We start from the raw sequence: 56,464 nt of genomic DNA on the forward strand, positions 1-56,464 counted from the left end.
TGCATCCGCGTGAAGGCCAGGCCATCGCATGGGTTCCTCCGGCAAATCTGTCTGATTACCCGGCCCCTCCGGCGGATATTCCGTTGTTTGAGGTTCTTTCGGGAGGACACGCGACGGAGGGGTCATGAGAGCCGCACGTGAACTGTTTCAGACGTTTCTCGGCAACGAGAATGGCGCAACTGCCATCGAATACGCTCTGATTGCCGGCATGATCTGCCTGGCGATTGTTGGCGGGGCGACGGCTGTCGGAACGACGACCAATGACTCTTTCACCAAGGCTGCAGACGGCTTCCCGGACTGATCCTTTGGTTTAATCGCGCTTGGCTTGCTGGCGCACTGCGTCGGCGAGGCTCGCCTTGGCAGAGCCGGGCCGCAAGGGCTGCGGCTGGCCGGGGGCCGGCGCCCAGCCGGATACGTGAACAATTTCGAAACTTGCCCGCACGCGCCCGTCCGGGTCGGCATGGCGTTCGCGATACAGGCTGAGTGCCCTGTCCAGCACAGCGCGTGGCAGCGGCCGGATCATGCCCGGCGCCAGCGCGCTTTGCTCTCCCATGCCTTTCAGGTCGGCCAGCAGGCGCGCGGGATCGCGGTAGCGCACCACCACACTATCCCGGTCTGCCACGGGCAGGGCGAAGCCCGCCCGCTGCATCAGGTTCGCCATGTCCTTCAGGCCGGGCAGCGGGGACAGGCGCGGGGACACACCCCCCGACACCTCCGTTTCCGCTTCCATCAGGCAGTCCCGCAGCTCCGCCAGCGTGCCCGCGCCAAACAGGGCGCCGAGGAACAGGCCGTCCGGTTTCAGGCTCTGGCGCAACCGCACCAGCGTGCCCGGCAGGTCGTTCACCCAGTGCAGGGACAGGGCCGAGACGATGAGGTCGAAACGGTTTTCGGGGAGGGACGGGGTTTCCTCGTCCAGCACGCGGGCGTCCGTGCCTGCGGCGCGTGCCGCATCAACCATGGCCGGGGAGAGATCGCTGGCCTCGACAGCGCCGACCCGGCCGGTGCCGGACAGGATGCGGGCCAGCCGCCCGTCATGGCAGCCAAGGTCCAGTGCGCGCTCGAACCTGCGGGGCGTATCCTGCACGCGATCGGCGATGTCCCTCGACACGTGCTCCTTGAGGAACGCATAATCCTCATAGCGGGGTGCGGCCCGGTCACGGTTTCGCGCAACACGGGCACGGTCGAACAGGCGCGGGGGAGCGGCAGGCGTCATGGCACGCGATATGGAGCAGCAGCAGAGCCGTTCAAAGGCCTTTCTGCGTATTGCCGCTGATTTCCTGTGGCCGCCCCGCTCGCTGGTCAGCCGGGAACGCGGCCTCGGCAAGGGGCCGCTCGCCCCGCATGAATTCGGGCGGATCCATTTTCTGAGCGGCGCGGTCTGCAACCGGTGCGGGATGCCTTTGGGTGCCGAACTGGACGATGGTGCGACGTGCGCGGCGTGTATCGCCCGCCCGCCGCGTTGGGACCGGGCGCGTGCGGCATTCGTCTACGAGGCGGCCTCCCGGCGGCTGGTGCTGGACCTCAAACGGTCGGGTCGGCGCGACGGGCTCGGCACATTTTCAGGCTGGATGGCCCAGGCAGGCAGGACGCTGCTGGATGAAGCCGATGTAATCGTTCCGGTGCCGCTGCACTACACCCGGCTCGCCAGCCGCGGGTTCAACCAGTCGGCTTGGCTGGCGGATGCCGTTTCACGGCGGACCGGGGTCCCGGTCTCGGTCGACGCATTGAAGCGGACCCGCCGCACGCCGACCCAGGGCGGGCTCTCCGCCAAGGCCCGTCGCCGTAATATGGCAGGCGCGTTCGCACCGCATCCCAAGCGGACCGGGCATGTTCAGGGTAAACGTGTCCTTCTGATCGATGACGTGCTGACCACGGGCGCGACGCTCAGCGCGTGCACGCGTGCCCTCAAACGGGCAGGGGCGCGGCATGTGGACGTCCTGGTGCTTGCGCGCGTTGTACGGGAAACCGACGTCACCATATAATTCCTGTAACGGTTCCAAGGAGCTTTTTTATGACGAAAGTCACGATCTATACCCGGGCCTTCTGCCCGTATTGCTCGCGCGCTGTGTCCCTGCTGAAGGAGAAGCAGGTGGCCTTCGAAGAGATCGACGCCGGCATGAGCCCGGACAAGAAAGCGGAGATGATCCAGCGCGCCAATGGCGGGCGGACCTTCCCGCAGATCTTCATCGGAGAGCATCACATCGGCGGGTGCGACGAGATGATGGCGCTCGAACGGGCCGGCAAGCTCGACCCGATGCTGGCGCAGCCCTGAGGCGGGGAGGGCTGACCAGTGATCCGCTACGCGCTCCATTGCCAGGCCTGTGACCAGGACTTCGAAGCCTGGTTCGCCTCGTCGTCGGCCTATGAAAAGCTGAAAGAAAAGCGCCAGGTGCGCTGTACGGCGTGCAATTCCTCCCGCGTGGACAAGCAGATCATGGCGCCTGCGGTGAAATCGGCGAAGAAAAAAGACGCCTCCGCCGATCCGGAGAAGATGTTTGCCGCCTTTGCCGAGAAGGCTCGCCAGCATGTGGCCGAAAATTTCGACTATGTTGGCGGCGATTTTGCCGAAGAGGCCCGGTCCATGTTCTACGGCGAAAAGGATGAGCGCCCCATTTGGGGGGAGACCACCGAGGATGAGCGCGAGGCCCTGAAGGAAGAGGGCGTTCCGGCTGCCCCGCTGCCTGAGCCGTTCACGCCGCCTGTGCCAAAGCCAAAGGGCCAGCTGAACTGACGCAGCCATTGGCGGCTGACATCTGCGGCAATACGGGCGCCATCATCCGCTTGACCCTTCGCCTGCCTTCGATAATACGGCAGGCAGCAATGATTTCACGGGGAGAGCCCTCAAATGGCTGCCAGCGAATACCACCACGGCGATATGGATATCCACGATCAGGAAGCCACCTGGGACGGCTTCATCAAGGGAACCACTTGGGGCAGCCTGATTCTGGCGCTGATCCTCGGTCATGCCGTCCTTGCGGTGGCCATCGGCATTCACTGGGCGGTCTCACTTGGCCTGATGACGATCGTCGGCATCGGGTCCGGTATTGTGCTGAACCTGGGCGGCCGCTGGTATGCGACCCTGGTGATCCTGCTGCTCACCGGCGTGTTCGTTCAGCTGATGATCTGGCTTTTCGGCGCGCTTATCTGACGCTGTCTCTACCAATATCGCAGGTTTCGCACATTGCCTCGGCCGGGTCGGCCTCGAGGCGAAGTAGCCCTATGCGGCCCTCACAGGTCAGACAAAACCCGTAGCAACCCTTCTCCATCCGGGCGAGCGCGGCTTCGATCCGCGCGAGCTTTTGTGCATAAGTGTACAGCCGGGCGCGCGCAGCCTGTCCGCACTCTTCTGCCGTCAGCCCCGGGCTTGACGGTGCAAGGGGGTGTAGGTCCGTCTTCATTCGAAATCATGCTGCGTCGGCTTTAAGGGGTTGGCAAGACGCACCGGGCCAAAGAGTAGGCAGCCATATCGACTCTCGTGAAAAGCGAGCGATTTTCAGACGGATTCGGAGATACGGATGGCCCAGTCCCCGCTCACCCTGACGGATGTGACCAAGCGTTTCGGCGGCTTCACAGCTGTTGAGGGCCTGTCGCTGGATGTCCCGGAAGGGCGGATTATCGGCTTTCTGGGGCCGAATGGCGCCGGCAAGTCGACCAGTTTGCGTGTTTCGCTGGGCGTTATCCCGCCGGACGAAGGCATGGTGCGCCTGTTTGGGGCGCCGCCGAACATCTTGTCCCTGCGCCGGGTCGGCTTCCTGCCGGAGGAGCGCGGCCTCTACAAGAAAATGACCGCCCGGGAGACGATTGCCTATTTCGCCCGCCTCAAGGGCCTGACTGCCGGGGAGGCGAAGGCCCGTGCAGACGAGTTGATGGAATCGACCGGGCTGGGGGAGTTCCGCAATACGCGCGTGTCCAAACTATCCAAGGGCATGGCGCAAAAGGTCCAGATTCTTTCGACCCTCGCGCACAAGCCGGACTTCCTGATCCTCGACGAGCCATTCTCCGGGCTCGATCCCGTAAACCAGCAGGCGCTGGAAGAGCTGATCCGCGACGAACATGCGCGCGGGGCGACGATCCTGTTCTCCACCCATGTCATGGAGCATGCCGAACGCCTGTGCGACCGGATCGTGATGATGGCGCGCGGACGCAAGGTCTTCGACGGCACGTTGCCGGAGGCGTTTGCCACACTGGACAAGGGCGCCAGCCTGGAAGTGGAGGAAGGCTTCGACCTGGCCGCCGCGCTCGCTCCGAAAGGCTTTGAGGCCCAGCGTGCCGCGGACAGGGGCCATGGCGATGCCTGGCGCATCGCCTTGCCGAAAGGCGTTGGTCCGCAGGACGCGCTGCGCGCGGCCATTGAGGCCGGGGCACCGATCACCGGTTTCGCGCCGGACGAGGCCCGTTTACGGGATGTGTTCGTCTCGCTGGTCGGGGAGGCCGAAGCGGCCGCGCTGAATGATCCGCTGGCGGAACAGGCAGAGGGAGCGCTGGCAGAATGAGGAATATCTATCTCATCTTCCGCCGGGACTATCTCGGCTATGTGAAAGCCTGGGGGTTCTGGCTGAGCCTTGCCGCCGTGCCCGCCTTGATGCTGATCGGCTCCATGTTCGCGCTGTTCGCAGCGCAGTCCTCGCCGGTCCGCTATTATACGGTGATCGAGCCGAGACAGGTCTATGCCGAGGCGATCGATACCGAACTCGCCCGCAATGAGACGGCCGCCATGGCGCAGGAGCTGTCAGACCAGATGCAATTGCCGGAAGGCGCCATGAATACCGGGGCGATGCAGACGCTCCGGGATCGGAAATTCATCGAGGTGACGCCGCCTGCGCGCGACCTGGACAGCCTGCGGCCTTATCTTCTGGGCCAGCAGCTCGTGTCCGGCCCGCTCGGAGACAAGCCGCTGTTTGCGGCCTTCATCCTGTCGGAAGACGGCAAGTCGCTCGAATACTGGAGCGATGACGTCAACATCAACACGTTGCGCTTTGAGGCCGAGGATGCCGTACGCCGCCTTGCCCGCAAGCATGCGCTGGAGGCGGCCGGTCTTGGCCCGGATTTTATCCAGGAAGCCGATGACGCGGCCGTGCAGGTGCCCGCCCGGCGCATCCGCAGCGTCGCGGAGCAGGAATCGGCCGGGGCGGAAGTCACGCTGGCCGACAGGGCGCCCGTCTTCGTCGCTGGGGCGCTCGCCTATTTCCTGTGGCTGATGGTGTTCTCGATCATCCAGTACCTGCTGATGGGCACGATCGAGGAACGCTCCAACAAGATCTTCGACACGCTGCTGACATCTGTGCGCATGCCGGAATTGCTGGCAGGCAAGCTGCTCGCCGTGTTCGCGGTGACCTCCACCATGATGCTGGTCTGGGGCCTGTTCGCGCTGTCGGGCTCTGCTTTTCTCGCAACGCAGGTGCCGGGGGCAGGGAGCATGATCACGCCGTTCCTGGCAGCGGCGGGCAGCCCGCAGATCCTGATCCCGGCGCTGGTCAGCTTCGTGCTCGGCTATATCATGTACGGCATGATCTTCATGGCGCTCGGCTCCCTCTGCGACACGATCCAGGAGGCGCAGACGCTGCTCAGCCCGATGATGATCCTGCTGATGCTGCCCATGTTCGCAATCTTCATTGCCTTTCAGGATCCAGGCTCTCCGGTGGTGGACATTGCCACCTGGGTGCCGGTGTTCACGCCCTTCCTGCTGATCCTGCGCATGCCGCATGATCCGCCGATGTGGGAAGTCGGCCTGCAGATGGGCCTGATGGTGGTGACGACGCTGGCCGTGCTCTGGATCTCCGTCCGCGTTTACCGGGCAGGGGCCGTCAACGGCGCCAGCATCGGCGACCTCGGCAAGATGCTGAAAGGCATGTTCCGGAAGAAGGCGGTTTAGCCTTCGGCGATTCCGCTGGTACGATGTCCCCACAAAATGAAGAGGTGGGGAAATGAGCAAAACGTTTTTTGAGGCGTCCGTCCTCCTGGTGGGGGCGGCCTTCACGATTGCCTTTGGCGTGATTGTTGTCCCGGCCCTGATCGAGAGCGGGGATATTGCCGGGGCCTTTGCGGCGGGCTTCGTCAATCCGTTTGCGTCCGGCTATTCGCTGGACACGATTCTCTGCGCGGTCATTCTGATGGTCTGGGTGCTCCATGAGCGAAGCGCGCTGGGCATCCGGCACGGCTGGGTCGCGATCCCGCTCTCCATCATCCCCGGCGTCGCCTCGGCCTTCGCTGTGTATCTTGTGATCCGGTCCAGGCAGCTCAACGCACGCTCTTAAACAAAAACCCCGCCAGATCGCTCTGACGGGGTTTTGATTATCTTGCGATAAGAGGCAGCCTAGATGATGCCTTCGCGCTGGGCGCGCTTGCGGGCCAGTTTGCGGGCGCGGCGGACGGCCTCTGCGCGCTGGCGGGCTTTCTTCTCGGACGGCTTCTCGAAATGCTGGCGGGCCTTCATTTCGCGGAACAGGCCTTCACGCTGCATTTTCTTCTTCAGAGCGCGCAGGGCTTGCTCGACATTGTTATCGCGGACGACGATCTGTACGATGGTACTCTCCATTGGCTGGGGGCGTCGCCCCGATTGTGACCTTGTGTCGGCCAGACAGGCCGGAAAGCGCGCGCTATATCACGTGAAAAGGGATTTGGCCAAGCCCCCCTTTGCCATGGAGTTCAGTCATGACTGTCACACCTTCCCGAAAACTTCGCCGCCGCTGGCTGGAAAAGCTGCTTCCGGAGGTCGCTTTTGACGGCTGGACGGACGCCGCTGCAGCCCGAGCGGCCAATGACGCCGGGCTTGATGAGGGTGAACAGGCCCTTGCGGCCCCGCGCGGCGTGATCGACCTGATTGACGGATTCTTCGAGGAAGCAGGGGAGGCGGCAAAGGCAGACCTTGCTGCACAAGACCTGTCCGCCATGCGCGTGCCGGACAAGGTGAAGGCCGGGGTGCTGGCCTGGCTGAAGGCGCTGGAGCCCAACCGGGAGGCCGTCCGCCGGGCTGTCTCACGCGGCATGGTGCCGTGGAATGCGGGGCCTGCGCTGCAGCGCGGCTGGGCCGTGGCCGATTTTGTCTGGGACGCGGCCGGTGACACGGCCGAGGATTACAACCGCTACTCCAAGCGGGGGCTGCTCACCGCCATCCTGCCGCCGATCGTGCTGTACTGGCTGGATAACCCCTCCCAGGAAGATCTCGACGACTATGTTTCCCGCCGCCTCGCCCAGGCCTCGGGCGCCGGGCGTACGGCCGGCAAGATCCTTGGCCCCCTTCTTGACGCCATCGGGTCAAAAAGGCCCAATAGCGGAAAGGCGCCAGACGCGCGCAACTGAGCGGAGACGGCTTGCTGTCGATTTTTGAGGAAGTGTGTCGGACGAAAGTTGATCAAGCGCCCCAGGGGGCTGGGGGGGCTGATGGGTCCGGGGTGCGTGATGTTCACCTCCGTCCGACAAGTCAAAGATGGCCGGGTGCGGGGGCGCAAGCAAGACCGAAAGGTGGCCGTATTGCCGCAATTCCTGCTGTTTCAGCTGAAAATCGGATTAAAAGACGTTTAGGCGAGCTTTCCCGCCCCCAATTCGCATTACAGGGGAGTCATAAACAGAGAAAATGAGCGAATTTCCGTCCCGTCGGGCCCCAAGCGAGCCGCGAATCGCTTTCCACAAAACCGAGATGCGTCCGATTCTCGACGTCTACGGACGTTTGGTCATGGCGGGTGAGGCCCGCGACTATGCGATCGGCATGCACAAGGACCACGCCATCTTTGCGATCTTCCGCCGCCACGCGGAAAATCCGACCTGGCGGATCGAGAAACAGCCCCACCTTGCCAACATGCAGGGCCAGTATGTGGTGTACGGACAGGCCGGCCAGGTCCTGCGCCGCGGGCGCGATCTGCAGCAGGTCTTGCGGGTTTTCGACCGCAAGCGCTTCACCGTCGTGAAGTAATTCCACAGGCGCGGCGTTAACCCTTTGTTTACTAAAAACTTCTTGCGAACAGGAAGAGAACAAGTTAGGAACATGCTCATTGGAACGGAGCATGAACATGAACATCTCAGTCAGTTTTCGGGGACGCTCTGGCAAGGCTTGGGACTTCCAGCGTGTTCCAAAAGACGCCGCATGGGCCCGCAGCCCGGGCGCCGTCATCTTCGCAGCCCCCGACTCGTACGGCTGGCGCATCATCCGCGTGATGGAGCTGACCGGCCGGCCGCATGACCTGCAGCCCATCTGGGCGCTGGCAGAGGCGGAACGCTACGGCGCCACGGCCGTGTTCCTTGCCCTCGAATTCGACGCCCGTGAGCGCAAATGCCTGGTCGCCGACATCGAGGAGGGCTTCAGCCCGGTCTGCCTCAACCCGCGCGACATGGCAGAAGCGCCGGTCGCGGCAGAGCTGGCGGCCTGATCCTGGCTGTTCGGGCCTTTATTGTTCTGGCCCCTATTGTTCGGGCGCAGGCCGGTTCAGCGCCGCCTGCGCCTCAGCCGTTTCGGCCAGCCGGGTCAGCTCAATGAATTCCGCCCGGTAGCCAAACTCATCCTTACCCTTCGCCCCGGCGGCGAGATTGCGGATGTCTTTCCAGCTGAAGCCGGCGCCGAGATCTTCGCCGCCGCGCAGCATTTCACCGAACCCGGCCACCGCCGTTGCGAAGCGCACCCATTGCGGGGCCGCATCCAGGCTGTCGACCTTGTCCGAATCTGTCACCGCATGGGTCAGCAGGATGGAGTCCGGCGCGCCCGGCGGCTTGTAGCGCAGCTTCACGAACGCGTATTCGCCGGACTTCCGGTCGCTGGCATTGGCGGCATCGCCGTAGCGCAGCGGGTCGATCTGGGCGGCGGCCGATCCGACCGGCGTGATGTCGTAGATGGCGGTCACACTGGCGCCTGCGCCGATGTCCCCGGCATCCACCTTGTCATTGTTGAAGTCTGCCCGGTCGAGCATGCGGGTTTCATAGCCGATCAGGCGATATTCCGCGATACGGGCCGGATTGAACTCGACCTGGATTTTCACATCGTCGGCAATCGGGAACAGATTGCCGCCAAGGTCGTCGGCCAGCACTTTGCGGGCCTCGCTCAGCGTGTCGACATAGGCGGCGGTGCCATTGCCCGTCTGGGCGATCTTCTGCATCAGCGCATCATTGTAATTGCCGCGCCCGAAGCCGAGGACAGAGAGGTAGATGCCGCTTTCGCGTTTACGGGACACGAAGTCTTCCAGCTGTTCGGAGTCCGTGATGCCGACATTGAAGTCGCCATCGGTCAGCAGCATGACGCGGTTCACGGCGTCTTTCTTCAGGCCCTGTTCGGCCAGCGAATAGGCAAGGCGAAGGCCTTCGCCGCCTGCGGTCGAGCCGCCGGCTCGCAGATTTTCAAGGGCGGCGTAGATCTTGCGCTTTTCGCTGACAGGCGTCGGTTCCAGCACTTCACCGGCCGCACCGGCATAAACCGCGATGGAGATCGTGTCGTCCGGGTCCATCTGGTCCAGCATCAGCTTCAGCGCCTGCTTGGCCAGCGGCAGCTTGTCTTCTGAATGCATGGAGCCGGACACATCGACCAGCAGGGTCAGATTGACCGGCGGACGGGCGTCGCGGTCGATGTCACGGCCCTGAATGCCGATCTGCATCAACTGGCGCCCCTCGGCGAAGGGGGAGGGGGCGAGTGTGACATAGGTGGCGAACGGGTCGGCGCCCGCTTCCGGCTGCGGATAGGTATAGTCGAAATAATTGACCATCTCCTCGATCCGCACCGCGTCTTTCGGCGGCAGCACACCGCTTTTCAGGAACCGGCGGACATTGGCATAGGACGCGGTATCGACATCAATCGAGAAGGTCGAAACCGGTTCCTCGCTGGTCAGTTTGACCGGGTTCGGATCGACGTCTTCATACTTGTCGCGGAACTCCGGTTCCGGCGCCATCATCATTGGTGGCGGCGGGGCGGCCGCATAGGCGTCCATGGCACCGCTTGCGGCCATCTCCTTTTGCTGCCTTGCCTCGGCTTGCGGAGGTGGTGGAGGGGCGGGCGGTGCCGGGATTTCCGCCGCGGTCTCGTCGCTGCTCCCGCCCGCTTCGTTGGCACATCCTGTCAGCAGCGCAGCCGCTGCCGCGCTTGCCATGATCAGTCCCAGTGTCCTGTTGCGCATGATCGTCCTCCACCTGCGTTCTGTTCATGACAGAATGGCAAGATGGTCATGGCGGGAATTGGGCGGCGGCGGGACGATTCGGGCTCAAACCGGATTTTCCGGGGCGAAGAAAAGGCTCAGTTCCGGATCTTCGCTGTGTACCAGCGCTCGATATCCTGTTCGAGGATCGACAGTGGCCGCGGGCCGCCGGTGAGGATCGTGTCATGGAATTCCACGAAGTCGAAGTCGGGGCCCAGCACCCGCTCGGCCCGCTCGCGCAGGTCCAGCATTCGCTTGCGTCCGATCCAGTATGCCGCCGCCTGGCCGGGCCAGACCGCGTAACGGTCCACTTCCTGCGCCATCGGGCCTTCCGGCTGCCCTGTGACGGAGACGAGATAGTCGATCGCTTCCTGCCGGCTCCAGTGCATGCTGTGAATGCCGGTATCGGCCACCAGGCGGGCGGCCCGGAACAGCAGAGACTGGAGATAGCCAATCCTGGCCAGCGGATCGTCATGGTATAGTCCGATATCGTCCGCCAGGGTCTCGGCATAAACGCCCCAGCCCTCGCCATAGGCAACGTTCCAGATCATCTGGCGGATCAGGGGCAGGCGGGCTGTCTCCGCCGTCAGCGCGCTTTCCAGATGGTGGCCGGGCACGGTCTCGTGGAACACCAGCGTCGCCAGCGTGAAGGCCGGCCAGTCCGTCATGTCGGAGAGATTGATTTCGAACAGGCCCGGCGCGGACCCGTTCGCCGGGGCGGCGGAATAGAAGGCTGACGGGGCGGACGCTTCCAGGAATTCCGGCACGGCGCGCAAGGCGACTTTCGTGCGCGGCACGGTCGATACGACGTGGGGCAGGGCGGCTTCGGCCTTGTCCAGATAGGTCTGCATCAGGGCCAGCAGGGCGGCATGGCCCTCCGGCGTTGCCTCGAAGATCTGGTCCGGTTCGGCCGACAGCAGCGTCAGCCGCTCCGCTGCGCTGCCTTCGGTCAGGCCCGCCTCGAACAGAGCGAGTTCAAGTTCCGCCGTCAGCCGGTCCACTTCGGTGAGGCCCAGCGCATGCAGGGTTTCGGCGGAGACGCCTTGGTCGGTATAGGCCTGCAGCGCAGCCTGGTAATAGGCGGCACCATCCGGTTGCTGCCACACGCCCGGCTGGGATGGCGCGTTGGCCTGCAGGCTGGTGAACGCCTCGGCGAGGTGCAGGTAGGCGGGCTGGATTTCTTCCCGGACAAGGCGTTTCGCGCGGACCAGAATGTCCCCGGCCTCTTCGAGGCTGAGATCCTCCGGCCCTGCGAGCTGACTTTCCAGTGTCGTGATCAGAACATGCGTATCGGTTGGCCCTTCGGCGAATTTCAGGGCGACGTCCTTCATGCGCGCGAGAATGAAGTCCGGCGGCAGGATTCCGGATTTCGCGTCAGCTTCCAGGCGCCGGCGCTCGTCTTCCATCGCGTCTGCAAACTGGGCGAGCCGGTCGACATAGGCGCGCGCTTCGGCGGCGGTCCGCACCGGGTGGGCACGGCTGAGCAGGTCCGGCACGTCGATATAGGCGCCGCGCATATGGTCCATCACATAGGGGTAGGAAACGCCGAGCCCGGTCTGGCCGTGCCCTGACACGAACAGGGATTCCGCGGTCTCGTACGCTGCTGTCACGGTATCCAGATGACGGGCCTGCGGGCTGCCTTCGGCGGGGCGGGGCGTTGCGGCCAGCGCTTCCAGGATTTCCAGACGGCTGACCCGGCGGCGCTCATAGGCAGCCTGCGACCGGTCCGTCAGGTAGCGGTTGAAGGGGTAACCGACAGCATCTTCGGTCAGGCCCAGCCGGGTGGCGAGTTCCGGGTCGGCCGCCAGTTCCGTCATGGCGATGGATTGCAGAGTCTGATCCACTTCGCGCGCGATGCGCCGGGGCGTACCCGCATCGTCGACCTGCGGGCCGCAGGCCGCAAGTGAGGCCCCGGCGGCGAGGCCCGCCAGCACGGTGCGGCGCCGGATGAGAAAACGCGTGTCAGACGTGGATTTCATGACGGTTTCTTCACTCCGTAATGACTGCAGTTCAGGCTGGTTCGGGAGTTGTAGCCAGTGTTTATTTCCGGTAGGCAAACGCCCACCTATCTCAGATCGGAGAGACACACGTGAACACGCCTCCCGCAGCAGGCCAGCCGGCCCTTACTGGCCAGGTCCTATTCTACAAGCAGCCTCAGCCGCTGTCTCTGGAAGATCATGCCGGTCTCGGCGTCAAGCAGATCGACCAGCCATTCAATTTCATGCGCGAAGCGCACGCCATGCCGGTCACTGTGACGGAATTCGGCATGTGTGCCAGCTCCTACCCGGTGATCTTCGTCGGTGATGAGCGGACTCCGGTCGCTGTCATGGGCATCCGTCAGGGCCAGAACCTCTATGTGAATGAAGACGGCCGCGTGGCGGACGACTATTACGTGCCGGCCTTTGCCCGCCGGTATCCGTTCGTATTTGCGTCGGACGACAATTCCGACCGGCTGGTCCTGTGCGTCGACCGCGAGGCACCGATGGTGACCAACCAGCCGGAAGTGCCTTTCTTTGAAAACGGCGAGCCGAGCAAGTTCACCAACGACGCCATTGAATTCTGCAAGGAATTCGAACGCCAGCGCCGCGCGACGACTGATTTCGTCAAGCTGCTCCGTGATTTCGACCTGTTCGAGCAGAAAACGGTCAACTTCCAGCCGCGCAACCCGGATGGCACCGAAGCTGGCCCGCAGCAGAAGATTGCCGACTACTGGGCGGTCTCTGAAGAGCGCCTGAACCAGCTTCCGGACGAAAAATACCTCGAATTGCGGGCCAGTGGCGCGCTTGGCGCGATTTACGCGCAAATGGTTTCGCTGCTGAACTGGCAGCGGGTCATCCAGCGCGCCATGCGTATGCCTGGGCCTGCGCCAACGGCGCCGCAGCCAGCCAACGCCTGATCCCTGCGGTCTGTGCAACAGTTTGAAGGCGGCCTCCGGGCCGCCTTTTTCTTGCGGTGTCGTTTTTTAGCAGGGGAGGGGAATTGGAATAGATTTGCCTTCACGCTTCCGCGAGGCCCTTCTTTAGACGGGCGATTGAGGGCATATGGGCCTCAACTCCAAGAAACCGGACCTGCCCGATGAAGTTATCCGCCTGTCTTACCGCGCTGTTCGGCGCCATTCTGTTCATGCTGCCGGCTGCAGCGGCCCCGGTTGATGCGGGTCATGCGCGGGTTGAGCTGATCTCGGAACGCGATGCCGCTCTGCCGGGCGAGACGATCTATGCCGCGCTGAAAATGGACCTCGACAATGGCTGGCATGTCTACTGGCTGAATGCCGGGGATGCGGGCCTGCCGCCGCAGCTCATCGCTCAGCCGGGCAGCGATATCGAAGCCGATGCCATTGGCAAAATTGTCTGGCCGCTACCGCACCTTCTCCCGGTCGTCGAAGGGGAGATCATGGATTATGGCTACAATAACGAGGTCGTTTTTCCGTTCCCGATCACCATTCCCGAAGATGCGATGGGGCCGGTCACGCTGGATGTCATGGCCGACTATCTGATCTGCGAAGATACCTGTGTGCCTGAACAGGCGCATGTGAAGCTGAAGCTGGAAACCGACCAGTCCGCGGCGAACACCCGCGATGGTGAACTGATCGGCAAGTGGATCGCGAAAAGCGATGTGCCGTTCCCGGGCGAGGCGCGGGTTCTGAAGAAGAATCTCGACTGGACGCTCAGCCTCCGTCTCGATGGTGGTTTCGGCAAGGTTCACTCGATCCGCTTCTTCCCGTTCGGGCATGATATCCTGCACCCGGCTGCCCAGCCGGTGGAGCTTGGCCGTCACGGGGCCACCTTGTCGCTCAGCGCAGCGGACATCACCGCCGTCTCGAAGCCGCTGGAAGGCGTCGTCGTGATCGAGCAGGAGGACGGTACCCGCACCGGTTACGAGATCAGTGCGGCCGAAGGTTCGCCGCTGCCGGATACGTCCGGCCTCGGCCCGGCAGGGGGCATGGCCGGGCTTCAGGTCGCGGCCTGGAAACTGATCCTGCTGGCCATCCTGGGTGGCCTGATCCTCAATCTGATGCCGTGTGTGCTGCCCGTCCTGTCGATGAAGGCATTCGGCATGGTGTCGGCCGTGTCGGGCGGCCATGCCGGGGAAGTTCGCCGCCATGGCATCTGGTACACGGCAGGCGTCCTGGTTTCCTTTGGCGTACTGGCGGCGATCATCGTTGCCCTGCGTGCCGCGACGGGGCCGGTGACACTGGGCTTCCAGCTGCAGAACGCGCCTGTTGTCGCCATCCTTGTCCTTGTCATGTTTGCTGTCGGCCTTTGGCTGATGGGCATGTTCGAGCTGGGAACATCGCTGCAGAATCTGGGTTCCGGTCTGGCTGACCGGGATGGGGATGCGGGGGCCTTTTTCACCGGCGTGCTGGCTGCTGTGGTTGGCTCTCCCTGCGTCGGGCCGTTCCTTGGCGCGGCGCTCGGTGCGGTGATGGGGCATTCCGCTCCGGTCGTGTTTACCTTCTTCCTTGCCATGGGCTTTGGCCTGGCATTGCCCTTCCTTGTGCTGAGCTTCGTGCCGAACCTCTACAAATTGCTGCCGCGGCCGGGGAAATGGATGGACACGCTGAAGCAGTTCTTCGCGTTCCCGATGTTCCTGACAGCCGCGTGGCTCGCCAAAGTGTTGGGCGATCTGGCCGGTTCGGGCGCCGTTGCCTGGACAGCGACGGGCGCTGTCGCGATCGCATTCGCTGCATGGCTGTGGCAACGCGAAGCGCGTCTTCCGCGCATTCTGGCCGTGGTGACCCTGGCGCTTTCTGTCTTTGGCGTTGCGGAGCGGGCCATGGCGCCTGCGCCGGCCCTGGGCGCATCGTCCGCCTATGCCGCAAAATATGAGGCCGAACCGTGGAGCGCGGGCCGGGTGCAGTCTCTGGTCGCCGAGGGCCGGCCGGTCTTCATCGACTTTACGGCCAGCTGGTGCGCCACCTGCCAGGTGAACAAGGCAACGACCTTGAAATCCAGGGCCGTGCACGATTTCTTCGCGGCCAATGATGTTGCCTTCCTTGTCGCCGACTTCACCCGCAAGGATCCGGCCATCGCCGCAGAGCTGGCGCGGCATCAGCGCGCAGGCGTTCCGATGTATCTGTGGTATCCTGCCGGTTCGGACGTGCCGCAGGTCCTGCCTGAGATCCTCAATCAGGGCCTTGTCACCAGCTTGCCGCTTACCCCCTGAGGCCGGCCCGGACACGAGGGAAGACATAGACGGATGATCACGATCAATCGGCGAAACCTGTCGCTGGCGGCTGGTATGGCGGCCGCCGTCGCATTGACGGCCGGGGCATTGATTGCCTCCACCGCGCAGGCGGATTCCGGCCTGCCGATCGGTCGCCCTGCACCTGATTTCACGACCATGGATTCCAATGGAGACCCGGTCTCCCTGTCCGATTTCGCCGGCCGTACTGTTGTGCTGGAATGGACGAATGAGGGCTGTCCCTTCGTGCGCAAGCACTATGCTCAGCCGCCGGGTAACATGCAGGGTCTGCAGGCTGATGCCGATGCAGACGGGACGGTCTGGCTGACGGTGATTTCATCGGCGCCTGGCAAACAGGGCCATGTCGACGGCGCAGCAGCAAATCAGTGGGCGGAAGAACACGATGCGAGTCCAGCGCATGTGCTGCTGGACCCGGATGGCACACTCGGGCGGCTCTATCAGGCGAAGACCACGCCGCACATGTACATCATCGGTCCGAAGGGCCAGGTCGCCTATCAGGGGGCAATCGACTCGGTGGCCTCAGCCAATGTGGCGGACATTGCATCGGCCACCAATTATGTCCGCGAAGCGCTGACCAGCCTGTCTGCGGCAGAGCCAATCGGTGTCAGCTCCACAAAACCCTATGGCTGTTCGGTGAAATATTAGGGCCTCCGGGCGCAATTACCCCATTGATCCATGCGGCACACCGCCCTAAAGGCGCGCCTCATGCTCCAGATTGTGCCCGAAACCCCAGCCCTCCATGCCGAAGCGATCGAAGACCTCTTCGACCGGACCTTCGGCCCCGGCCACTTTGCCAAGACCGCCGAGCGGCTGCGCGAATACTCGCACTCGCTGCCGGAGATCAATCGCGTGGCCGTGCTGGACGGGCAGGTGATTGCGGTCTGCCGCGTCTGGCCGCTGGTCGTTGGGGCTGCCCGGGACCGGGCGTTGTTTTACGGGCCGGTTGCCGTGGCCCCGTCTCACCGGGGCAGCCGTCTTGGCCTGACCGTGACGGGCGAGGCGCTGGAGGCCGGCAAGGCCGCCGGCTGGCCTGCCGCCATCCTGATCGGCGTGCCGGCCTATTTTGGCGAGATCGGCTTTACCGTGACCCCGAGGAACCAGCTGACGTTTCCTGGCCCGCAGGACCAGGCTCGCGTCATGGTGAAAGACCTCGCCGGGGATGCCAGCAAACTGTCCGGTATGGTCAGCGGGTTGGTGGCGGCGCCTTAAGTCAGCGCATACCAGGCACATGACCCTGCCGTGACCAGCATGACCAGCGCCGTGATCAGCGTGCCGACGCTGCGTCCGAAACTGCTGCCGGAAGAGCCGCCAAGACCGAACGCATGCAGGATCCGTCCGATCAGGAAACTGCCGCCGATGCCGTGGATCAGCAGGGCGGGGGCCGCCAGCGCACCGAGGCCCAGCAATCCGAACAGCACGACCGGCACATCTTCCACCGCATTGCCCTGCACGCGCAGGCTGCGTTGCAGCGGCTGGTTCCCGCCATCGCCGAAGCCGACCTTGTGCTGTGTCCTTACGCGCCCGACATTTGCCTTCAATACCAGCATGAACAGGCAGAATAGGCCCGCATAGAGTGTGGCCGCTTGCATGGATGTCATGGATTAGTCCTCCCTTTGTCGGGAGAGCATAAGCCGGTTTGCTGCGCTTACGGAAGTGACTTCAGAAACAGTCCGCCACGTCGGCGATCCAGGCTTGCACCGCGTCCTTCGCTTCCAGCGGGGATTTTCCATGGCGAACGAGGATCAGATCCTTCTCCGGCACCAGGACCGTGTACTGACCTTCATACCCGTTGCAGGAGAAGCTGCCGGGACCTGCCATGTCCAGCCACCAATGGGCGCCATAGCCGAGCGTTTCGGTATCCGGCACGGCGGGCGTCGGCGTCCGGGCATAGTCGGCCCAGCCTTCCGGCAGGATGCGTGTGCCATCCCAGACCCCGTCGCGCAGGTAGAGCAGGCCGAAGCGGGCAAAGTCCCGCGCGGTGCAATAGCAGAAGGACGAGCCGATGAAGGTGCCGGCTGCGTCGAACTTCGGAAGGGGGGAGCGCATGCCGATGGGGGAGAACAGCTCCCAGAACATGAACTCGCGGAACGTATCCGCGTCGGCGCCGAGCGCCCGGGCAGCGCAGCGGGCGACGATGTTCGACGTGCCGCTCGAATAGCTCCAGAATGTGTCCGGCTCATGCTCCAGTGGTTGGCTTGCGGCGTAGGCGGCGACGTCCAGCTGTCCGCTGCCGAACAGCATTTCGATGACGTCGGAGACGGAGCCCGGCACATAGTCCTCGATGAATTTCAGCCCGCTCGACATACGCAGCAACATGTCCAGCGTGATCGCGCGGCGCGGGTCGTCTGCCTCCTGCCATTCCGGGACGTCGGCCGGGGCGTGAATGTCGATCTTGCCGTCGCGCACGAGGATGCCAATGAGCGCCTGGGTGATCGATTTCGCTTCCGACCAGGACGGAAAGGTGCTGCCGGGCGTGAAATCCCGCCAATAGCGCTCCGCCACGATCTGGCCGCCCTGAACGGCAAGGAAGGCATGGGTCTCGCCCATTGTCTCCGGGGCTGGGTCCGTAAAGGCGCGGTCCAGCAGGCGGTTCAACCGCGCGGTGTCAGTGTCCGGGGCGGGGGGGCTTTCCGGCCAGGCCTTCGTCGGCCAGGCAACACCGTCTGGCTGGACCGGCAGGGGAGGCAGGGGATGATCGAACGGCATGGTGGAAGTCTCCCGGCGTTTTTTGTGTTCCGGACAGCTAAACAGACGCCCGGGGCCAAGCGCAAGAAGGGGGCTTGCCTACCTTAGGGTCATGCGCCGATAAATGTGTAATGCGGAATACAGAGACGGTTCAGAAACCGTCCACATGGGCCGCAAGGGAGCGAAACGGACAGGGCCGCAAGGCCCCGGCAAGAGGCATGGACGGAAACACACAGGTTACACCGGACATTGAAACAATCCAGCCGGCGCACACGCCGTTGCGGGCGCATCTGCGCAATCCGCGCGTTCGCCTGGGCCTCATCGCCGGGCTTGTTCTGCTGGTTCTGCTGGGGCTTGCCCGCTTCATAACGGACCGGGCCGCCTATGTTTCGACCTCCGATGCGCGGATAGCGGCGGACATGATTGCCGTATCGACAGACATATCCGGCAAGATCACGTCCCAACGCGTCTCGGCGGGTGACATGGTGAAAGCTGGCGACATCCTGTACACGATCGACGAGCGGGAAGCCGCCTACACATTGGCCGAATACCAGGCCGAAGCGAACCGGTTGCGGGCACAGATTGCGCGTGAAGAGGCCCGGGTCGGGCTCGCATCATCCAAAGCCGGCAGTGAGGTTGCCGCCAGACGCGCAGGCACGCAGTCTGCGTCTGCCTCGGTTGAAGCGGCCCGCTCCAATCTGGAGACCGCCCAGCGGGATTACGACCGGACCAAGGGCCTGTTCGACCGGGGCCTACTGCCACAAAGCGCGCTGGACCAGTCTCTCAACGCGCTCGACACGGCGCGGCAGGGATTGCTGCGGGCCGAAGCCGACCGTGACAGCGCCCGGGCTGAACAGCGCACGGCATCCATCCAGGGCAAGGAAGTGCGCCTGATCGAATTGGACCTTGGCGTCCTGCGCGCGTCGCTCCAACAGGCCGAGGCCCGCGTCGATGCCCAACGTGTCGTGGTGGAACAGCACACGATCCGTGCGCCCATCGACGGTGTGATCGACGAGCTGTTCTATGACACGGGCGAGCATTCGCTCCGCGGATTCCGGGTGGCGCTGATGCATGACCCGGATGCGGTCTGGGTGTCTGCGAACATCAAGGAAACCGATATCCGCAAGATCGAAACCGGCGCAGACGTGCGTGTGAAGGTCGACAGCCATCCCGGTACGAAGATCACCGGCCATGTCACCCGGATCCACAATGCCACGCTTGCCGAGTCTGCGCTGATGCCGAACCCGAACGCCAATGGCGTGTTCACCAAGATCACCCAGCGCATTACGGTGCGCATCGACCTCGACGATCCGGGTCTGCGCCTGCGGCCGGGCACGATGGTCACGGTCCGCATCCGCAAGCAGGCCGCTGAAGACCCGGCGTGAGTACGGCAGCCGCCACATCCGGAGATATTCCGGTCCATGACATTCCGGACATGGCCGGATCCGCCGTCCGCCGGCGCTTTGCCCAGTTCGGCCCGAATTACCGCTGGATCCTGCTGGGGGCGATGCTCACCGGATCGCTGTCCACCATGCTGGCCGCGACCACGGTGAATGTCGCCTTGCCGGCCATTATCGGCGCTTTCGGCCTCGGGCAGGACCAGGCGCAATGGATGTCCACGGCTTTCCTGGCGTCTTCCACCATCGCCATGCTGGCCAATGCCTGGGCGATGCATACTTACGGGCCGCGGGCGACCTATGTGGCTGGCATGTGTCTGTTCGTTGTCGGCTCGCTGCTGGGATCGGTGTCGACCTCGCTGGAAATGCTGATCCTGTCGCGCGCGCTGCAAGGTGTTTCCGCCGGGCTGCTGCAGCCCATGTCCATGTTCCTGATCTTCCAGACCTTCCCGGACAACCGGCGCGGGACGGCCATGGGCATCTTCTCCATCGGTGTCGTGCTCGCACCGGCTTTCGGCCCGGCGCTGGGCGGGATTGCCGTGGACCTTGCCAGCTGGCGGCTGGTCTTCATCGCGACGCTTCCGCTGGCCTTCGTGGCCCTGAGCGTCGCGCCATTCCTGATGCCGACAGGGGAGGATGCGAACCTGCGCACCCGGCCGCCGCTCGACTGGCAAGGCCTTGGCCTGCTGACGGTTGCGGTTGTCAGCCTGCTGTCGGCCTTCGCCGGCGCGAACCGGGATGGCTGGGATTCTGACATCACTTATCTGAAATTTGCCATCGGCCTGATCGGCGGGGTTTGTTTCGTCATTTGGGAATTGCGGCACCCGTTTCCCGCGCTGAACCCAGCGATCTTCATGTACCGGCAGTTCTGGTCCGCGGGGCTGATCATCTCGGCCACCGGCATTGCGATCTATTCCTCCACCTATCTGATCCCGCTGTTCGTGCAGATGGTGCAGCATTATTCGCCGACGGCAGCCGGCGTGATGATGATCCCGGCAGGCCTGGCCATGGTGGTGGGCTTTCCCATTGCCGGACGGCTGACGGACCGGGTGGATGCGCGTTTCCTGCTGGCTTTCGGCCTTATCAGCTTTGCCACTTCGGCCTACCTGCTGGCAGGGGTTACGGCGCTGACGCCTTACTGGGTGCTGATCGGCTGGATTTTTCTGTCACGCGTAGGCATCAGCTTCTGCATGCCGCCGGCCAACACGACCGCCGTGCGGGCCTCGCCGCCGCACCTTCTGGCCTCGGCGACGGGGGGCGTGTCCTTCCTGATGCAGGTCGGCGGGGCCTTTGGTGTGAACCTGCTGGCGATCCTCCTTCAGCGCCGGCTCATTTTCCATGGCAACCATCTGTCTGTCGCCATGAACGAGAAGAATGCCGAAATGCTCTACCAGCATGCGATCTATGCGCAGGAACTGGAACGGTCGGGCATGGCGGTTCTGCCCGCTTTCCAGAATGCATTTGGCGTGATCGGGCGGCAGGTCTCCGCAGAGGCGCAGGTGCTGGCGTTCCGCGATTGTTTCCACGTAATTTCCATCTGGTTCGTGCTCGTCTTCTTTGCGCTGTTCCTGATGCCGAAGCCGAAACTGGAAGGCGCCGCACCGCCGGCGGCTCGCATGGCGATCAATCCGGACGCGGCATAGGCCGGCGCCTGTCCAACAGGGCAGGGGGCAAGCCTATTCTGCCGTCTCGGGCGCCATTTCGCGCATCCGCTTCAGCGCATTGTCCACGAGGGTGAGCTTACTGCGGTCCGCGGCGGTATTCTTGGCGAGGCTGCGGAAGAGCTCATATTGGGTGATGGCATCGGCGGCATAGCCTGCGGCTGAGTCGTCAATGTTGAATTCATAAGCCGTTTCGGCCGCGTGCGCGTAGAGTGTCGCAGACTCGAAGACGATCGCTTTGCGGGCGTTCGGGCAAGCGGCGGCGAGAAATTCCAGCCGATCGACAGAGCCCATGATGTTGGGCAACTGATCGCCAGTGGAATAATACTGCACAAACGTGTCCTGCCCGATAACATGCCCACGGGCCTCGGCGATGGCCATTTCCGGGCGGTGCCATGGGCAGGGGGACTCCTCGGTTTGTCCTTTGCCGGACATTATGTCGTGAAACAGGCCGCCGGCTTCAAAGACGACGACCATCGGCACCAGCTTGCTTTCCAGAAGCGACGTGCTTTTCGTTCCGGTGAAGACCGTTATGTCGGCGCCGTTCCCCGGTTCGACCGGCATGGTCCAGATCAGATCTCTGTTCAGGTTTTCCCAGGCGGCGTCATAGACATGAAGCGCGTCGATGGCGGCGCTCATCAATTGGAATTGCTGCCCCGGATCGGCGATTTTCTCTGCAAGCCGATAAAAGGAAAGGGCGACGAAATATTGAGTGTACGCATCTTCGGGGCAGGCCGCGGCGTAACTGGTGGTGTAGTTGTAACCGTTGGAAACCTGTTCCATCGTCGTCGCACCCGGCAGGGCTTCGGAGACCTGGTACATCGCCTGCGCCGCATTAACCGGGCAGGCCACCGCTTCTTCCGCCGCAGCGCTAAAGCTGACCGCACCGGCCAGCAGGGCAATGAGCCCGATCTGTTTGAGTGTTTTCATCTCGCGTCCCCTCGAGTTGAGTTTGTTTCTAACGTCCTTCGCGCCGCCACGCCAATAGCAGAAGCAGCACCAGGAAACCTGCCGCAAGAATGCCCGGTAACAGGGCCTGACTTGAAGAAGACCGCACGGCATAGGCGCCGCGTTCGCGCAGGCCCAGCCAGTTGCCGCCCGCCGACAGGCCGCGCTGGCCGGACCGGCGGATATCCGGCAGGCCCGACCCGTCTGCGTTCAGCCGGAACACACCGCCCCCCGTGGCGCGGGCCAGCGGTTGCAGCACTTTGATCGTAGACTGAAGATCAGCATATTCCTTGGGATTGGCGGGGCCATTCAGGGCCACCGTTTCAAGGCCGCCGGCGCGGGCGCGGTACAGTCCCAGCTGGTCAATAGGCGTTTCAGCGGCAAACATGCCGGGGCCGGTTTCCGTCCAGGCCGGCTCGATTGTCTCGCCTTCCGGTGTCTCGATCTGAAGGGGCGGGGCGGTATCCATCAGGCTGCGCAGCTCGACATGCGCCGTGTTCCCTTCGGCCGTGAGTTTCAGGCGCCGCTCTTCGAGTTCCGGTTCCTTCATCAGCCAGTGGACGACCCGGCGGATCATCTCGGCAAACGGGCCACCGCCATCATAGCCGCGTGCCCACAGCCAGATCTGGTCGGACATCAGCATTCCGACGCGGCCCTTGTCGACGCGGTCCAGCACCAGCAGCGGTTTGCCGTCCGGCGCGGCAAGAACCGTATCGCCCGTTTCGGCGGTCGATTCGATATAGCGCATCCAGCCGCCCCATTTGCGCCCTTCCAGCGGGGCGGTGACGGCGTGGCGTTTACCCGCTTCCGTGAGCATGGGAACGAACTCGCCCGTCCGCACAACACCGGTCGGTGCCGCGGGCAGGACAGAGGCAAGCGGTGACCGGGCGAGGCTGGCCGGACCGGCAAAATCCTCGCCAGCTGCAATCAGCAGCGCGCCGCCCTCCGTGACATAGCGCGCCATGTTGGCGAGGTAGGTCTGCGTGATCACGCCCCGGCGCTCATACTGGTCGAAGATGATGAGATCGAATTCCTTCAGCTTCGCTTCGAACAGTTCTTCGGTCGGGAAGGCAATCAGCGCCAGCTCATCCTCGGTGGCATTGTCGCTCTTGTAAGGGGGGCGGAGAATTGTGAAGTGGACGAGGTCCACGGACGGGTCGGATTTCAGCAGGTCCCGCCAGGTGCGGCCTGCCTGGTTCGGCTTGCCGGTCACCAGCAGGACGCGGAGCCGGTCGCGCACACCGGCAAGACTCGCGGCGGTGCGGTTGTTCGCCATTGTCAGCTCCTGCCGTCCGGGCGGGGCTTCGACCACGACGATATTTTCGCCGCGCCGTTCGATCTTGATCGGCAGTGGGGTTGGTTCACCGGCTGTCACCCGCACGCGCTCCGGGATCCCGCCATTGACGGAGACGTCGAGATCGATCTCCCCGCCATCCGGGTCTTCCACCTTTACGATGAGGTCGGCCGTTTCGCCGACGATGCCGAAGCTGGGCGCTTCGACCAGCTCCACCCGGCGGTCACCCCGGTCCGGATCGCCAACGATCAGGCCGTGAACCGGACCGATCACACCTTCGGCGTCGGGTTTCTCCGGCACATCGTGCACCTGGCCGTCGGTGATCAGGATCGCCCCGGCGATCCGGTCACGCGGCACATCGGCCATCAGGCCTTCCAGCGCGCTATAGAGATGCGAGCCGTCATCATTCGGATCGCTTTCCAGCACGCGGACTTCAAGGCTCGGGTCTTCGGCCAGCCGGGCCTGCACCTCATCATAGGCCTTGCGGGCCGCTTCTGCCCGGTCACCGATGTCCATGCTTTCGGACCGGTCCAGAACGACAGCCGCCACGGACGGCAGGGGTTCGCGTTCCTCGTGCACAAGGCTGGGGTTTGACAGAGCTGCGGCCAGGAGTGTCAGGCCAAGCCCTCGGGTCAGCCAGGCACGGCCGCGCAGGAAAACATAAGCCAGCCAAGCCAGGGCAGCCACGGCAACAACTGCCCAGAGGACGGGCCAGCCGAGAAAGGGATCGAACCCGATGCGGACGGCTTCGATCATTGCGGCACCCCATTCGGCAGGAATTGCGGGACGTCGTTCTCGCGCGTGTTGTTGGGCGGACGCGGACCGGGACCGAAGGCGCCGCCATCGGCGTCCCCTTCGCCGAGACGCTCCAGCAGGGCTGGCAGGTGAACCTGGTCGTCCTTGTAGCTGCCCGTCAGGATATACATCACGAGATTGACGCCGAAGCGCCGGGCCATTTCCCGCTGGTCTGCGCCGCCATCCACGGAATAGAGGTCACGCCCCCGGTCGTCGATCGCCCAGGCGGAAATCCAGTCGGCATCGCCGATGAAGAGACCGGAAACACCATCCCCACGCGGCGCCGAAGCAGATCCGGCCTGTTCGATCCAGAGCTGGCGATCGGCATAGCGGCCGGGAAAGCCGTCCAGCAGGTAAAAGGACCGGGTCAGGACATGGCCTGAAGGAACCGGCTGTAATGGCGGGGCGTCCAGGCCTTCAAGCAGGCTTTCCAGACGGGTGATCTCGGTTGACCCGGGCGTATCGCCGTCCCGCGTGTCGATAACCAGCGCGCCGCCGGAACGGAGATAGGCGTTCAGCCGTGCAATGGCTTTCTCGGACAAAGGGGCGGCGCCTTGGGGCACGGCAAAATAGATGAGCGGATAAAGTTCCAGCGGGCTGGTTTCGAGGTCCAGTTCATCGGGCGCTTCCGGTTCGACGGAGGTGCGGTTGTACAGGGTTGTTGCCAGGCCGAAGAGACCGGCGCGCGCCCGCTCGTTTATGGCGACATCCGGCGTCTTCACATAGCCGAACCGCATCAGCAGGGCGGCATCGACGTCCGATTGCGGCGCCTTGCCTTTCGGTAGCGGGATGATTGTCGGCCCGGTCGCGATCCGGCGGTAAGTTCCGTCCTGCATCAGACGATACTGGTATTCCTGCGCATTGGCGCCGGGGGAGGGCGCGAGGAACGTGGCTGCCAGCAGGACGACCGCCGCCGTGCCGGTCTTGCGGCCAATGCGCGGCAGATGGCCGGCAACAAGCAGGGCAATGAACAGGTCCAGCGCGAGGAGGAAGGCTGCGAATGTCAGCAGCGGCCCGGCAAGGCGCATCGCACGGGCTTCGGCATCGCCCAGCAGGCGGGCGGCAGGCGGCCAAGTCTGGATCAAGGTGGGCGTCGCCTTGCGGGCTGCATTCAGCGCGCGGGTGCCGCCCGGGCCCTGATAGAGTCCCGGCGGGTGCGCTTCGGACGGCTCAACCGTTGCGAAGTCCGCCGCCTTGAGCGGCGCGGCCGCCGGGCCGGGCGATTGCAGCCGTCCGTACCCGTCCAGAACCAGTTTCGGGGAATAGGCGCCTTCTTCAGCATTGACGGACTCGCCCCGGCCTGCCGCGATGCAGCGCCGCAACATTTGCGGGAAGAGGTCGGAATAGGCGAGGTTCGCCCAGTCCGGTCCGGCCGTGATGTGGAACAGGATGATCATGCCGGAGCCACGCGCATCAGCCGTCACCAGCGGGGACCCGTCCGCGAGGCGGGCCCAGGTGTGGCTTGAAAGCTCTGGCCCTGGCCGCGCGAGCACTTGCTGGGTGATCCGCACATCCGGCGGGACGTTCAGACCGTCGAAGGGAGAGGTTTCTGCAAACGGGGCAAGGGCCTGCGGTTCGTCCCAGGCGAGGGCGCCGCCAAGCGCACGGGAGGCCCGGCGGAGTGGAACCGGCAGCAGGTCGTCGCCCTGCGCAGCCAGGCGCGGTCCGGCGAACCGGATCAGCGCGCCGCCGCTTTCCACCCAGTCCGCCAGACGCTTTTCGTCTTCCGGCAGGATCTGTCCGACATCGGTGAGGATGATGGCATCGGGCGACTCTGCAACAAGCGTTTCCACCGTGCCTTCCGTGATCGACGCAAAGGGTTCCAGAGCCTTGCGGACATAGTGCATGTCCGAGAGCAGCGGCTGGGCGATGGCGCCGGCATCGACAAGCCCGACCCGCCGGGACCGGTCTGAGGAATCCCACAGCCAGACCGTGCCGGCGCCCTGCCGGCCGGTAACCGTGAAACGGGCGATGCGGGCCAGCGCCGCTGCGGGGATCGTGAAGTCGGCGGCCGCTTCATTCTCTCCATCTGGAAAGGTTGCCTCGGATGTGGCCAGCGCAGAGCCATCGAGCGTCAGAGCCGAGACATAGGCGCTTTCTTCTCCGCGCGCTTCGAGGCGGCGGAGCGTGACAGAGACCGAGTCGGTTTCAGAGTTCAGCTTCGTAATCGCCGCCGGGGTGTGAGGCGGGGCCGCAAAGACCGTGAGCGGGGCGCGGGCGGAAAGGTCCGCGGCGAAAGCCCGCCCGCCATTGTTTTCCAGCCCGTCGCTGGCCCAGAAGATACGGCCGGGTTTCAGGCCGGAGTCGTCCAGGCGGGTGATGGCATCGGCGCGGTCCGTATTCCAGGCTTGCGGCCGCAGGGATGAGATCCGCTTGGCCGCATCGGCGGTGCTGAGCCGTTCGGACGGGTCGCTGTTCAGTTGTTGCGGCGCGGTCAGCAGCAAGTGGACCGGCATGTCGCGGCTGCCGGTGTCCAGCGTGGCGGTCGCGGCATTGACCAGTTCGCTCCAGCGCGGAGCCGATGGCCACCCATTGTCGATCACGATCAGGAGCGGGCCGGATCCTTCCACGGACTCTGTCTTTGCGCCGGGCGCGTAGACCGGCTGGGACAGGCCGACGATGGCGGCGGTGACCGCCAGGGTCCGGATCAGCCAGACCCACCAGGGCGTGCGGGCCGGGGTTTCTTCCTTCGGCTCCATCCCTTCGAGAATACGCATGGATGGCAGTTCGACGTCCTTCGGAGCAGGCGGCGTCGCGCGCAGGATCCACCAGATCACCGGCAGGGCGATCAGGGCGGCCAGCGCCCAGGGCGCGCCGAACAGGAAAGGGCCGAGCGCGGTCATAGCTTCGCCCCGAAGCTTTCAAGTTGGGCCTTCAGGCGGGCGGCGCTTTGCAGCAGGGGCTGGCCGGAAACATGGGAGACGAAGCGCCAGCCCATCCGGTTCGTCAGCTCACTGAGCGCGTCGCGCTGGGCCGCGAACCGTTGGTGGTATTCCTCGCGGATCGTCTCGGCCCGGCCGAAGATGCGGGAGAGCGCCGCCCCCGGCCGGTGAAGTTTCACACGGCCCTCGAACGGGAAGTCCACTTCGATGGGAGAGGAGACGGCCAAAAGGATGCCTTCCGGGCATTTGCCTGCCAGCGGTGCCAGCCGCGCCCGCCATTCCGGGATCGGATCATAGAAATCGGAGGCGACAATGAGTGTGGCTGAACTGCGCGGCGGGGCAGGAAAATTGCCGCCGGTGCCGCGGCCGAGTTCTTCGGAAAGCCGGTCCACCGCCCGTTTGCCGAAGCTTGCGCCGCGCCCGCCGCCGAGGGCGCCGATCCGCTCGCCATCCTTCGACAGCATGATCGCAAGCGACAGCATCAGGACGGTCGCTTCCTCGGCTTTAGTGCGCAGGTCATCCTTGGCTTTCCAACGGAAGCCCGGATCGTCGTCACACCAGAAGAGGACTGTGCGGGCGGTCTCAAGTTCGGTCTCGCGGACGAACAGGTCGTGGCCCTTGGCGGAGCGGCGCCAGTCGACCCGGTCGGCGGCGTCTTCCTGCGCATAGCGCCGGTATTGCCAGAAATGCTCGCCCGTGCCGGGGCGGCGCCGGCCGGCCGAGCCGATATGCGCCGCTTCGCTGGCCTCGGCCTTGAAGTTCAGGCCGGGCAGCTGGCGGGCAAGGGCTTCGGCTTCGGCACGAAGATCGGCAGCGGGAGTCATCGGGCTGCGCTACGCCACCTTCCGCGCGAGGTCGTTGATGAGTTCGGCAAGGCCGGGCGCTTCGCCGGTCGGGTCGTAGCGCATCGCCATGCGGTGCCCGAGGCAGGGTTCGGCGAGCGCTTCGACGTCTTCGAGGCTCGGCGCGAACCGGCCGCGAAGGAGGGCGCGGGAGCGGGCGGCCAGCATCAGCGCCTGTCCGGCGCGCGGGGAAGGGCCCCAGTCGACGAGGCGTTTCACATGCGGGTCGGAGGTCTGCTCCGGCCGCGCCTCGCGCACAAGGTCCAGGATCGCCGAGACGATCTTCTCGCCGACCGGCATTTTCCGGACGAGGGCCTGCAGCGCCATCAGGCGTTCGGCATCAAGCGCCGGACGCACGGTCTGGTCGGCGCCGCCAGTCGTCTCGATCAGGATGCGGCGCTCGGTGTCGAGGTCCGGATAGTTGACGTCCACTTTCAGAAGGAAGCGGTCGAGCTGGGCTTCGGGCAGCGGATAGGTGCCTTCCTGCTCGATCGGGTTCTGGGTGGCGAGCACATGGAAAGGCGCGGGCAAGTCATGCCGGACACCTGCCACAGTCACATGGCGTTCCTGCATGGCCTGCAGAAGCGCAGACTGAGTCCGCGGGGAGGCGCGGTTGATCTCGTCCGCCATCAGGAGCTGGGTGAAGATGGGGCCGCGCAGGAAGCGGAAACTCCGCTGGCCGCCGGCGCTCTCATCCAGAACTTCAGAGCCGAGGATATCCGACGGCATCAGGTCCGGCGTGAACTGGATGCGCTGATTGGTCAGGCCAAGCGCAGTGCCCATCGCCTCGACAAGGCGCGTCTTGGCAAGACCCGGCGCCCCGATCAGAAGGGCATGGCCACCCGCCAGAACAGCGGCCAGCGACAGCTCCACCACGCGCTCCTGGCCGAACACGGCCTTGGCGATTTCGGCTTTCACCTGTTGCAGGGTTTCGGCGGCGGCCTCGGCATCGGCGACAATCGCCTCGGCAGTCACATCAGTATCAGCCATATTCTAAAAGCGTCTCCGGGTTTGCGTCATGTGCAATCAGACCTATTTGTAAGGCCTCTTCAAGGCGGAGGAAGGTGTGACATCCAGTTCAACAACCACAATCAGCCTTGAAGAAACGCTGAAGTCCATTCTGCCCGAGGGCAAGCTGGATGGAAAGCTGCCGCCTGTGCATCTCTGGAACCCGGAGCACAGCGCCGATATCGGTATGGAGATTCGGGCTGACGGCGCCTGGTGGCATGATGGATCCCGCATTAACCGTGAGCGTCTCGTAAAGCTCTTTTCCCGCATCCTGCGCAAGGATGAGGACGGGCAGACCTGGCTGGTCACGCCCTACGAAAAAGTGATCGTGAAGGTCGAGGACGCCCCCTTCCTGGCCGTCCGGGTTGACCGTGTCGGCGAGCCGGGCCGGGATCAGACGCTGGCCTTCCTGACCAATCTGGACGACATCACCCTTGCCGGTCCGGAGGCGCCGGTCCGCGTCGAGACCGACCCGGACACGGGCGAGCCGTCTCCCTATGTGCTGGTGCGCGGGCGCCTCGAAGCGAAACTGACGCGCGCGGCATTTTACGAGCTTGTCGAAATGGCTGAACCGTCACCGGAGGACCCTGACATTCTGGGTGTCTGGAGCCAGGGAAGATTCTTTCCCATCGGCCCGGCGGCCTGAGGATAACGGGATGTCCTGGCAAGGCCTTGAAGACTTCATCGCGCGCGTCGAAACGCGGCTCGACCCGCCGGTCGGCAATGGCCGGCTGGGGGAGACGGGCGACATGGATTTCCTGTCGCCGGAGGAAGTGGCGATTATCCGCCCCGCGGCGGTGCTGGTTGGCGTCATCCCGCGCGTGTCCGGGGCCACGACTCTGTTGACGGTGCGGCCGACCACCATGGCCGATCATGCCGGACAGGTCGCGTTTCCCGGCGGCAAGGTGGACCCGATCGATCTCGACGAAGTGGCCGCCGCCTTGCGCGAATCGGAAGAGGAAGTCGGCGTCGGGCCGGACGATGTGGAAGTCCTCGGCAAGGCTGCGCCTTATGTGACCGGCACGCGTTACCGCATCACGCCGGTCGTTGGCTTGCTGCCAGCGGACTTCCAGCCTGTGCCCGACCCGACCGAAGTGGCCGACGTATTCGAAACCCCGCTCGACTTCCTGATGGACGCCCGCAACCACCGGGTGGGGGAGGCCATCTACCGGGGCAAGCCGCGCCGCTATTACGAGATGCCGCATAATGGCTACCGCATCTGGGGCGTGACAGCGGGAATTATCCAGAGGCTCTACGAAACGCTCTACGAAGCGTAAGGCATTCATGTGTTAAGGGTTTCGCGGATTTCAGCATCTGCCTATCCTGAACATCATCATTAGAGAGGAACCGGAACATTGGCCGGACGGATACTCTTCGAACTCTTTTTCTTCTCGATCCCGTTCATGGTGTTCGGGCTCTACGTGCTGGCCACAACGACCGCCGAGCATGAGGGGCGACGGCAATGGCCGGTCAACATGCTGTTCCTGATCGGTCTCGGCCTCGCTGTCGTGGGCTTTTTCGCCATGACCTTCCTGGAAAAGCGCCAGCCGGAAATGTGCCAGAAGCCGACCCGCTATGTGGACGGCAAGCTGGTGCCGGGTGAGCTCTACCCGTGTGAGCACGATCTCAAGGATGCCGGACGGGCGGGGAGTGACGACCCCGGCGGCACGGTCGAATTGCCCGCCGCCGGGACGGACACCACGGGCGATGGCACAGACTGAACGGATCGAAGCGGACTGGCTGACTGCGCCCGGCACACAAGCCGTGATGGCGGCGCTGGAGGCGGCGCGCCCCGATGGCTCGCGTTTCGTGGGCGGCTGCGTGCGCAATACGCTGCGCGGCATTCCCGCGGATGATGTCGACATCGCAACCCAGATCCTGCCGGAAAACGTCCTGAACGCCATGAAAGTGGCGGGCATCCGCGCCCTGCCGACCGGGATCGAGCATGGCACAGTCACAGCGATCATCGACGGTGAACCCTTCGAGATCACCAGCCTGCGCCGGGATGTGGAGACCGATGGCCGCCGCGCCGTCGTCGCCTTTACGGAAGATTGGGCAGAGGATGCCCAGCGGCGGGACTTCCGGCTCAACGCCATCTATGCCGGGCCGGATGGGACTCTGCATGAAGTTGTCCCCGGCAGCATTGAGGATGCGCTGTCTGGCCGGGTGATTTTCATTGGCGATGGCGACCAGCGCCTGAAGGAAGACTATCTGCGTATCCTGCGCTTCTTCCGTTTCAATGCCTGGTATGGCGCCGAAGTGGATGCGGAAGGGCTGGCCGCCTGTACCCGGCAGAAGGATGGCCTCGCCAAAATCGCGCGCGAGCGGATCTGGAAAGAGTTGAAACGCCTGTTGGAGGCGCCCGACCCGTCCGATGCCATGCTGGCCATGGAAGAGAGCGGCGTGTTGGCGGCTATTCTTCCGGAAGCTTCGGCCGGGGCCTTGCCGGCGCTGGTCGCGGCCGAGCACGCGGCCGGCCTCGCGCCGGATTCGCTGCAGCGGCTGATGGCACTGCTGCCGCGCCGTCTGAGGGAGGTCCGTGAAGTGGGCCGCATCCTGCGCCTTTCGAATGCCGAGCAGGACAGGCTGGCCGCCTGGGCCGATCCGGCGCTCGGCCATGTGGAAACGCTGAGCCCGGCAGAACTGGCGGAAGCCTTCTACCGGCATGGCGCCGAAGCGGTTTGCGACCGGGCGCTGGTGGAAGCGGCTGGCGGGGCAGGGGACGGCCTGAAGCTTGTGCTGGCCGCCGCCGCACGTTGGTCACGGCCGCAGCTTCCTGTTGGCGGAGCGGATGCATTGGCGGCGGGCTTGTCCGGGCCGGCTGTGGGCAAGGCGCTGGCGCAGGCAGAGGAAGCGTGGATTGCCTCCGGCTTCACGCTGCCGCGCAAGGCGCTGCTGGCCCGGCTCAGCCAGCCGGATTAGCGGACCAGATATAAAGGTTCAGATAGCCGGCGAAGGTGACCCAGACCAGATAGGGCAGCTGCAGCCAGGCGGCGGGCTTCGAGATGCGGGAAAATTCTCCCATCATGGCCAGGATCAATAGCCAGAGCGCCGCCAACACGCCGAGGGATAGCGGAACCTGCTTCAGGCCGAAGAAAAACAGGCTCCAGCCGATATTCACCATCAGCATGGCGAAATAGATGCCGAGTGCCCGGCTGGCGGCATTGGAACTTCCGGCCCGCCAGAGAACGAGCAAGGCGCTCAGCGTCATCAGGGAGAACAGGCTCGGCCAGACGATCCCGAACACCCAGTCCGGTGGCGTGAGGGAAGATTTGTCGAGCTGCGAGTACCAGGGTTCTTTGCCAGACCGGGTGACAATTCCGCCCATAGCGCCGGCCAGAGCCGTCGCCAGCACCAGCACCAGGCTGGCACCCCAGGGAGGGGCCCGGCTGTTATCCACCATCAGGTCTGAGAGTATATCGGGAATTTACCAAGCCGTCTGCGGCGTACTCCAAGCGCGGGAATCCTGGCCCGCTGAGGTGGACGGGGTGACCGCGGATCGGGCGCGAATGCCGGAATTACGGGCCGGTCAGGGCCATTTCACGACAGGTGGCATCGACGAGAGGATGCTGGTGACATTGCCGCCGGTCTTCAGGCCGAAGGTCGTACCGCGGTCGTACAGCAGATTGAACTCCACATAGCGGCCGCGCTGGATCAGCTGTTCCTCCCGCTCGGCTTCGTTCCAGGCATGCTGGAAGCGCTTGCGGACGAGGTCCGGATAGATGTCAGCGAATTGTTTGCCGACTTCCCGTGTGAAGGCGAAGTCTGCGTCCCAGTCACCGCTGTTGAAGCGGTCGTAAAAAATGCCGCCCGTGCCGCGCGGCTCGTCCCGGTGGGGCAGGTTGAAGTAAGTGTCGCAGGTTTCCTTCATCTGCGCATAGTCAGCGCCGGGGTGAATATCGCAGGCCGCTTTCATGGCGGCGTGGAATTCCACAGAATCTTCGAAGGCCTGATCGCGCTGGTAGGCGAGAAGGGGATTGAGGTCTCCGCCGCCACCGAACCAGCTCTGACTGGTCACCAGCATGCGTGTATTCATGTGAGCGGCGGGCACATGCGGATTGCGCGGGTGGGCAATAAGCGAGAGGCCAGATGCCCAGAATCGTCCATCTGACTGGTCTGCGCCGGGGATTTGTGCAGCGAAGCCTTCAGAAAAAGTGCCGTGAACCTCTGAAAAATGGACACCAACCTTCTCGAACACCTTGCCGCGCATCAGGCCCATGCGTCCGCCGCCAAGATCTTCGGTGCCGTCGCCGCGTTTCCATTCCGTCAGGTCGAATTTGCCCGGATCGCCCCGGTACAAGGGCGGTTCGGCCGCGAGTTCGATGGCTTCGAAGCGGCTGCAGATGTCTTCCTGAAGGGCGCGGAACCAGTCCCGCGCGCGCATTTTCTGGGTATCGAGGTCGGTGATCGTCATGGGCTTTGTCTTGCGGCCTAAGCTGCACAGCTTGCAAGCCCCCTGTTGTCACAGGGCTCAAGTCAGGATAACGCCCTTTTTCAGTGTATCTCAGGGGGCTGGCCCCGCGCCCACTTGCCGCAATGTGCGAGAGGGCGGGGTTCTGTAATTAGGGGCCAGAACTCTGCCTGTTGAGGACGGGAAAAGCGTGACCGATCAGACATCACTTGAGCACGGCGGTGCCGTTGACGAGGACCGCCGCAATTTTATTCACATCGCGACGGGAGCTGCGGCTTTCGGCGGTGCTGCCATGTTCGCCTGGGTCGCTGTCGACCAGTGGAACCCGGCAGCCGATACCAAGGCCGCATCGGCCCTGGACGTCGATATCTCCAAAGTCCCGCTGGGCAGCGAAATTCGCGTGCTCATCGGCGGCAAGCCATTCTTCATCCGACACCGCACGCCGGCAGAGATTGCTGCCGCTGAAGCGGTGGACGTCAAAACCCTGCGTGACCCGCAGACGGATGACGAGCGCCTGCGCCCGATGCAGAACGGCGAGCTTAACCGCGCCATCCTGATCACATCAGGCGCCTGTACGCACCTTGGCTGCGTGCCCGTCGGGCCGGCTCAGGGCAATACAGGCGAATATGGCGGCTGGTACTGCCCTTGCCACGGTTCGGAATACGATACGTCCGGCCGCATCCGCAAAGGCCCTGCGCCTCTCAATCTCCCGGTTCCGAACTACACCTATGTGTCGGACACCGTGGTCAACATCTCGCTGTAAGGACGGTAGGACATGAGCGGACACGAATCCTCCTACACCCCGACCAACGGGTTTACCCGCTGGCTCGATTCGCGCTTGCCGATCATCCGGTTTGCCCAGGACACGGCGATCAATTTCCCGACCCCGAAGAACCTGAACTACTGGTACACGTTCGGTGGCATTCTGGCGGTCTGCCTTGCTGTGCAGATCATCACCGGCATCATTCTGGCCATGCACTATGAAGCCAGCGTCGACGGCGCTTTTGCTTCGGTCGAGCGCATCATGCGCGATGTGCCTTATGGCTGGCTGCTTCGTTACATCCACGCCAACGGCGCTTCGATGTTCTTCCTCGCGGTCTATATCCACATGTTCCGCGGTCTCTATTACGGATCATACAAAGCGCCCCGCGAGATTCTCTGGATCCTCGGTTGCGTGATCTACCTTCTGATGATGGCCACGGCCTTCCTCGGCTACATGCTGCCATGGGGCCAGATGTCCTTCCACGGCGCCAACGTGATCACCGGCCTGTTCGGTGCGATCCCGCTGATCGGCGAAAGCCTGCAGACCTGGATCCTTGGCGGACCGTCGATCGGTAACCAGACGCTGCAGCGCTTCTTCTCGCTGCACTATCTGCTGCCGTTCATGATTGCCGCTGTCGTGATCCTGCACATCTGGGCGCTGCACGTGCCGGGCAACAACAACCCGACCGGTGTTGAAGTTCAGGATGTCGAGAAGGAAACTGTTCCGTTCCACCCGTACTATACGGTCAAGGACGCCTTCGCGATCGTCATCTTCCTCATCATGTTCGCTGTGTTCGTCTTCTACGCGCCGAACGTTCTGGGCCACGCTGACAACTATATCGAAGCCAACCCGCTGGTGACGCCTGCGCACATCGTGCCGGAATGGTACCTGCTGCCGTTCTACGCCATCCTGCGCGCCATCACCTTCGATCTCGGCCCGATCCCGGCCAAGCTGCTCGGCGTGATCTTCATGTTCGCAGCGATCGCCGTTCTGTTCGTGCTGCCATGGCTCGACACGTCGAAAGTGAAGTCCATGCGCTACCGTCCGGTGGCCAAGCAGTTCTTCTTCGGTTTCGTGGCGACCTGCATGTTGCTCGGCTGGTGCGGTGCATCCGTGCCGACAGATCCGGTGATCAAGGCGCTTCAGGGCGAGCCGACACTGGTTGTGAGCTATACCGAGAACGGTTCGGAAGTGACGAGCGAGTACAAAGGCGGCGGTGAAGCCTATGAAGACGCGAAAAGCTTCATGGAAACGCTGCCGGCCGATGCCAGCCCGTCGCTGTCGGCCGTGCCGGCACCGACCTTCCAGTTCAAGCATCTCTCGCTGATCCTGACCTTCTGCTACTTCGGCTACTTCATCATCCTGTTCTTCATCGGTCTGACCGAGAAGCCGAAAGACGTGCCGGAATCCATCCACAAATCGATCCTGAAACGCCACAAGGCGTCGACGGCGACCGCCATTCCGGCGGAATAGGGAGCCAGGGGAACCATGAAAGCGCTTCGACTCCTCACTGCCGGCCTGGCCGGACTCATCTTCACCGCCGCAGCACACGCTGCCGGGGGCGCGGAACACCCGCACCCGCCTGAAGGCGGCTGGCCGTTCGAAGGTCCGACGGGCCAGTTCGATCAGGCTTCGCTGCAGCGCGGTTATCAGGTGTATCATCAGGTCTGTTCCTCGTGTCACTCGATGAAGCTGATGAGCTACCGTAACCTCGGCGAACCGGGTGGCCCGTTCTACGATCCGGCCTATCCGAACCCGAACGACAACCCGTTTGTGAAAGCACTGGCCGCAGAGAACGAAATTCTCAGCCCGACGCCGAATGACATCGGGGATTTCGATTATCGTCCGGCGACGCCTGCTGACACGTTCCGCAGCCCGTATCCGAACGTACAGGCAGCCCGCGCAGCCAATGGCGGCGCGGCTCCGCCGGACCTGTCGGTCATCACCAAGGCCCGCCACGGCGGCGCCAGCTACGTCTTCCACCTCCTGTCGGGCTATCCGGACAACGAAGCGTTCGTGAAGCGTGAAGTCGATGGCGAGACGGCCAACTATCTCGACATGTCGAAAGTCGGCGGCCATGGCGGCGAGCACGGTGAAGGCTTCCTGAAGATCAATGCAGGCCAGTACTACAACCCGTACATGGCCGGTGACACGACGCCGAACTATGAAGGCGACCCGCGGCATCCGCCGAAGGGTGGCTTCCTGGCCATGCCTCCGCAGCTGATCGAAGGCCGGGTCGAGTATATGGACGGCACTGAAGCGACAGTTGAGCAGATGGCTTATGACGTCGCTCAGTTCCTCGCCTGGGCCGGTGAGCCGAAGCAGGAACACCGCAAGTCGCTGGGCCTGGCGGTCATGGCCTATCTGCTGATCCTCGCAGTGCTGCTGTGGTTCTCCTACAAGCAGATCTGGCGGAAGATCGAGCACTAAGGCGCGTCTCACCAGACCCAAGAAATTGAGAAAGCCCCGGTTTTTCCGGGGCTTTTTTCTTGCGGCGCTGGCAATCTGGCTTTTATCTTTCCTGCCCTCAGGTGGAGGGAAGAATGGCAGATGGAAAATTCTTGAGCATTGCGAATGCCGCCGGGGCGATCGGCGGCGCTGTCGTAGGTGGTCTGGGCGTGATGTTCGCGCTGGGGGATACCTCCCCCAAATCGCTGTCGGGCATGGCGTCTTCGCTCGACCGGATCGCTGAAAATCTTGAAAAAATACAGGATATTGACCCGTCTTCCGCCGGGGAGGCGGCCGATGTTCTGAAGCGGGCCGACCAGATCAGCCGCAAGGTCGTGGAGAAAGCTGCCGGTCTGGAATTGCCCAATGTGGACGGCGTGCTGCTGACGGATGACGGCGTGGCGATCCCCGCCGGGGAGACCAAAACCATTGTGATGGGCAATGGCGACCGGGTGAGCATGAGCTACCTCGACCGGACCACGAAGGGCTATAGCATGACGATAAATGGTCAGGAGGGACTATTCCCGATCGGTGCCCATATCCACACGTCCGAAGATGGAGCCTGCTTCGTGGAGTTTCTGCGAACCGAGGACCATTTCTCGAAAGTCGTTGTCAGGGCCGTCTGCGAGTGAGCCTGGGACCACCGGCATGTCCGGTGTCAGTCTCCGCAAGGCAGGGCAGGCGAATGGCGCACTTGTTGGGCATCCGCCGCGCAACTCGCGATTCGTCACGACGAGGTGAGGCTGGTCGACTTCTATGCCGGGCCTGGTTACGTGCTGGCAGATGATGTGGAACTGACCACGCCCAACCCGCGTTCACCGCCGCCCATCGGCATGCGCAAAGACCTCAGGACGAATAGATGAGTAAATGGACCCTCGGCATCATTGGCGGCTCTGGCCTGTACGAAATTGACGGACTGGAAGATCGCCGCGAGGAGACCGTCGAAACACCCTGGGGCGCACCGTCCGATGCGCTGGTCCATGGCCGGATCGGCGATGTGAAGCTGGTTTTCCTTCCGCGCCATGGCCGTGGCCACCGGCTGTCGCCCAGTGAAGTGCCTTACCAGGCCAATATCGCTGCCCTGAAAATGGCCGGCGTGACGGATGTGCTGGCGATTTCAGCCTGCGGCAGCCTTCAGGAAGCCTATGCGCCGGGCGATTTCCTGGCCGCCGACCAGTTCATCGACCGGACATTCGCCCGGGCCAAGACGTTCTTCGGCGAGGGGATGGTGGCGCATGTCTCCATGGCGCACCCGGTCTGTTCCCGGTTTAGCGCGATGGCTGCGGATGTGGCCGAAGCGGTTGGGGCCAGGGTCCATCGCGGCGGCACCTATATCGCCATGGAAGGCCCGCAATTCTCGTCGCTTGCCGAATCGAAACTCTATCGCCAGTGGGGATGTGACGTGATCGGCATGACCGCAATGCCGGAAGCCAAGCTCGCGCGGGAGGCAGAGCTGCCCTATGCGGTGCTCGGCATGGTGACGGATTATGACTGCTGGCGCGAGGAAGAGGAGGCGGTGACCGTCACCAATGTTCTGGAAGTCATGGCGCGGAACAGTGCGCTCGGCCGGAAAGCCGTTGTAAAGCTGGCGGAAAATCTGAGTGGTACGGAGCGTACCCCGAGTCCGGACGGAATCGATACCTGCCTCGACTATGCCTTGATCACCGCAGAGGCCGCGCGAAACCCGGAAACGATCCACAAGTTGCGGGCGATTGCGGGACGCGCCCTGGGCGGCTAAGGTTTCCGCTCCATTAACCTGAATCGTCGCGGGGCTGGCGTTTTCGGGCTGATCGGAGGGGAGCTCAGAATGAGTGAGTCGCAATTCTACACGTTCATTACCGGCGGGGTCTCATTGATGATCGCCGCCGGACTGCTGGTTGCCTGGCATCTCTGGCGCATGCGCGAAGAGCATCAGGCGGGCATCGTGTCGGCCCTGGACGGAATAAGCCACGAATTGAGGATCAATCTCCAGCGCTTCGTTTCGGAGCTGGGGCAGATCCACGCCATTCAGGAGGCCGGGCCGGATCTCCTGCTGCCGGTGCGCCACCCGCAGCTGGACGGCGTCAACGCCTCGATGATCCGCGCCAACCGCAATGCCCTGGCCGTAATCGGCAACACCTATCAGGAGCTTGAGGCCCGCAAGATGGCGCTGCGTGCCGCGCTGGCCCAGAGACGCGACCCGGTCGATTCCATGGATGATGCGATGGACGCCACGATCAACGGCATCGCGACACTCTATATGTGGGAAGTCCATGGCGGCGCCCGGCCGTCAGAAGTCGGCCGCGTCCGCTCATGGGACGTACGCGACTGGATGAAGGGGCATAATTTCAGCCAGCAATCGCTGCCCGGCCTGTACCTTCGCGATGAAGTGGTTGAGCGTCTGCGCGCCTACGGCCTGCATCTCACGCCGCGGCCTCTGACCCATACGGCCCACGAATACTATTCCATGCAGTATGACCGGAAAGCCGATGTCCATGCGCCCTTCGGGCGGCGCAAGACACCGGAACAACTGGAAGAGGCTGCCCGCAAGGCCGAGGAAAAGGCTGCGAAGAAGGCCGCCAAGCAGGCTGAGAAAGAGGCCCGCAAAGCGGCCAAGGCTGCGGAAAAGGCTGAAAAGGAAGCCGCTGCGCAGGCTGAGCAAGACGCAAAGACGGCCGCCTCGCTTGCTGCCGCAGATACCCTCACCGACGAGAGCCCGGCCTTTGCAGATCAGCCTGCCGACGACACTTATGAAGAAGGCCAGGTCTTCCAGTCATCCGGGGACGAACCGTCCGACATGACGGATGAGGATGATGATGAGCTGGGCATGCTGGAAGATGCCGAGTCGAACACGCGGCCGAACTAGCGCCCCTGGTAACAGGCTTACCTGACAGGCCTGTCTGACCAGTCGGGTCAGCGGCGTTTCATGCTGCCCAGAATGCCACGAAGAATATAGCGGGTGAATTCGCGGGCCGCCGAACGGGCCGCCTGATTGCCGGCCTTTTGCAGCGGAGACATGCGGCGGGAGCGGCTCGACCGTGTCTTCTTTGCCCGGGCTTTCTTTTTGGCCAGCTCTTTTGCGGCCTTTTCTTCCTCTTTGGCGAGGCGCTCGGCTTCCTTTTCAGCTTTGGCTTCCTTGGCTTCAAGGATTTCATAGGCTGACTGCCGGTCGACGATGCCTTCATATTTCCCGGCAATGGGGCTTTCGTTGATCACCTTCTTGCGTTCGGCATCTTCCGCCGGACCGAGCCGCGAGGCAGGCGGGCGGACCACCGTGTGCTGAACGACGCTCGGGGCGCCTTTGGTATCCAGCGTCGAAACGAGCGCTTCACCAACGCCGAGCGTGGTAATCACTTCCTCCGTGTCGAAGGCCGGGTTCGGGCGGAAGGAATCGGCCGCGGCCCGAACCCCTTTGCGTTCGGCCGGCGTGTAGGCGCGCAGGGCGTGCTGGAACCGGTTGCCCAGCTGGGCGAGCACGCTTTCCGGCAGGTCGCGCGGGTTCTGTGTCACGAAGAAAACACCGACGCCTTTCGAGCGGATGAGGCGCACGACCTGTTCGATCTTCTGCAGCAGGGCAGAGGGCGTATCGTCGAACAGGAGGTGGGCTTCGTCGAAGAAGAAGACGAGCTTGGGCTTGTCCGGGTCGCCGACTTCCGGAAGCTGCTCGAACAGTTCCGACAAGAGCCAGAGCAGGAAGGTGGAGTAGAGTTTGGGGCTGTTGATGAGGCGGGTTGAATCCAGCACGCTGACGATGCCGCGGCCGTCTGTCGTTGTCCGCATCATGTCCGGCAGTTCCAGGGCAGGCTCCCCGAAGAAATGCTCGGCCCCTTCGCGTTCCATGACCAGCAGGTTGCGCTGCAGGGCGCCGAGCGAGGCCGAGGCGATGTTGCCGTATTCCTTGCTCAGCTCGTCGCGGATTTCCTTGTCGCCCATATGGGCGAGCAGTTTGCGGAGGTCTTTGAGGTCCAGCAGCAGGAGGCCGTTGTCGTCAGCATATTCGAACGCGATGTTCAGCACGCCTTCCTGTGCATCGGTCAGCCCCATCAGGCGCGACAGCAAGAGCGGGCCCATTTCCGAAATGGTCGTGCGGACAGGGTGGCCTTTCTCGCCGAACAGGTCCCAGAAAATCGTCGGTGCGCCGGAATAGGAATAGTCGGCCAGGCCGATCTTCTCAGCGCGGGAGACGAGTTTCGGGTGCAGCGGGTGTTTTTCGCTGCCCGGCACGCAGATGCCCGACAGGTCGCCTTTCACATCGGCGCAGAACACCGGGACGCCGGCATCGGAAAAGCCCTGGGCGAGAATCTGGAGCGTCACAGTCTTGCCGGTGCCCGTCGCGCCAGCGACAAGGCCATGCCGGTTGGCGATCTTCAGCAGCAATTCCTGCGCGACATCCGGTTTGCCTGTCCCGTTCGCGTCCGCACCGCCGATGAAAATGGAGTCTGCCATGAATGCCCCGCCTCTTTTGTTCCAGCCGGGACGCTAGAGAATTCATCGGATTCGGCAAGGCCCGGGGTGTAAAGGCACTGGCGGACGGCGCCCTGCTTGACGCCGGGCAGGGCTGGCGCCACGCTTGCCACAGGCAGAAGAGGGAACCGGATATGAGCCGCGCCGCCACAACCGGGATCTGGATCATCGCGACGGGTGTCATCATCGCGTTCCTTTACTGGACACGCGCCATCCTTGCGCCGTTTGCGCTGGCGGTTTTCCTGTTCCTGACCATCGAGGGCTTCGCCACGATGATCGACAACTGGACCCGCTTCCTGAAGATCGGCCACGCCCGGATCATCGCGATCCTGCTGGTCCTGGGCGGCTTTATCGGGTTCATCGGACTTATGGCCAACGGCATTGCCGAGTTCGGGCGCGATGCGGGCGAGTATGAAAACAAGATCAATGGCCTGATCCAGGAGGCCTATGATGTGGTCCATATGACCGGCGCGCCGACGCTGCAGGAATTGCTGTTCAATGAGACCGGCCAGCGCTTCTTCGCCACCATCGCGAATGCCACCGGCGACTTGTCCGGCGATGTCGTGCTGATCCTGATCTATGTTGCGTTCCTGTTCCTGGCGCAGTCCGGCTGGACGCGGAAGCTCGACAACATATTCCCGGAAGTCGAAGCACGGACACAGGTGCGCGAAGTGGGAGACGAGGCACGCCGCGGCATCGAGAGCTATCTGTGGACTCAGACGGTCATCTCGGCCCTCATCACAGTGCTCACCTATTTTTCATTGCTGGCGCTGGGCGTGAAGAATGCCCTGTTCCTGTCAGCGCTGATTTTCGTGCTGAACTATATCCCCACGGTCGGGTCCATCGTTGCGGCTTTGGTGCCGCCGCTGTTCGCGCTGGTTCAGCCGAGCATGCCGGCCTGGGTGCCGGGCGTCCCGCCGCAGGACACTTATATCTATGCCGGTTTCGTTCTGGCGGTGGTCAGTTTCTGGCAATTCTCGATCGGCAATTTCATCCAGCCGCGCATGATGGGGGAATCGCTCAACCTGTCGTCGCTGGTCGTGCTGCTCGCACTGGCAGTCTGGGGTGTGGTTTGGGGCATCCCCGGCATGTTCCTGTCAGCCCCACTGACTGTGTTGATGATGGTATTGTTTGCGCAGTCCGACGGAACGCGCTGGATCGCGATCCTTCTGTCTTCAGATGGCAACCCGCAGGGCAAGGGAGGGCTTCAGGGGGAGCGACTTACAGCGGACGCTGCACAAGATGGTGGAGCATGAGACCAATTCATGGCAATCCACAACTACACCGCGATATGAGTGACTCGGGCTGCTGGTATTTCAGGAATTTACAAGTGGACTGAAACGCATCTCTTGCGGATAAAATATTTGATACGAAATATGGAATCAGGCCTCCGCGTGCGTCCCCCCACCCAGCCTGCGGATCAAGGCCTGTAGGGCCCGCCGGACACGTCCCCGTTCGGCGGGCCCGTTCATTTCGGGAAGACATCCTGCTTCTCGCCAGTGCAGCACAGAAGTTTCATTTGAAGCGACAAAGTTGAAGCACTAGGTGACCCGCGTTAAACCGAACCGTCACCGAATCCTTCCTTTCTCCGTGTGAGTCACTCTCATGAACAATCAGACTGTTGCCGCCGATCCGCTTGATCAGGTGCTGACTCAGGTCAGCCTGGAATCTGGCAATGAGGACCTGAGCGGTCTCGAGCCGGCCGATATCGACACGCTGGCCCGGGGATTGTGGGCCTGGGCATCCGAACTGCCGGCCGGCGAACAGGATGCGCGCATCCTTGCGGATGCGGAGGGCGCTTCGGGGCCCCTGGGCCGCAGTGTCCTGGAAACGGCCGGGCCGGATATGCCTTTCCTGGTCGATTCCCTGTTGGGGGAGTGTGCGGATCAGGGCTTTGAAGTGCGCACGCTGTTCCACCCGGTCGTCCGCCTGGCCGATGGCCGCATGATGTCGGTGATCCAGATCCACCTGCCGCGCCTGACAGACCGGGAGGCTGAGCGCCTGCTTGAGGGGGCACGCCAGACGCTGAAAGACACAGCGGGCGCCGTTGCGGACTTCAAACAGATGAAGGAGCGGATGCGTCAGGAGATTCGCCGCCTGTCCCTTCTGGAGGAGCCGAAGCACGCCGATACGCATGAAGCCGTCGCGTTCCTTGAATGGCTGACGAAGAATCACTTCGTCTTCCTCGGCTGCCGCGAATACCGCTTCGAAACCGATGAGGAAGGCCGTGTCCTGGCCGAAGAACCCATCATGATCGAGGGCAGCAATCTGGGCCTCCTGCGAGATGAGGACCTCAACGTCCTGTCGCGCGATGCAGAGCCTTTGGTTCTGACGCCTCAGATCGGTGAGTTGCTGGAAGAGCCGTTCCCGCTGATCGTGGCGAAGTCGACGCTGGTCAGCCGCATCCATCGCCGTGTCGCCTGTGACTATGTCGGTGTGAAACAGTACGACCCGCAGGGGCGCGTGAACGGCGAGGTACGGTTCCTTGGCCTGTTTACCGCCGAAGCCTATGACGAGACTGCGCGGTCCATCCCGTTCATCCGGCGCCGTGTGCTGAAGGTCATTGCGTCCTCGGGGGCAATGCCCGGCGGGCATACGGAGAAGGCCATCGCCAACCTGCTGGAAACCTGGCCGCGCGACGAGCTGTTGCAGACCAGTTCGAAAACGCTGGTCCCGATGATCATGGGTGCCCTGCACCTGATCGGCCGCCCGCGCACGCGCCTGTTCCTGCGCCGGGACCAGTTTGACCGGTTCGTCTCGGCGATCGTTTATGTGCCGCGCGAGGCATATGACACGACGCTCCGGGAGCGGATCACGGAAACATTGGTGAAGGCCTATAATGGCCGGCTCACACGGTTCCAGCCCTATTTCGATACCGGGCCACTGGCGCGTGTCCACTTCCAGATCGCCATAGACCGGAACCATCCGGAACCGGATGTCGATGAACTTGAAGCGGAAATCACCCGGCTCGCCCGGACGTGGGACCAAGCCCTGCGCGATGCGATGGTGCAATCCGATTCCTACGGGACGGACGGGGAAGGGGCGCGCGCGTTCATCGGGGCCTTCAATGCGGCCTACCGCGAGGCGTTTTCGCCCGAAGAGGCGATGCGTGATGTTGCCATGATGGCGCGTCTCAGCGCCAGCGCTCCGATTGTGGCCCGGGCCTACCGGGCTGCCGATGAAGACCCGGACAAGATCCGCATGAAGATCTATTCCCGCAATGGCGCGATTCCGCTGTCGCGCTGTGTGCCGGTGTTCGAGAAGATGGGCCTGTTTGCGGCCTTTGAAACCGGGTTTCCCGTGCGGCCACGCGAAAAGCCGGCCTCCGATGCGCCGGATGTCTACTGGGTGCATGACCTTTCCATGCGGTCGGAAAGCGGCGCACCGATCGATCTGGAAGAAGTGGCGCACCGTCTCGAAGAGGCCTTCGTCGCCGTCTGGAGCGGCTATGCGGAAAATGACGGGTTCAACCGCCTGATCCTGGTCGCGGGCACCACATGGCGCGAGGCTGCCCTCATCCGGACGCTCTGTGCCTATCGCCGTCAGACCGGCCTGGACCAGCCGCAGGATGTTCAGGAGGCCGCTCTGGCCCGCTATCCGGCCATGACGGGCCTGTTGATCGAACTCTTCACCTGCCGCTTCGACCCGTCGCAGGATCTCAGCCTGCGCCAACGCGAAGACGCCTGCCGGGAAATCTGTGACAAGATCGAAGTCAGCCTGCGGGATGTGTCCGCCCTGGCAGACGATCAGGTTCTGCGCCGCCTGACGGATCTGATCCTGGGGGTGCAGCGGAGCAATTTCTATCAGACAGCCGCGGATGGCGGCCCGCACAGTTTCGTCAGCCTGAAGATCGCAAGCCGTGTGTTGCGCGACGTGCCGGAGCCCAAACCGTTCCGCGAAATCTTCATGTCCAGTCCGAAAGTCGAAGGCGTTCACATCCGGTTCGGACCGGTTGCGCGCGGCGGCTTGCGCTGGTCGGACCGGGCGGCGGACTACCGCACCGAAGTTCTGGGTCTGGTGAAGGCGCAGCAGGTGAAGAATGCGGTGATTGTGCCTGTCGGCTCCAAAGGGGGCTTTTATCCCAAGCAATTGCCCGACAGGTCAGACCGCAACGCCTGGTTCGAGGCCGGGCGGGACGCCTACAAGGAGTTCATCGCGGCCTTGCTGGAACTGACAGACAATCTGGTCGATGGCGAAGTCACCCACCCGCCCGATACGGTTGTGTGGGATGGAGAGGATCCGTACCTCGTCGTTGCCGCAGACAAGGGCACCGCGACCTTTTCCGATACCGCCAACGCCATCAGCCTTGAAAAAGGCCACTGGCTGGGTGACGCGTTCGCCTCCGGCGGGTCGGCCGGGTATGACCACAAGAAGATGGGCATCACGGCGCGCGGCGCCTGGGAGGCGGTCAAGCGGCACTTCCGCGAAATGGGAAAGGACATCCAGTCCGACCCCTTCACCGTGATCGGTGTCGGCGACATGAGCGGCGACGTGTTCGGCAATGGCATGCTGCTGTCGCCGGAAATCCGCCTCGTGGCGGCGTTCAATCACATGCATGTCTTTGTCGATCCGGACCCGGTCGATTCCGCGAAGAACCTTGCCGAGCGCCAGCGCCTGTTCGACCTGCCGCAATCGAGCTGGGAAGACTATGACACCAGCCTGATCTCCAAAGGCGGCGGTATATTTGCACGGTCGGCCAAGTCGATCGAACTGAGCGACGAGATCAAGACGCTGACCGGCCTGAGTGCGGAAACGGTCACGCCGGACCAGTTGATCAATGCCTTGCTGAAGTCCAAGGCGGACCTGCTCTGGTTTGGCGGTATCGGCACCTATGTGAAGGCCGATAATGAAACCAATGGCGAAGTGGGCGACCGCGCCAATGATGCCATCCGGATCGGCGCTCACCAGCTGCGTGTGAAAGTCGTCGGGGAGGGGGCCAATCTGGGGCTCACCCAAGCCGCCCGGATCGAGTTTGCCCTGTCGGGTGGACGGATCAATACCGACGCCATCGACAATTCGGCCGGCGTCGATTCCTCGGACCACGAAGTGAACATCAAGATTCTCGCGGCGGAAGCGATCCGCCTTGGCAATCTGGAGGAAGACAGCCGGAATGACCTGCTGGCGAGCATGACAGATGATGTGGCGCACCATGTTCTGCGCCACAATTACGATCAGACCGCCGCGCTCACCCTGGCCGAGGCAACGGCGAAGCAGGACCATGAGGCGCTGGAGCGATTGATGGTGCACCTGGAAAGCCGGGGCGTGCTGGACCGAGCACTGGAAGGTCTGCCCGATACCGGCCACATGAAAGTGCGGGCCGAGCACGGGCAGGGGCTGAGCCGTCCGGAGCTGGCCGTGCTGCTGGCCTGGTCGAAGATCACCCTGTTCGACGATCTCGTTGCATCCGACTTGCCGGACGATCCGTATCTGGAAAGTGTGTTGAGGGCCTATTTCCCGAGCCCGATCGACTCCTATGGCGAGGCAATGGACAATCACCGCCTGAAGCGGGAGATCATTGCCACGGTGCTGGCAAACCGGTCCCTGGACATGGGCGGGGCGATCCCGGTCTTCCGCCTGCGGGAGATGACAGACACCACCGACATGGCCGCCATCGTACGCGGTCTGGAGGCGGCCCGCGTCGTGCTGGACTTCGAAGGTTTCCAGCGTGAGGTCGATGCCCTCGACAATGTCGTCCATGCGGATGTGCAGACCGATCTGCGGCTGCTGGCGGCGCAGGCCGTGAGCACCGCTGCGGCGTGGTTCGTGACGACCATGCCGAAGGGCACATTGCAGGAACTTGTCGACGCAACCCACGCGCCGCTGAACGAGTTCAAGGCGGCCCTTGCGGACATCCACACGCATTTCCCTGCCGCGCAAATCGAGCGGTCGACCCGCACCCTGATGCGGCGCGGTGCACCGGAAGAACTGGCGCGCTGGGCGTCTGCCATGGGGATTTTCGCCCAGGGGCTCGTCGTCGTGGACCTTGCCAGCTCCACGGGCAAGAAAGTGCCCGAGGCGGGCGAATGTTTCTTCCAGATCGGTGAGGCCCTGCGCCTCGACCGCCTGCGTGTCACAGCGCTGGACGGCCTCTCCAAGGCAGGGTTCTGGGATCGCGTTGCGGGACGCCGCCTGATCGTCGAACTGGTCCAGACCCAGGCGGATGCCGCCCGCGATGCCCTCGCGGTTGGCGGGGCAGGGCCGTGGCTTTCCCATCACCAGGATGGCCGCAAGGACCTGCTGGCGACGCTGGCAGAGCTCGGCAAGGAAAAGGCCTGGAGCTTTGCGAAGTTTGCGCTGGCCGCCGATGCGGTGCGCCATTTCATGAAGCGTTAGACGTATTCACCACGCGAAATGAAAAGTCCCGCACCCGGCCACCGGGTGCGGGACTTTTGTATGTGGGCGTCAGATGATCAATCTTCGGCGAAGATCACTTGCACCTGTTCTGCGGCATTGGCTCTGAGCGCGCTGCAATTTTCGCCGCGTTCAACCCCCTGAGCCAGCGAGCGTTCATAGCCCGGGATCATACCGGCTTTGCTTTCAAAGAAGGATTTCGCGTCGGCCACTCCGTCTGCCGTGCAGAACGCGCCGGCGGCTTTCGCCGTCTGCGGCTTCCGGATCACCGGGATCTTCGCCAGGATGTTTTCGAAATTGTCCTTGACCATCGGCCAGATGGTCGACTGGGCCTTCGGGTTGGCAATTGAGTAGTTGTAGATCGAGTACAATTCGTTGCCTGAGATATCATCGCCCAGGGACAGTTTGAACAGGTCGGTCACGATCTCTGGCGTGCCTTCCCCTGCAATGGCAGACAGGATGGTGGCCCGTTCGGTCTGGTTCTCCGAATTCCGGACAAAGTCGATCGCACCCTGATAGAAGTCCCGGTCGCCGTTCTCCACGCCGGCGGCGACGGCGGCGTAGAGGTCTTCCGCAGGCAAGGCGGCCGGATCGGCGTCCTGGCCGATGCCCAGATAGGCCTTGGCACGGCCGGCAATCTCTGCACGGTCATCGGCCCGGTTGCCGTCTTCCAGAAGCAGGTTCCAGAGCGCAGGCGCGAGCAGGTGCTCGGACGTCGAAAGCGCTGTTGCCGGACGTTCGGACAGATAGGTCCAGACCGGGCCGTAGGTCGTCTCGATCCAGTTGGCGAGCTGGGCCTTTCCATCCTCGTCCAGCATCGCCTTCAGTGGTGCGATCATGTCGATCGAGGAGTACATCGCCGCAGCCGATCCTCCGGCCGACGTTTCCAGACTGGCGACCAGATCGGCGGCGGTCAGCTTGCCGGCGTCGAATCCGGCGCCGATGGAATCGAGCAGCATCATCTGCTCCGCCGGGCTCAGCGAGGCGTAATTGGCCTGCAGGGCGGCCGCATTGTCCGCATCGGTTCCAAATCGCCAGTAACCGGCGCCGCCGGCATTTGGCATCACCCAGTCCGGGCAAGCATCAAGGGCGATCGTGGTCGTCTTGTCTGACAGTATCTGGCGAACGACATGATCGCCGGATGCGTCGTGCACGCGGGCGGCAAACGGAATTTCCCAGGTCTGGGCTTCCGTATCGATCCGCGAGCCCAGCGGCGCGTAACGGCTTTGCGTGACCGTCAATTCGCCGCCGGTTGCCGCCGAGCAGGTCACATCAACGTCCAGGAAGGGAATGCCCGGCTGGGAAATGAAGGAGGTAAACGAGGAGGCGACGTCTGGTTGGCCCGAGCCGTCGGCCAGGCTTTGCATGAAGTCTTCGGTTGTTGCGACCCCATCTTCGAACCGGCGCATGTGCAGGCGGATGCCATCGCGGAATGTCTCTTCGCCGAGATAGGTCTCGAACATGTTCAGCACGCTGCCGCCCTTGCGGTAGGTGATGGAGTCGAACGCGTCGCCAATGTCGCCCGTGGTCAGGATGGGATTGCGAACCTGGCGTGTCGAGAGGAGGCTGTCGGTCGGCATCGCCTCCAGGCTCGACAGAATGGGGCCGAGTGTCCAATCGCCATCGGGTTCAATGGCGGCCATTGTTTTGGTGCTGATCCAGGTCGCAAATGCCTCGTTCAGCCAGATATCGTTCCACCAGGCTGGCGTGACGAGATTACCGAACCATTGGTGGCCAAGCTCGTGCGCATGCGTGCTGTAGATCGCGAGGCGCCGGGCAAGCGAGGTCCGGTCATCGATCAGCAAGGCTGATTCGCGGTAAACGATCGCCCCCGCATTTTCCATTGCGCCATACGCAAAGTCGGCTGCGGCGATCAGGTCCAGTTTTCCGTATGGGTACGGATAATCGAAGTAGGATTCCTGCCATTCGACCATCTCGTCGGTGATGTCGAGGGCGGCTGCGAGTTTCTCACCTTTGCCGGCAGGCGCAAACCCGCGCAGCGGCACCGCTTCCGGGCGAAGGTCCGTTGCCGGGATCGGTTCGCCAATGACTTTGTCATACGGGCCGACCATCAGCGCGACGAGATATGACTGGATCGGCCGGGTGGTTGCAAAATGGTGGCGGACCATGCCGTCACCGAGGTCTTCAGCTTCGGTTTCCGCCCCGTTGGCGGCGACTTCCATTGCCGCCGGCGCAGTGACCGTCAGCGTGTAGGGGGTCTTGAAGCGCGGCTCGTCGAAGGACAGGAACATGCGGCGCGCATCGATGTCTTCGAACTGGGTGACGAGATAGGGGAGGCCGCCCTGTTCGACCTTGTAGAGACCGGCGAGGTGATGGTTGTACGGTGCTTCGTATTCGGCGATCAGCGTCGCTTCCCCGGCGGGGAGCGGTGCATCGAAATCGACGCGTGCAACACCGTCAGGCGTTTCGTTTGGCGTGAAGGTGGCGGCGATTTCCATCCCGTCCGGCAGGACAGCCTTGATCGCGGAGACGTCCGGGCCAAGGGCGTGCAGCCAGATGCGCGAATGTGGCTTGTCCAGATTGAGATCGATCTCTTCGTATCCGGTGAACGTGTCAGCATACGGATCCGTCACCAGGTCCAGCCGGTAAGCCGCCGGACGGACGCCGGTGGGCAGCTGGCCCTTCGGGATTTCGGCCTGGAGAACGGGCGCCTGCGCCGCCGTTGCAACAGGTTCGGCAGCAGACGCGACCGTATCGGTTGGTGTGCTGCAGGCAGACACCAAAACAAAGGCGGCGGCACTTGCAAGGAGAGCGGACGAGAATCTGGATTTCATATGGGAGGCTCTTCGATCAATAATCGGGGTATTTTTGAACCATATCTTTTTCCGTTCGGATAGATGTTCTTTACTCCTCTGGACTAAAAGTGAACGGCAGACCGCAGGAGGCTCGCCTGCCGATGATCCGACTTTATCACTGGTGCCTTGATCCGGCCGGACGGCTGGTTCGACTCTGCCTGGCCGAAAAAGGTCTGGGTTTTGAAACAGTTGAGTCCTCGCCCTGGGCGCCGCATCCGGATCTCAAATTGCTCGGTCCGGGCGCCGTGGCGCCAGCCCTGCTCCAGGAAGGGACCGGCGGACGGATCGTCGCGGTCGGCACGCGGGCGATCTGCGAATTCCTCGAAGAATCGGTAGAGGGTGAGCATCTGCTGCCTCTCCATCCCGGACAGCGTGCGGAGGCGCGGCGCCTCTGGGCCTGGGTGGAGCAGGGGTTCGAGGAAGTGACCGACACATTGCTGACGGAACGCGTGATGCAATGGGTGCGGCGCGACCGGCAGCCGGATTCGGAGAAACTCCGCCGGGGTGCGCACACGCTGCGCGGGCGGCTGACATTCCTCAACGCACTGGTGGAAACCCATGGCTTCATCGCCGGGCGGGACCTGACGCTGGCAGATCTTGCGGCGGCGGCGCATCTTTCGGCCTGCGATTACTTCGGAGACATCCAGTGGGAAGCCGTGCCGGACCTTCGCACCTGGTATGCGCGGATAAAGTCGCGGCCGAGCTTCCGTCCGCTGCTTGCCGACCGGCTGGACGCCGTGCGACCTTCTCCGCACTATGCCGACCTTGATTTCTGACCCGGCCGACCGCGCCACATTTGCCAGGCAGCATGCCCTTTCGCTCGGTTTCGATGCGGTGGGCATTGCGCGGGCTGATGAAGCCTGGGCGGCGTCGGAGCGGCTGGAGGCCTTTGTCGCGGCGGGCCATCACGGCACGATGGAGTGGATGGAGACGACGCTGGAACGGCGCCGGACGCCGGTCTCCATGTGGGTGGGCGCAAAGTCCGCCGTCACCGTCGCGCTGAATTATGGCCCCGATCATGACCCGATGGAGACGCTGAAGCAGCGTGAGGCCGGGAACATCTCCGTCTATGCGCGGGGGAAGGATTATCACGACACGCTGAAATCCCGCCTGAAACAGTTCGCCAGGGAATTCGTGGCGAAGACCGGCGCGGAGGTGAAGGTCTTTGTCGACACCGCCCCGCTGATGGAGAAGCCGCTGGCGGCGAAGGCCGGGCTTGGCTGGCAGGGCAAACATACGAACCTTGTCAGCCGGGAGCTGGGCTCGTGGTTCTTCCTCGGTGTGATGCTGACGGACGCGGAACTCCCCCCCGATACGCCAGAGACAGACCATTGCGGCAGCTGCCGGAACTGTCTCGACATCTGCCCGACCCGGGCCTTTCCGGCGCCGTACCAGCTCGATGCGCGGCGGTGCATTTCGTATCTCACCATCGAGCACAAGGGCCCGATCCCGGAAGAATTTCGTACGGCGATGGGCAACCGGATATATGGCTGTGACGATTGTCTCGCCGTCTGCCCCTGGAACAAGTTTGCCAGCGCTGCCCGCGAGGCGGCCTTTCATGCGCGGGCCGAGCTGAAGCTGCCGGGCCTCGACGAACTGGCGGCGCTGGACGACGCGGCTTTCCGCGAAGTCTTCTCCGGATCACCCATCAAACGCATCGGGCGGGACCGGTTTGTGCGCAATGTCTGCATTGCGATCGGGAACTCGGATGCGCCCCGGTTCGTTCCCCTGCTCGAAGGCCTGACGCGGGATACGTCTGCGCTTGTGCGCGGGGCGGCTGCATGGGCCCTCTTGCAACTGGATGCGGAGCGGTTCTCTCTCGCCCGTTCGCAGAACGCGTCCGGGGAAACCGACCCCGATGTGCTGAGGGAATGGAACAGAGGCGCATGAAGAAGAAGCCGACGGCAAAGCCGCCCGCAAAGCCTCCAGAAATGTCTCAGGGCCGCGGCCTGATGACCTATCTGGGCTGGGCGCTGAAATTCGCGCTCGGCCTGTTCGTGGGCGTGCATATCTATGCGCTAGTGCTGAAGGCCGCGCCGGTGCCGGGCACGATGCTGATGGCCCAGCGGGCGATCGGCGGCGAGAAGATCCGGCGGCAGATGGTTTCCATCGACGATATTTCTCCCAATCTGGTCCTCGCCGTGATCGCGGCGGAGGATTCGCGCTTCTGCCAGCATACCGGCGTCGATCCGGATGCGATCGAGCAGGCGATCAGCGACTACAAGCAGGGCAAAGGCCTGCGCGGGGCGTCCACCATCACCCAGCAGACGGCGAAAAACGTCTTCCTCTGGAATGGCGGCGGCTTTGCCCGCAAGGCGGTCGAGGCCTGGTTTGCGACGTTTATCGACGGCATGTGGGGCAAGCGCCGGGTGATGGAAGCCTATCTGAACGTCGCCGAATGGGGCGACGGGATTTTCGGGGCCGAAGCGGCGGCAGAGGCCCGGTTCGGCAAATCGGCCGCCGACCTCACAGAGCGCGAAGCGGCGCTGCTGGCGGCCGTGCTGCCCAGCCCGAACAAATGGCGCCTCGATCCGCCGGGGCCGTATGTCTCCAAACGTGCCAGCACGCTGCAGGCCCGCATGCGGGTCGTCCGCTCCGAAGGGCTGGCCGCCTGCGTGCTGGACGCGCAGGACGTGCGCCGGTCCGCGCCGAAACGTCCGGCAAAGCCGCAAGCCCCCGCACCGCAGGAGCCCCGTCCGCAGGTCCAGCCGGAAACCCCTGCCGCGCGGCCCTCGCTGCCGGCCCTGCCGCCACCTCCGGAAGAGGGGGCGGGAAACCTGCCGGAGACGGCGCCGCAGGATGAGGCGGTGACAGAGAGCCCGGATGAGTTCGACAGTTTCCTGCAGGACGCCGAAGACCGTTTCCGGGAGCAGGAGACACCGCCGGCGCCCGCAGAAGACCCCACACCAGACGCCTCCTCAGACCCAGGCCCTGAACCGGCAGACACAGACGAGGCGCCAGCATCCGGGCCAACGGATTTGCGCCCCCGGGACGGCACGCCCGGATAATCGCGTCCGCCAGCACCGGCGGCGCCCGTAAAGGCGCTTGGTCGGTGGGCTGAGTTTTCAGGGAAGGGGCGGTGTCACGTTTCCGGCAGGGGAAGGTTTCCTGCACAGGCGTGCACGACGTTGCGAGACGGCACCTGTGTATGGTCAGGGCAGGGCACGGCCCAGATGCGCGCATAAGCCGGCAAAGCGGCCCGCCCGTCGCAAGCTGCGGCGAGGCGATCGCTGGCATGGGGGGCAGGTTTCAGCCAGGCCCGGTCCGCTTTCTGGGATGGCATCCAGTCGATGCTTGTGAGGAAGACCCGTCCGTTCGGTGTCACGCTCCAATGATACTGCACGCCGCGCCCATAGGCGGCCCGCACCGCGGCGCGGAGCAGCAGCACCTGGCACCAGATGAGCGGCCAGAAACAGGCAAGGTGCGGCGGGAAGCCTGCGGGTGGATGGAAGAGTGACATGTGCCGGAGTATACGTCAGGGCACAGAGGTGTCGGATGGATTTCTTTTTTCGGCAATGATTGCGGCAGGATGAGGCGGCTGGGCTGGTGGATAGCCTGCGCTTGTGCTGAGCGGCACCAGCGCATGACGGCACGCGCACAAAGCCTGTCTACGTCATGATCATGCATGACCCGCCATGATCATACCGGACCAAGCCGGACCAGAAGGGGCTTCACGCCCCGGCGCGGGGCAGGGGCGTGAAGCGGGAGAGGTCTAGATCGGGTCGTACGGGAAGACGCTGGACGTCGGGCCCATGTCGGTGAAGTCGGCCTGCATGGCCGGCATGCACTGGTCGATCAGCGATTCCGGATCCCAGCCTTCGAGGCGGGCGACGGATTTCACCGGGCGCGGCTGGCTGAACAGCACGACTTCATTGCCGCGCACACCGAAGATCTGGCCGGACACGTTCTTGGCCTTGTCGGCGCAGAGGGCGACGGCGACCTGGGCGACCTGGTCGGCCCGCATGCCTTCCTTCATCCGGTTGACGCGCTGGGCGCCGGCCTCGTCCTTCACCGGGATGGATGCGATCATGCGCGTCCAGGCGAAGGGGGCGATGACGTTCGAGCGGACATTCTTGCGCTCGCCTTCCATGGCGATGATGCGCGACAGGCCGACAATGCCGAGCTTGGCCGCGGCATAGTTCGCCTGGCCGACATTGCCGATCAGGCCGGTGGTGGAGGTGAACAGCACGAAGGCGCCATCTTCCTTCTCGCGGAAGAGTTCAACGGCGGCGCGGGTGACGTTGAAGCTGCCGCGCAGGTGCACGTCGATCACGGCATCCCAGTCGTCTTCGGACATCTTGTGGAACATCTTGTCCCGCAGGATCCCGGCCGGGTTGATGACGGCGTTCAGGTCACCGAACGTGTCCTTGGCCTGTTCGATCATGCCTTCGACGGCTTTGAAGTCGGTGACGCTGTCGGAGTTGGAGACCGCTTCACCGCCGGCTGCGCGGATCTCTGCCGCGACTTTCTCGGCCGGGCCGGCATCACCCGGATCATCGCCCGACAGGCTGCCGCCGAGGTCGTTGACGACGACTTTCGCGCCTTCCTTTGCGGCGAGAAGTGCCGTTTCCTTGCCAATTCCGTTGCCGCCGCCGGTCACCAGGACCACTTTGCCCTCAAGCACGCCCATCTGCTGTTTCTCCTCTGAATGTTGTGTCTAATGTCTGGTCTGGCGCCACCCTAAGACCGGGTGGGCAATCTTCAAGGTTTGAAAACTGCCTCAGGCGCGGCTAGACGTCTCGCATGACAAAGATTTTCAAGGCCGTAATCTGGGATTTCGGGGGCGTTTTTACCTCCTCACCCTTCGACGCATTCGCCCGCTATGAAGCCGAACAGGGGCTCCCCCAGAACTTCATCCGCACGGTCAATGCCACCAATCCGCTGGACAATGCCTGGGCCAAGCTGGAACAGAGCAAGGTCGACGCGGCCGAGTTCGACGGCCTGTTCCGTGCGGAATCGAAGGCCCTTGGCCATGAAGTGCCCGGCGCCGACGTGCTGAAGCTGCTGTCGGGGTCGCTCCGCCCGCGCGTCGTGGAGGCGCTGAAAGTCTGCAAGTCGCACGGCAAGGTCGGGTGCATCACCAACAATGCGCCCATCGGGAAGGGCGCCTCGATGACCAATGACGAGAAGAAGGCCGCAGACCTTGCCCATGTGTTCGATCAGTTCGACCATCTGATCGAAAGCTCCAAGCTCGGCATCCGCAAGCCCGATCCGCGGATCTACGCCCTGATGTGCGAGGCGCTGGAGGTCGACCCGTCCGATTGCGTCTATCTCGACGATCTCGGCATCAATCTGAAACCGGCCCGCGCCATGGGCATGACCACGATCAAGGTGCTGGGCGAAGACCAGCTGCTCGAAGATCTCAAATCGGCGACGGGATATGCGGTCGTCTAGCGTGCGGCACGCGTTTCTGGCGGCGGGGGTCGTGCTGGGAGTGGCGGCGTGTTCGCCGGCCCCGCAAGAACCTGTCTATCCGCCGGAATCGCTGTCGCAGGATCCGCAGGCACCGGAACCGGTGGAGATTCCGGAGGCCGTGGCGGCGACGCAGGACGAGATGCTGAAATATGCGCGGCGCGGCTCGCTGTCGGGCCTGTCGCGCATGGCCCGGGAGAACCCGGCCTTCGTCTCGAATCTCGGCGGAGAGGATCACCGGGCCTATTGGGACCTGATGCGCCGGATCGGGGTGGACCCGAACCGCAAGCTGCGTGCACTGATGGACCTGCCGGTCGGCGTGCGCGAAGTCGATGGCGTGAAATGGTATGTCTGGCCGGACCTGGCCGCCAAGCCGGCGGCGGACCTGATCCCGGAGAAGCTCTCCTTCCGCGACCGCAAGCGGCTGCAGGATCTGGTCGGCGATGACGGGATCGAGAAGATCCGGGCCGGCAAGGGCTATCCAGGCATGCGGACGGCAATTACCGAGAATGGGCGCTGGGTCTATTTCGTGCTCGGCCAGGATGCGGAGGAGTAGATGATGACCAAGACAATTGGCGCCGAAGCGGCCCTGACCGCCCTCAAGGGCTGGACGAAAGGGGAGGGCGAACGCGACGAAATCGCCAAGACCTTCCGGTTCGACGATTTCAAGCAGGCCTTCGCCTTCATGACAGCCACCGCCCTGAAAGCCGAGCAGATGGATCACCACCCGGAATGGTCCAATGTCTACAACCGCGTCGAGGTTGTGCTGACCACGCATGACGCCGACGGCGTGACAACGCGCGACCTGGAGCTGGCAGGGTTTATGGACGCGCTGGCGGCCAGGCTGGGCTGACCGCGCCACAGGCGTCAGACATGCCGGATTCCTGCGTGCGTTTGCCGTTATCGGCGGTCTGCGGCACGGGGCGTCTTCTCTGTCGGAATGGGACAGATTGCTACTAAAAGCAGTAATTTCTGCTATTTGTACCCGTTTTAT

Annotated in this window: 53 protein-coding genes (1 of these 53 only partly in view); 36 read left to right on the top strand and 17 right to left on the bottom strand. The window is 63.5% G+C overall.

The window, feature by feature from the left end; genetic code table 11:
* Both mutT and HAD_RS18345 read left to right on the top strand, forming a co-directional pair.
* On the top strand, positions 1-128 hold the 3' end of the coding sequence (mutT, locus tag HAD_RS06665; RefSeq protein ID WP_035570105.1) for an 8-oxo-dGTP diphosphatase MutT. It extends 292 nt beyond the left edge of the window; 128 of the gene's 420 nt are visible here — the last part of the coding sequence; the start codon falls outside the window, past its left edge; its stop codon occupies positions 126-128.
* Complete coding sequence (locus tag HAD_RS18345; protein ID WP_084331803.1) at positions 125-301, top strand: Flp family type IVb pilin; 177 nt, start codon at positions 125-127, stop codon at positions 299-301. The genes mutT and HAD_RS18345 overlap by 4 nt, the downstream gene beginning before the upstream one ends.
* A gap of 9 nt (positions 302-310) precedes the next feature.
* On the opposite strand, the gene HAD_RS06670 is transcribed toward HAD_RS18345, so the two are convergent.
* Complete coding sequence (locus HAD_RS06670) at positions 311-1,213, bottom strand: methyltransferase domain-containing protein (RefSeq protein ID WP_035570106.1); 903 nt, start codon at positions 1,211-1,213, stop codon at positions 311-313.
* Between HAD_RS06670 and HAD_RS06675 the strand changes: the two genes are divergently transcribed.
* The 7 genes from HAD_RS06675 to HAD_RS06710 all read left to right on the top strand — a co-directional run bounded on the left by HAD_RS06675 (position 1,212) and on the right by HAD_RS06710 (position 6,254).
* Positions 1,212-1,982, top strand: a complete 771-nt coding sequence (locus HAD_RS06675) for a ComF family protein (protein ID WP_156942188.1) — start codon at positions 1,212-1,214, stop codon at positions 1,980-1,982. The genes HAD_RS06670 and HAD_RS06675 overlap by 2 nt on opposite strands.
* A gap of 29 nt (positions 1,983-2,011) precedes the next feature.
* Positions 2,012-2,272, top strand: coding sequence for a glutaredoxin 3 (gene grxC, locus HAD_RS06680; RefSeq protein ID WP_035570108.1), 261 nt, complete (start codon positions 2,012-2,014; stop codon positions 2,270-2,272).
* Between the two features lie 18 nt (positions 2,273-2,290).
* On the top strand, positions 2,291-2,731 hold the full coding sequence (locus HAD_RS06685; protein ID WP_035570111.1) for a DUF1178 family protein: 441 nt from the start codon (positions 2,291-2,293) through the stop codon (positions 2,729-2,731).
* A 114-nt stretch (positions 2,732-2,845) separates the two neighbouring features.
* Complete coding sequence (locus HAD_RS06690; RefSeq protein WP_035570112.1) at positions 2,846-3,148, top strand: aa3-type cytochrome c oxidase subunit IV; 303 nt, start codon at positions 2,846-2,848, stop codon at positions 3,146-3,148.
* A gap of 367 nt (positions 3,149-3,515) precedes the next feature.
* Complete coding sequence (locus tag HAD_RS06700) at positions 3,516-4,493, top strand: ABC transporter ATP-binding protein (RefSeq protein WP_035570115.1); 978 nt, start codon at positions 3,516-3,518, stop codon at positions 4,491-4,493.
* Entirely contained in the window at positions 4,490-5,872 is a 1,383-nt protein-coding gene (locus HAD_RS06705) for an ABC transporter permease (RefSeq protein ID WP_035570117.1), read from the top strand. Before HAD_RS06700 ends, HAD_RS06705 begins: the two co-directional genes overlap by 4 nt.
* 52 nt (positions 5,873-5,924) lie before the next feature.
* Positions 5,925-6,254, top strand: a complete 330-nt coding sequence (locus tag HAD_RS06710) for a DUF2834 domain-containing protein (RefSeq protein ID WP_035570118.1) — start codon at positions 5,925-5,927, stop codon at positions 6,252-6,254.
* Between the two features lie 59 nt (positions 6,255-6,313).
* Here the strand turns inward: HAD_RS06710 and rpsU are convergent, their stop codons facing one another.
* The gene (gene rpsU, locus HAD_RS06715; protein WP_034769592.1) at positions 6,314-6,535 is read right to left on the bottom strand and encodes a 30S ribosomal protein S21; all 222 of its coding nucleotides are present in this window, start codon (positions 6,533-6,535) and stop codon (positions 6,314-6,316) included.
* 116 nt (positions 6,536-6,651) lie between these two features.
* On the opposite strand from rpsU, the gene HAD_RS06720 reads away from it, so the two are divergent.
* From HAD_RS06720 to HAD_RS06730, 3 genes are all read left to right on the top strand, one after another.
* Positions 6,652-7,299 (top strand): COQ9 family protein, encoded by a 648-nt coding sequence (locus HAD_RS06720; RefSeq protein ID WP_035570121.1) that lies wholly within the window; start codon positions 6,652-6,654, stop codon positions 7,297-7,299.
* Positions 7,300-7,573: 274 nt separating this feature from the next.
* The gene (locus HAD_RS06725) at positions 7,574-7,909 is read left to right on the top strand and encodes a DUF2794 domain-containing protein (protein WP_035570124.1); all 336 of its coding nucleotides are present in this window, start codon (positions 7,574-7,576) and stop codon (positions 7,907-7,909) included.
* A gap of 97 nt (positions 7,910-8,006) precedes the next feature.
* A complete protein-coding gene (locus tag HAD_RS06730) occupies positions 8,007-8,363 on the top strand; it encodes a hypothetical protein (RefSeq protein ID WP_156942189.1) in 357 nt (118 codons plus the stop codon).
* 33 nt (positions 8,364-8,396) lie between these two features.
* Here the strand turns inward: HAD_RS06730 and HAD_RS06735 are convergent, their stop codons facing one another.
* Both HAD_RS06735 and HAD_RS06740 read right to left on the bottom strand, forming a co-directional pair.
* On the bottom strand, positions 8,397-10,091 hold the full coding sequence (locus HAD_RS06735; protein WP_035570128.1) for a vWA domain-containing protein: 1,695 nt from the start codon (positions 10,089-10,091) through the stop codon (positions 8,397-8,399).
* A gap of 116 nt (positions 10,092-10,207) precedes the next feature.
* Positions 10,208-12,088: a DUF885 domain-containing protein gene (locus HAD_RS06740; RefSeq protein ID WP_051595991.1), complete on the bottom strand. Its 1,881-nt coding sequence runs from the start codon at positions 12,086-12,088 to the stop codon at positions 10,208-10,210.
* A gap of 110 nt (positions 12,089-12,198) precedes the next feature.
* Here HAD_RS06740 and HAD_RS06745 point away from each other — a divergent pair, with 110 nt between their 5' ends.
* The 4 genes from HAD_RS06745 (at position 12,199) to HAD_RS06760 (ending at position 16,523) form a co-directional block, all read left to right on the top strand.
* A complete protein-coding gene (locus HAD_RS06745; protein ID WP_035570130.1) occupies positions 12,199-13,005 on the top strand; it encodes a SapC family protein in 807 nt (268 codons plus the stop codon).
* A 179-nt stretch (positions 13,006-13,184) separates the two neighbouring features.
* Complete coding sequence (locus HAD_RS06750; RefSeq protein ID WP_035570131.1) at positions 13,185-15,275, top strand: protein-disulfide reductase DsbD family protein; 2,091 nt, start codon at positions 13,185-13,187, stop codon at positions 15,273-15,275.
* Positions 15,276-15,308: 33 nt separating this feature from the next.
* Positions 15,309-15,959, top strand: coding sequence for a redoxin domain-containing protein (locus HAD_RS06755; protein ID WP_051595992.1), 651 nt, complete (start codon positions 15,309-15,311; stop codon positions 15,957-15,959).
* A gap of 60 nt (positions 15,960-16,019) precedes the next feature.
* Positions 16,020-16,523 (top strand): GNAT family N-acetyltransferase, encoded by a 504-nt coding sequence (locus HAD_RS06760; protein ID WP_035570133.1) that lies wholly within the window; start codon positions 16,020-16,022, stop codon positions 16,521-16,523.
* On the opposite strand, the gene HAD_RS06765 is transcribed toward HAD_RS06760, so the two are convergent.
* A complete protein-coding gene (locus HAD_RS06765) occupies positions 16,520-16,912 on the bottom strand; it encodes an MAPEG family protein (protein WP_035570135.1) in 393 nt (130 codons plus the stop codon). The genes HAD_RS06760 and HAD_RS06765 overlap by 4 nt on opposite strands.
* Before the next feature lie 61 nt (positions 16,913-16,973).
* Positions 16,974-18,020, bottom strand: coding sequence for a serine hydrolase domain-containing protein (locus tag HAD_RS06770; RefSeq protein WP_084331804.1), 1,047 nt, complete (start codon positions 18,018-18,020; stop codon positions 16,974-16,976).
* A 197-nt stretch (positions 18,021-18,217) separates the two neighbouring features.
* On the opposite strand from HAD_RS06770, the gene HAD_RS06775 reads away from it, so the two are divergent.
* Together HAD_RS06775 and HAD_RS06780 are read left to right on the top strand one after the other, a co-directional pair.
* A complete protein-coding gene (locus HAD_RS06775; protein WP_035570136.1) occupies positions 18,218-19,384 on the top strand; it encodes an HlyD family secretion protein in 1,167 nt (388 codons plus the stop codon).
* Positions 19,381-21,039: a DHA2 family efflux MFS transporter permease subunit gene (locus HAD_RS06780; protein WP_241765313.1), complete on the top strand. Its 1,659-nt coding sequence runs from the start codon at positions 19,381-19,383 to the stop codon at positions 21,037-21,039. The genes HAD_RS06775 and HAD_RS06780 overlap by 4 nt, the downstream gene beginning before the upstream one ends.
* A gap of 33 nt (positions 21,040-21,072) precedes the next feature.
* Here HAD_RS06780 and HAD_RS06785 read toward each other — a convergent pair whose 3' ends face one another.
* From HAD_RS06785 to HAD_RS06805, 5 genes are read right to left on the bottom strand one after another with little or no spacing between them, the layout of a single operon-like run.
* Positions 21,073-21,987, bottom strand: coding sequence for a hypothetical protein (locus HAD_RS06785; protein ID WP_035570137.1), 915 nt, complete (start codon positions 21,985-21,987; stop codon positions 21,073-21,075).
* 28 nt (positions 21,988-22,015) lie between these two features.
* Entirely contained in the window at positions 22,016-24,055 is a 2,040-nt protein-coding gene (locus tag HAD_RS06790; RefSeq protein WP_035570138.1) for a hypothetical protein, read from the bottom strand.
* Positions 24,052-26,937 (bottom strand): DUF4159 domain-containing protein, encoded by a 2,886-nt coding sequence (locus HAD_RS06795; RefSeq protein WP_084331805.1) that lies wholly within the window; start codon positions 26,935-26,937, stop codon positions 24,052-24,054. Before HAD_RS06795 ends, HAD_RS06790 begins: the two co-directional genes overlap by 4 nt.
* Complete coding sequence (locus tag HAD_RS06800) at positions 26,934-27,800, bottom strand: DUF58 domain-containing protein (RefSeq protein WP_035570139.1); 867 nt, start codon at positions 27,798-27,800, stop codon at positions 26,934-26,936. The genes HAD_RS06795 and HAD_RS06800 overlap by 4 nt, the downstream gene beginning before the upstream one ends.
* Before the next feature lie 9 nt (positions 27,801-27,809).
* Positions 27,810-28,808: an AAA family ATPase gene (locus tag HAD_RS06805; protein WP_035570140.1), complete on the bottom strand. Its 999-nt coding sequence runs from the start codon at positions 28,806-28,808 to the stop codon at positions 27,810-27,812.
* Between the two features lie 76 nt (positions 28,809-28,884).
* Between HAD_RS06805 and HAD_RS06810 the strand changes: the two genes are divergently transcribed.
* From HAD_RS06810 to HAD_RS06825, 4 genes are all read left to right on the top strand, one after another.
* Positions 28,885-29,472 (top strand): DUF1285 domain-containing protein, encoded by a 588-nt coding sequence (locus HAD_RS06810; RefSeq protein WP_241765314.1) that lies wholly within the window; start codon positions 28,885-28,887, stop codon positions 29,470-29,472.
* Positions 29,473-29,482: 10 nt separating this feature from the next.
* Complete coding sequence (locus HAD_RS06815) at positions 29,483-30,103, top strand: CoA pyrophosphatase (RefSeq protein ID WP_035570141.1); 621 nt, start codon at positions 29,483-29,485, stop codon at positions 30,101-30,103.
* A 78-nt stretch (positions 30,104-30,181) separates the two neighbouring features.
* Positions 30,182-30,547 (top strand): DUF6111 family protein, encoded by a 366-nt coding sequence (locus HAD_RS06820; protein WP_035570142.1) that lies wholly within the window; start codon positions 30,182-30,184, stop codon positions 30,545-30,547.
* Complete coding sequence (locus tag HAD_RS06825) at positions 30,534-31,748, top strand: CCA tRNA nucleotidyltransferase (protein ID WP_035570143.1); 1,215 nt, start codon at positions 30,534-30,536, stop codon at positions 31,746-31,748. The genes HAD_RS06820 and HAD_RS06825 overlap by 14 nt, the downstream gene beginning before the upstream one ends.
* On the opposite strand, the gene HAD_RS06830 is transcribed toward HAD_RS06825, so the two are convergent.
* Both HAD_RS06830 and hemF read right to left on the bottom strand, forming a co-directional pair.
* Complete coding sequence (locus HAD_RS06830; RefSeq protein ID WP_051595993.1) at positions 31,732-32,229, bottom strand: TspO/MBR family protein; 498 nt, start codon at positions 32,227-32,229, stop codon at positions 31,732-31,734. The genes HAD_RS06825 and HAD_RS06830 overlap by 17 nt on opposite strands.
* A 126-nt stretch (positions 32,230-32,355) precedes the next feature.
* Positions 32,356-33,240 carry an oxygen-dependent coproporphyrinogen oxidase gene (hemF, locus tag HAD_RS06835; RefSeq protein ID WP_035570144.1) on the bottom strand — a complete coding sequence of 295 codons (885 nt, stop codon included), beginning with the start codon at positions 33,238-33,240 and terminating at the stop codon, positions 32,356-32,358.
* A gap of 187 nt (positions 33,241-33,427) precedes the next feature.
* On the opposite strand from hemF, the gene petA reads away from it, so the two are divergent.
* The 6 genes from petA to HAD_RS17860 all read left to right on the top strand — a co-directional run bounded on the left by petA (position 33,428) and on the right by HAD_RS17860 (position 39,293).
* Positions 33,428-34,000, top strand: coding sequence for a ubiquinol-cytochrome c reductase iron-sulfur subunit (gene petA, locus HAD_RS06840; protein WP_035570145.1), 573 nt, complete (start codon positions 33,428-33,430; stop codon positions 33,998-34,000).
* A gap of 12 nt (positions 34,001-34,012) precedes the next feature.
* A complete protein-coding gene (locus HAD_RS06845; protein ID WP_035570146.1) occupies positions 34,013-35,473 on the top strand; it encodes a cytochrome b in 1,461 nt (486 codons plus the stop codon).
* A 15-nt stretch (positions 35,474-35,488) separates the two neighbouring features.
* Entirely contained in the window at positions 35,489-36,430 is a 942-nt protein-coding gene (locus HAD_RS06850; protein WP_035570147.1) for a cytochrome c1, read from the top strand.
* A gap of 113 nt (positions 36,431-36,543) precedes the next feature.
* Positions 36,544-37,080 (top strand): hypothetical protein, encoded by a 537-nt coding sequence (locus HAD_RS06855; protein WP_035570148.1) that lies wholly within the window; start codon positions 36,544-36,546, stop codon positions 37,078-37,080.
* A 227-nt stretch (positions 37,081-37,307) separates the two neighbouring features.
* Positions 37,308-38,186 (top strand): S-methyl-5'-thioadenosine phosphorylase, encoded by an 879-nt coding sequence (locus tag HAD_RS06860; RefSeq protein ID WP_035570149.1) that lies wholly within the window; start codon positions 37,308-37,310, stop codon positions 38,184-38,186.
* A 69-nt stretch (positions 38,187-38,255) separates the two neighbouring features.
* Positions 38,256-39,293 carry a hypothetical protein gene (locus HAD_RS17860; RefSeq protein WP_051595994.1) on the top strand — a complete coding sequence of 346 codons (1,038 nt, stop codon included), beginning with the start codon at positions 38,256-38,258 and terminating at the stop codon, positions 39,291-39,293.
* Between the two features lie 47 nt (positions 39,294-39,340).
* Here the strand turns inward: HAD_RS17860 and HAD_RS06870 are convergent, their stop codons facing one another.
* Positions 39,341-40,873, bottom strand: a complete 1,533-nt coding sequence (locus HAD_RS06870; RefSeq protein WP_035570150.1) for a helicase HerA-like domain-containing protein — start codon at positions 40,871-40,873, stop codon at positions 39,341-39,343.
* 152 nt (positions 40,874-41,025) lie between these two features.
* Between HAD_RS06870 and HAD_RS06875 the strand changes: the two genes are divergently transcribed.
* Both HAD_RS06875 and HAD_RS06880 read left to right on the top strand, forming a co-directional pair.
* Positions 41,026-42,147: an AI-2E family transporter gene (locus HAD_RS06875; protein WP_035570152.1), complete on the top strand. Its 1,122-nt coding sequence runs from the start codon at positions 41,026-41,028 to the stop codon at positions 42,145-42,147.
* A gap of 349 nt (positions 42,148-42,496) precedes the next feature.
* A complete protein-coding gene (locus HAD_RS06880) occupies positions 42,497-47,224 on the top strand; it encodes an NAD-glutamate dehydrogenase (RefSeq protein WP_035570154.1) in 4,728 nt (1,575 codons plus the stop codon).
* A 77-nt stretch (positions 47,225-47,301) separates the two neighbouring features.
* Here the strand turns inward: HAD_RS06880 and HAD_RS06885 are convergent, their stop codons facing one another.
* Entirely contained in the window at positions 47,302-50,037 is a 2,736-nt protein-coding gene (locus HAD_RS06885) for a M1 family metallopeptidase (protein WP_035570156.1), read from the bottom strand.
* A 122-nt stretch (positions 50,038-50,159) separates the two neighbouring features.
* Here HAD_RS06885 and HAD_RS06890 point away from each other — a divergent pair, with 122 nt between their 5' ends.
* Genes HAD_RS06890 through mtgA form a run of 3 tightly spaced genes read left to right on the top strand, consistent with a single transcriptional unit; the run spans position 50,160 to position 53,066 of the window.
* Positions 50,160-50,834, top strand: coding sequence for a glutathione S-transferase family protein (locus HAD_RS06890; RefSeq protein ID WP_035571788.1), 675 nt, complete (start codon positions 50,160-50,162; stop codon positions 50,832-50,834).
* A complete protein-coding gene (queG, locus tag HAD_RS06895) occupies positions 50,815-51,948 on the top strand; it encodes a tRNA epoxyqueuosine(34) reductase QueG (protein ID WP_035570157.1) in 1,134 nt (377 codons plus the stop codon). Before HAD_RS06890 ends, queG begins: the two co-directional genes overlap by 20 nt.
* On the top strand, positions 51,945-53,066 hold the full coding sequence (gene mtgA, locus HAD_RS18350; protein WP_241765315.1) for a monofunctional biosynthetic peptidoglycan transglycosylase: 1,122 nt from the start codon (positions 51,945-51,947) through the stop codon (positions 53,064-53,066). Before queG ends, mtgA begins: the two co-directional genes overlap by 4 nt.
* Positions 53,067-53,140: 74 nt before the next feature.
* On the opposite strand, the gene HAD_RS06905 is transcribed toward mtgA, so the two are convergent.
* Positions 53,141-53,518: a hypothetical protein gene (locus HAD_RS06905; protein ID WP_035570159.1), complete on the bottom strand. Its 378-nt coding sequence runs from the start codon at positions 53,516-53,518 to the stop codon at positions 53,141-53,143.
* 252 nt (positions 53,519-53,770) lie between these two features.
* Entirely contained in the window at positions 53,771-54,688 is a 918-nt protein-coding gene (locus HAD_RS06910) for an SDR family NAD(P)-dependent oxidoreductase (RefSeq protein WP_035570160.1), read from the bottom strand.
* A 113-nt stretch (positions 54,689-54,801) separates the two neighbouring features.
* Here HAD_RS06910 and HAD_RS06915 point away from each other — a divergent pair, with 113 nt between their 5' ends.
* The 3 genes from HAD_RS06915 to HAD_RS06925 are packed head-to-tail and all read left to right on the top strand — an operon-like array spanning position 54,802 to position 56,323.
* On the top strand, positions 54,802-55,452 hold the full coding sequence (locus HAD_RS06915; protein WP_035570162.1) for an HAD-IA family hydrolase: 651 nt from the start codon (positions 54,802-54,804) through the stop codon (positions 55,450-55,452).
* Entirely contained in the window at positions 55,439-56,026 is a 588-nt protein-coding gene (locus HAD_RS06920; RefSeq protein ID WP_156942190.1) for a hypothetical protein, read from the top strand. Before HAD_RS06915 ends, HAD_RS06920 begins: the two co-directional genes overlap by 14 nt.
* Positions 56,027-56,323, top strand: coding sequence for a 4a-hydroxytetrahydrobiopterin dehydratase (locus HAD_RS06925; protein ID WP_035570164.1), 297 nt, complete (start codon positions 56,027-56,029; stop codon positions 56,321-56,323).
* The last annotated feature ends 141 nt before the right edge of the window (positions 56,324-56,464 follow it).

Source organism: Hyphomonas adhaerens MHS-3, assembly GCF_000685235.1.
In the GTDB taxonomy this organism is placed as follows: Bacteria; Pseudomonadota; Alphaproteobacteria; order Caulobacterales; family Hyphomonadaceae; genus Hyphomonas; species Hyphomonas adhaerens.

Coding starts and splice junctions, on each gene's coding strand:
- HAD_RS06785 (WP_035570137.1), bottom strand. CDS start 21,987: ATGAAAACACTCAAACAGATCGGGCTCATTGCCCTGCTGGCCGGTGCG.
- HAD_RS06760 (WP_035570133.1), top strand. CDS start 16,020: ATGCTCCAGATTGTGCCCGAAACCCCAGCCCTCCATGCCGAAGCGATC.
- HAD_RS06825 (WP_035570143.1), top strand. CDS start 30,534: ATGGCACAGACTGAACGGATCGAAGCGGACTGGCTGACTGCGCCCGGC.
- HAD_RS06750 (WP_035570131.1), top strand. CDS start 13,185: ATGAAGTTATCCGCCTGTCTTACCGCGCTGTTCGGCGCCATTCTGTTC.
- HAD_RS06905 (WP_035570159.1), bottom strand. CDS start 53,518: ATGTCACTCTTCCATCCACCCGCAGGCTTCCCGCCGCACCTTGCCTGT.
- HAD_RS06870 (WP_035570150.1), bottom strand. CDS start 40,873: ATGGCAGACTCCATTTTCATCGGCGGTGCGGACGCGAACGGGACAGGC.
- HAD_RS06720 (WP_035570121.1), top strand. CDS start 6,652: ATGACTGTCACACCTTCCCGAAAACTTCGCCGCCGCTGGCTGGAAAAG.
- HAD_RS06800 (WP_035570139.1), bottom strand. CDS start 27,800: ATGACTCCCGCTGCCGATCTTCGTGCCGAAGCCGAAGCCCTTGCCCGC.
- HAD_RS06775 (WP_035570136.1), top strand. CDS start 18,218: ATGGACGGAAACACACAGGTTACACCGGACATTGAAACAATCCAGCCG.
- HAD_RS06920 (WP_156942190.1), top strand. CDS start 55,439: ATGCGGTCGTCTAGCGTGCGGCACGCGTTTCTGGCGGCGGGGGTCGTG.
- HAD_RS06730 (WP_156942189.1), top strand. CDS start 8,007: ATGAACATCTCAGTCAGTTTTCGGGGACGCTCTGGCAAGGCTTGGGAC.
- HAD_RS06845 (WP_035570146.1), top strand. CDS start 34,013: ATGAGCGGACACGAATCCTCCTACACCCCGACCAACGGGTTTACCCGC.
- rpsU (WP_034769592.1), bottom strand. CDS start 6,535: ATGGAGAGTACCATCGTACAGATCGTCGTCCGCGATAACAATGTCGAG.
- HAD_RS06850 (WP_035570147.1), top strand. CDS start 35,489: ATGAAAGCGCTTCGACTCCTCACTGCCGGCCTGGCCGGACTCATCTTC.
- HAD_RS06735 (WP_035570128.1), bottom strand. CDS start 10,091: ATGCGCAACAGGACACTGGGACTGATCATGGCAAGCGCGGCAGCGGCT.
- HAD_RS06805 (WP_035570140.1), bottom strand. CDS start 28,808: ATGGCTGATACTGATGTGACTGCCGAGGCGATTGTCGCCGATGCCGAG.
- mtgA (WP_241765315.1), top strand. CDS start 51,945: ATGAAGAAGAAGCCGACGGCAAAGCCGCCCGCAAAGCCTCCAGAAATG.
- HAD_RS06910 (WP_035570160.1), bottom strand. CDS start 54,688: ATGGGCGTGCTTGAGGGCAAAGTGGTCCTGGTGACCGGCGGCGGCAAC.
- queG (WP_035570157.1), top strand. CDS start 50,815: ATGCCGACCTTGATTTCTGACCCGGCCGACCGCGCCACATTTGCCAGG.
- HAD_RS06690 (WP_035570112.1), top strand. CDS start 2,846: ATGGCTGCCAGCGAATACCACCACGGCGATATGGATATCCACGATCAG.
- hemF (WP_035570144.1), bottom strand. CDS start 33,240: ATGACGATCACCGACCTCGATACCCAGAAAATGCGCGCGCGGGACTGG.
- HAD_RS06925 (WP_035570164.1), top strand. CDS start 56,027: ATGATGACCAAGACAATTGGCGCCGAAGCGGCCCTGACCGCCCTCAAG.
- HAD_RS06815 (WP_035570141.1), top strand. CDS start 29,483: ATGTCCTGGCAAGGCCTTGAAGACTTCATCGCGCGCGTCGAAACGCGG.
- HAD_RS06790 (WP_035570138.1), bottom strand. CDS start 24,055: ATGATCGAAGCCGTCCGCATCGGGTTCGATCCCTTTCTCGGCTGGCCC.
- HAD_RS06855 (WP_035570148.1), top strand. CDS start 36,544: ATGGCAGATGGAAAATTCTTGAGCATTGCGAATGCCGCCGGGGCGATC.
- HAD_RS06725 (WP_035570124.1), top strand. CDS start 7,574: ATGAGCGAATTTCCGTCCCGTCGGGCCCCAAGCGAGCCGCGAATCGCT.
- HAD_RS18345 (WP_084331803.1), top strand. CDS start 125: ATGAGAGCCGCACGTGAACTGTTTCAGACGTTTCTCGGCAACGAGAAT.
- HAD_RS06705 (WP_035570117.1), top strand. CDS start 4,490: ATGAGGAATATCTATCTCATCTTCCGCCGGGACTATCTCGGCTATGTG.
- HAD_RS06700 (WP_035570115.1), top strand. CDS start 3,516: ATGGCCCAGTCCCCGCTCACCCTGACGGATGTGACCAAGCGTTTCGGC.
- HAD_RS06860 (WP_035570149.1), top strand. CDS start 37,308: ATGAGTAAATGGACCCTCGGCATCATTGGCGGCTCTGGCCTGTACGAA.
- HAD_RS06765 (WP_035570135.1), bottom strand. CDS start 16,912: ATGACATCCATGCAAGCGGCCACACTCTATGCGGGCCTATTCTGCCTG.
- HAD_RS06675 (WP_156942188.1), top strand. CDS start 1,212: ATGGCACGCGATATGGAGCAGCAGCAGAGCCGTTCAAAGGCCTTTCTG.
- HAD_RS06880 (WP_035570154.1), top strand. CDS start 42,497: ATGAACAATCAGACTGTTGCCGCCGATCCGCTTGATCAGGTGCTGACT.
- HAD_RS06890 (WP_035571788.1), top strand. CDS start 50,160: ATGATCCGACTTTATCACTGGTGCCTTGATCCGGCCGGACGGCTGGTT.
- HAD_RS06740 (WP_051595991.1), bottom strand. CDS start 12,088: ATGAAATCCACGTCTGACACGCGTTTTCTCATCCGGCGCCGCACCGTG.
- HAD_RS06915 (WP_035570162.1), top strand. CDS start 54,802: ATGACAAAGATTTTCAAGGCCGTAATCTGGGATTTCGGGGGCGTTTTT.
- HAD_RS06885 (WP_035570156.1), bottom strand. CDS start 50,037: ATGAAATCCAGATTCTCGTCCGCTCTCCTTGCAAGTGCCGCCGCCTTT.
- HAD_RS06875 (WP_035570152.1), top strand. CDS start 41,026: ATGAGCCGCGCCGCCACAACCGGGATCTGGATCATCGCGACGGGTGTC.
- HAD_RS06670 (WP_035570106.1), bottom strand. CDS start 1,213: ATGACGCCTGCCGCTCCCCCGCGCCTGTTCGACCGTGCCCGTGTTGCG.
- grxC (WP_035570108.1), top strand. CDS start 2,012: ATGACGAAAGTCACGATCTATACCCGGGCCTTCTGCCCGTATTGCTCG.
- HAD_RS06755 (WP_051595992.1), top strand. CDS start 15,309: ATGATCACGATCAATCGGCGAAACCTGTCGCTGGCGGCTGGTATGGCG.
- HAD_RS06710 (WP_035570118.1), top strand. CDS start 5,925: ATGAGCAAAACGTTTTTTGAGGCGTCCGTCCTCCTGGTGGGGGCGGCC.
- HAD_RS06795 (WP_084331805.1), bottom strand. CDS start 26,937: ATGACCGCGCTCGGCCCTTTCCTGTTCGGCGCGCCCTGGGCGCTGGCC.
- HAD_RS17860 (WP_051595994.1), top strand. CDS start 38,256: ATGAGTGAGTCGCAATTCTACACGTTCATTACCGGCGGGGTCTCATTG.
- HAD_RS06770 (WP_084331804.1), bottom strand. CDS start 18,020: ATGCCGTTCGATCATCCCCTGCCTCCCCTGCCGGTCCAGCCAGACGGT.
- HAD_RS06830 (WP_051595993.1), bottom strand. CDS start 32,229: ATGGTGGATAACAGCCGGGCCCCTCCCTGGGGTGCCAGCCTGGTGCTG.